At 71.9% G+C, this 57,671-nt stretch carries 36 protein-coding genes and 3 rRNA genes (2 of these 39 cut by a window edge); 31 read left to right on the top strand and 8 right to left on the bottom strand.

Annotated features, from left to right (window positions below; genetic code table 11):
* On the top strand, positions 1-699 hold the 3' portion of the coding sequence (locus HKK73_RS13190) for a glycoside hydrolase family 65 protein (protein ID WP_171468175.1). 1,779 nt of this gene lie to the left of the window's left edge; 699 of the gene's 2,478 nt are visible here — the last part of the coding sequence; the start codon falls outside the window, past its left edge; the stop codon is at positions 697-699.
* A gap of 93 nt (positions 700-792) precedes the next feature.
* Here the strand turns inward: HKK73_RS13190 and HKK73_RS13185 are convergent, their stop codons facing one another.
* Positions 793-3,015 carry a prolyl oligopeptidase family protein gene (locus tag HKK73_RS13185; protein ID WP_043656201.1) on the bottom strand — a complete coding sequence of 741 codons (2,223 nt, stop codon included), beginning with the start codon at positions 3,013-3,015 and terminating at the stop codon, positions 793-795.
* A 206-nt stretch (positions 3,016-3,221) separates the two neighbouring features.
* Between HKK73_RS13185 and adhE the strand changes: the two genes are divergently transcribed.
* The 3 genes from adhE (at position 3,222) to HKK73_RS13170 (ending at position 6,858) form a co-directional block, all read left to right on the top strand.
* On the top strand, positions 3,222-5,966 hold the full coding sequence (gene adhE / locus HKK73_RS13180) for a bifunctional acetaldehyde-CoA/alcohol dehydrogenase (protein ID WP_171468174.1): 2,745 nt from the start codon (positions 3,222-3,224) through the stop codon (positions 5,964-5,966).
* Between the two features lie 216 nt (positions 5,967-6,182).
* Complete coding sequence (locus tag HKK73_RS13175; protein WP_031315411.1) at positions 6,183-6,404, top strand: helix-turn-helix domain-containing protein; 222 nt, start codon at positions 6,183-6,185, stop codon at positions 6,402-6,404.
* 64 nt (positions 6,405-6,468) lie between these two features.
* Positions 6,469-6,858: a hypothetical protein gene (locus tag HKK73_RS13170; protein WP_128082891.1), complete on the top strand. Its 390-nt coding sequence runs from the start codon at positions 6,469-6,471 to the stop codon at positions 6,856-6,858.
* Positions 6,859-6,864: 6 nt separating this feature from the next.
* Here HKK73_RS13170 and HKK73_RS13165 read toward each other — a convergent pair whose 3' ends face one another.
* Both HKK73_RS13165 and HKK73_RS13160 read right to left on the bottom strand, forming a co-directional pair.
* Positions 6,865-7,590 carry a response regulator transcription factor gene (locus HKK73_RS13165; protein WP_256380353.1) on the bottom strand — a complete coding sequence of 242 codons (726 nt, stop codon included), beginning with the start codon at positions 7,588-7,590 and terminating at the stop codon, positions 6,865-6,867.
* The gene (locus tag HKK73_RS13160) at positions 7,587-8,810 is read right to left on the bottom strand and encodes a sensor histidine kinase (protein WP_168946063.1); all 1,224 of its coding nucleotides are present in this window, start codon (positions 8,808-8,810) and stop codon (positions 7,587-7,589) included. Before HKK73_RS13160 ends, HKK73_RS13165 begins: the two co-directional genes overlap by 4 nt.
* A gap of 195 nt (positions 8,811-9,005) precedes the next feature.
* Between HKK73_RS13160 and HKK73_RS13155 the strand changes: the two genes are divergently transcribed.
* The 3 genes from HKK73_RS13155 to HKK73_RS13145 all read left to right on the top strand — a co-directional run bounded on the left by HKK73_RS13155 (position 9,006) and on the right by HKK73_RS13145 (position 13,237).
* The gene (locus tag HKK73_RS13155; RefSeq protein ID WP_082774698.1) at positions 9,006-9,587 is read left to right on the top strand and encodes a M15 family metallopeptidase; all 582 of its coding nucleotides are present in this window, start codon (positions 9,006-9,008) and stop codon (positions 9,585-9,587) included.
* Positions 9,588-9,648: 61 nt separating this feature from the next.
* Complete coding sequence (ligA, locus tag HKK73_RS13150) at positions 9,649-12,096, top strand: NAD-dependent DNA ligase LigA (RefSeq protein WP_371810553.1); 2,448 nt, start codon at positions 9,649-9,651, stop codon at positions 12,094-12,096.
* 34 nt (positions 12,097-12,130) lie between these two features.
* Complete coding sequence (locus tag HKK73_RS13145) at positions 12,131-13,237, top strand: hypothetical protein (RefSeq protein WP_171468173.1); 1,107 nt, start codon at positions 12,131-12,133, stop codon at positions 13,235-13,237.
* A gap of 4 nt (positions 13,238-13,241) precedes the next feature.
* Here the strand turns inward: HKK73_RS13145 and HKK73_RS13140 are convergent, their stop codons facing one another.
* The 3 genes from HKK73_RS13140 to HKK73_RS13130 all read right to left on the bottom strand — a co-directional run bounded on the left by HKK73_RS13140 (position 13,242) and on the right by HKK73_RS13130 (position 16,068).
* A complete protein-coding gene (locus HKK73_RS13140; RefSeq protein ID WP_171468172.1) occupies positions 13,242-14,141 on the bottom strand; it encodes a dihydrodipicolinate synthase family protein in 900 nt (299 codons plus the stop codon).
* Between the two features lie 10 nt (positions 14,142-14,151).
* Positions 14,152-14,817, bottom strand: a complete 666-nt coding sequence (locus tag HKK73_RS13135) for a ThuA domain-containing protein (protein WP_021483712.1) — start codon at positions 14,815-14,817, stop codon at positions 14,152-14,154.
* A 69-nt stretch (positions 14,818-14,886) separates the two neighbouring features.
* Positions 14,887-16,068 (bottom strand): ROK family protein, encoded by a 1,182-nt coding sequence (locus HKK73_RS13130; protein WP_034655387.1) that lies wholly within the window; start codon positions 16,066-16,068, stop codon positions 14,887-14,889.
* A 408-nt stretch (positions 16,069-16,476) separates the two neighbouring features.
* Between HKK73_RS13130 and HKK73_RS13125 the strand changes: the two genes are divergently transcribed.
* The 15 genes from HKK73_RS13125 to HKK73_RS13055 all read left to right on the top strand — a co-directional run bounded on the left by HKK73_RS13125 (position 16,477) and on the right by HKK73_RS13055 (position 43,288).
* A complete protein-coding gene (locus HKK73_RS13125) occupies positions 16,477-17,997 on the top strand; it encodes a sugar ABC transporter ATP-binding protein (protein ID WP_171468171.1) in 1,521 nt (506 codons plus the stop codon).
* Positions 17,994-19,034 carry an ABC transporter permease gene (locus tag HKK73_RS13120; RefSeq protein ID WP_021479938.1) on the top strand — a complete coding sequence of 347 codons (1,041 nt, stop codon included), beginning with the start codon at positions 17,994-17,996 and terminating at the stop codon, positions 19,032-19,034. The genes HKK73_RS13125 and HKK73_RS13120 overlap by 4 nt, the downstream gene beginning before the upstream one ends.
* A 117-nt stretch (positions 19,035-19,151) precedes the next feature.
* A complete protein-coding gene (locus HKK73_RS13115) occupies positions 19,152-20,219 on the top strand; it encodes a substrate-binding domain-containing protein (protein ID WP_021479937.1) in 1,068 nt (355 codons plus the stop codon).
* A 119-nt stretch (positions 20,220-20,338) separates the two neighbouring features.
* On the top strand, positions 20,339-21,511 hold the full coding sequence (locus tag HKK73_RS13110) for a Gfo/Idh/MocA family protein (protein ID WP_021479936.1): 1,173 nt from the start codon (positions 20,339-20,341) through the stop codon (positions 21,509-21,511).
* A 251-nt stretch (positions 21,512-21,762) separates the two neighbouring features.
* Positions 21,763-26,748, top strand: coding sequence for a ThuA domain-containing protein (locus HKK73_RS13105; protein WP_171468170.1), 4,986 nt, complete (start codon positions 21,763-21,765; stop codon positions 26,746-26,748).
* 256 nt (positions 26,749-27,004) lie between these two features.
* The gene (locus tag HKK73_RS13100) at positions 27,005-27,802 is read left to right on the top strand and encodes a hypothetical protein (protein WP_171468169.1); all 798 of its coding nucleotides are present in this window, start codon (positions 27,005-27,007) and stop codon (positions 27,800-27,802) included.
* A 40-nt stretch (positions 27,803-27,842) separates the two neighbouring features.
* The gene (locus HKK73_RS13095) at positions 27,843-28,844 is read left to right on the top strand and encodes a sugar phosphate isomerase/epimerase (protein WP_021483379.1); all 1,002 of its coding nucleotides are present in this window, start codon (positions 27,843-27,845) and stop codon (positions 28,842-28,844) included.
* Between the two features lie 235 nt (positions 28,845-29,079).
* Complete coding sequence (locus HKK73_RS13090) at positions 29,080-30,327, top strand: Gfo/Idh/MocA family protein (protein WP_171468168.1); 1,248 nt, start codon at positions 29,080-29,082, stop codon at positions 30,325-30,327.
* The gene (locus tag HKK73_RS13085) at positions 30,324-31,982 is read left to right on the top strand and encodes a sugar ABC transporter ATP-binding protein (protein WP_171468167.1); all 1,659 of its coding nucleotides are present in this window, start codon (positions 30,324-30,326) and stop codon (positions 31,980-31,982) included. The genes HKK73_RS13090 and HKK73_RS13085 overlap by 4 nt, the downstream gene beginning before the upstream one ends.
* Positions 31,979-33,025, top strand: a complete 1,047-nt coding sequence (locus tag HKK73_RS13080) for an ABC transporter permease (RefSeq protein ID WP_021483021.1) — start codon at positions 31,979-31,981, stop codon at positions 33,023-33,025. Before HKK73_RS13085 ends, HKK73_RS13080 begins: the two co-directional genes overlap by 4 nt.
* The gene (locus tag HKK73_RS13075; RefSeq protein ID WP_171468166.1) at positions 33,022-34,104 is read left to right on the top strand and encodes an ABC transporter permease; all 1,083 of its coding nucleotides are present in this window, start codon (positions 33,022-33,024) and stop codon (positions 34,102-34,104) included. Before HKK73_RS13080 ends, HKK73_RS13075 begins: the two co-directional genes overlap by 4 nt.
* Positions 34,105-34,252: 148 nt before the next feature.
* On the top strand, positions 34,253-35,476 hold the full coding sequence (locus HKK73_RS13070; RefSeq protein ID WP_086150715.1) for a substrate-binding domain-containing protein: 1,224 nt from the start codon (positions 34,253-34,255) through the stop codon (positions 35,474-35,476).
* Between the two features lie 185 nt (positions 35,477-35,661).
* Positions 35,662-36,606 carry a sugar phosphate isomerase/epimerase gene (locus tag HKK73_RS13065; RefSeq protein ID WP_253705642.1) on the top strand — a complete coding sequence of 315 codons (945 nt, stop codon included), beginning with the start codon at positions 35,662-35,664 and terminating at the stop codon, positions 36,604-36,606.
* A 189-nt stretch (positions 36,607-36,795) separates the two neighbouring features.
* Positions 36,796-42,294 (top strand): ThuA domain-containing protein, encoded by a 5,499-nt coding sequence (locus HKK73_RS13060; protein WP_171468165.1) that lies wholly within the window; start codon positions 36,796-36,798, stop codon positions 42,292-42,294.
* 286 nt (positions 42,295-42,580) lie between these two features.
* On the top strand, positions 42,581-43,288 hold the full coding sequence (locus HKK73_RS13055; protein WP_170963681.1) for a hypothetical protein: 708 nt from the start codon (positions 42,581-42,583) through the stop codon (positions 43,286-43,288).
* A 112-nt stretch (positions 43,289-43,400) separates the two neighbouring features.
* On the opposite strand, the gene HKK73_RS13050 is transcribed toward HKK73_RS13055, so the two are convergent.
* The gene (locus tag HKK73_RS13050; RefSeq protein ID WP_171468164.1) at positions 43,401-44,039 is read right to left on the bottom strand and encodes an N-acetyltransferase; all 639 of its coding nucleotides are present in this window, start codon (positions 44,037-44,039) and stop codon (positions 43,401-43,403) included.
* 125 nt (positions 44,040-44,164) lie between these two features.
* Between HKK73_RS13050 and HKK73_RS13045 the strand changes: the two genes are divergently transcribed.
* The 9 genes from HKK73_RS13045 (at position 44,165) to HKK73_RS13005 (ending at position 57,320) form a co-directional block, all read left to right on the top strand.
* Positions 44,165-44,965 carry a LamB/YcsF family protein gene (locus HKK73_RS13045; protein ID WP_171468163.1) on the top strand — a complete coding sequence of 267 codons (801 nt, stop codon included), beginning with the start codon at positions 44,165-44,167 and terminating at the stop codon, positions 44,963-44,965.
* Entirely contained in the window at positions 44,962-46,653 is a 1,692-nt protein-coding gene (locus HKK73_RS13040) for an urea amidolyase family protein (protein ID WP_253705641.1), read from the top strand. The genes HKK73_RS13045 and HKK73_RS13040 overlap by 4 nt, the downstream gene beginning before the upstream one ends.
* Before the next feature lie 611 nt (positions 46,654-47,264).
* Positions 47,265-48,786, top strand: a 16S ribosomal RNA gene (locus HKK73_RS13035).
* Between the two features lie 471 nt (positions 48,787-49,257).
* Positions 49,258-52,365, top strand: a 23S ribosomal RNA gene (locus HKK73_RS13030).
* 94 nt (positions 52,366-52,459) lie between these two features.
* Positions 52,460-52,576: ribosomal RNA gene (gene rrf / locus HKK73_RS13025) — 5S ribosomal RNA — on the top strand.
* The 16S, 23S and 5S rRNA genes sit together here, the layout of an rRNA operon.
* A gap of 794 nt (positions 52,577-53,370) precedes the next feature.
* The gene (gene gatC / locus HKK73_RS13020; RefSeq protein WP_021480419.1) at positions 53,371-53,667 is read left to right on the top strand and encodes an Asp-tRNA(Asn)/Glu-tRNA(Gln) amidotransferase subunit GatC; all 297 of its coding nucleotides are present in this window, start codon (positions 53,371-53,373) and stop codon (positions 53,665-53,667) included.
* Between the two features lies 1 nt (position 53,668).
* The gene (gatA, locus tag HKK73_RS13015; RefSeq protein WP_171468162.1) at positions 53,669-55,207 is read left to right on the top strand and encodes an Asp-tRNA(Asn)/Glu-tRNA(Gln) amidotransferase subunit GatA; all 1,539 of its coding nucleotides are present in this window, start codon (positions 53,669-53,671) and stop codon (positions 55,205-55,207) included.
* On the top strand, positions 55,204-56,709 hold the full coding sequence (gene gatB / locus HKK73_RS13010) for an Asp-tRNA(Asn)/Glu-tRNA(Gln) amidotransferase subunit GatB (RefSeq protein ID WP_171468161.1): 1,506 nt from the start codon (positions 55,204-55,206) through the stop codon (positions 56,707-56,709). The genes gatA and gatB overlap by 4 nt, the downstream gene beginning before the upstream one ends.
* Positions 56,710-56,714: 5 nt before the next feature.
* Positions 56,715-57,320 carry a GNAT family N-acetyltransferase gene (locus HKK73_RS13005; RefSeq protein ID WP_034652222.1) on the top strand — a complete coding sequence of 202 codons (606 nt, stop codon included), beginning with the start codon at positions 56,715-56,717 and terminating at the stop codon, positions 57,318-57,320.
* 101 nt (positions 57,321-57,421) lie between these two features.
* On the opposite strand, the gene HKK73_RS13000 is transcribed toward HKK73_RS13005, so the two are convergent.
* A protein-coding gene (locus HKK73_RS13000) for a serine hydrolase (RefSeq protein WP_171468160.1) crosses the window boundary here: on the bottom strand, positions 57,422-57,671 show its end. The gene runs 629 nt beyond the window's last position; the window shows 250 of its 879 coding nt (coding positions 630-879); the start codon falls outside the window, past its right edge; it ends in the stop codon at positions 57,422-57,424.

Here is a 57,671-nt window from a genome sequence, read left to right as displayed (position 1 = left end):
ATCTGGGACCTCGCGCACACGCCCGAGGACAAGCGGCCCCTCCTGCTGCACTACCACCCGCTCGTCATCTACCGCTACCAGGTGCTCAAGCAGGCCGACGTCGTGCTCGCGCTGTTCCTCCAGGGGCAGCACTTCAGCGCCGAGGAGAAGCTCGCCGACTTCGAGTACTACGACCCGTTGACCACGGGCGACTCGACGCTCTCGGGCGTCGTGCAGTCCATCGTCGCGGCCGAGGTGGGGTACCACGAGCTCGCGCTCGAGTACTTCGTGTCGTCGATCTTCGTCGACCTCGCGAACCTGCACGCCAACGCGTCCGACGGCGTGCACGTCGCGTCCGCGGGCGGCACGTGGTCCGCGCTCGCGTACGGGTTCGGCGGCATGCGCGACTCGGAGGGCGACCTCACGTTCGACCCGCGCCTGCCCCAGGAGTGGGAGTCGCTCACGTTCCGCGTGCAGTGGCGCGGCTCGCGGCTGCGCGTCACCGTGCTGCCCGACGCGATCGAGCTCGACGCCGAGACCGGCGACGGCGCGCAGGTCGTCGTGCGGGGCGAGCAGGTGAAGGTCGTCCCGGGCGAGGTCGCGCGCGTCGCGCTCGACGGCCAGGGCCCGGTCAGGCCGGGCCGCCCGAGCCTGCGCGCCCTCTCCGGCAACCGCCGCGAGGACGGCACCCTCATCACCGCGACGGTGCCGCACTCCTGAGGCCCGCCCGCACCTCGCCGACCAGGTGGTCCTGGCGCGTCCGGTCTCGCGGACGCGCCAGGACCACCTGCTCGGCCCGGCGGGAGCGCCCGGTCAGCCGAGGCGCTCGGCGAGGAAGCGGTAGTGCACCGCGGCCATGTGCGCGGCCTGGGCGTTGTTCGCGGCGCCGCCGTGGCCGCCCTCGATGTTCTCGTAGTACGTGACGTCCTTGCCCTCGCCGAGCATCTTCGCGGCGAGCTTGCGCGCGTGGCCCGGGTGGACGCGGTCGTCCTTCGTCGACGTCGTGAACAGCACGGGCGGGTACTCGCGCTCGGCGTCGAACAGGTGGTACGGCGAGAACGTGCGGATGAACTCCCACTGCTCGGGGTCGTCCGGGTCGCCGTACTCCGCGGCCCACGACGCCCCCGCGAGGAGCTTCGTGTAGCGGCGCATGTCGAGCAGCGGCACGCCGACGATGACGGCGCCGAACAGCTCGGGGTACTGCGTGAGCATGTTGCCGGCGAGCAGGCCGCCGTTGGAGCGGCCCTCCATCCCCAGGTGCTCGGGCGTGGTGATCCCGCGGGCGACGAGGTCGCGCGCGACGGCGGCGAAGTCCTCGTAGGCGCGGTGGCGGTTCGCCTTGAGCGCGGCCTGGTGCCACGCGGGCCCGTACTCGCCGCCGCCGCGGATGTTCGCGACGACGTAGACGCCGCCCTGCGACAGCCACGCGCGGCCGAGCGCGCCGGAGTAGGCGGGCGTGAGCGAGATCTCGAAGCCGCCGTACCCGTACAGGAGCGTGGGCGCGGTACCGGTTCCGCTGCCGCCCTCGCCCGCCCCCGCGACGAGGTCCGCGCGGCCCACGACGAAGTACGGCACGCGGGTGCCGTCGTCGGACGTGGCGAAGTGCTGCGCGACCGTCATGCCGTCGGCGTCGAAGAACGCGGGGTTGGACTTGACGACCTCGGGCGCGCCCGCGTCGCCCGGGTGCTCGCCGAGCGACAGGAGCGAGAGCGTCGTCGGCGTGAGGTAGTCGGTCGTGACGAGCCAGAGGTCGTCGGTGTCGACGGGGTCGACCGCCCCGACGGCGACCGTGCCCAGCGCGGGCAGGCCCGGGATCTCCGAGCGCACCCACGGCGCGTCCGCGGCCTCCTGCCCGACGGCGCCCCCGGGCGCGGCGGCGTCCGGCGGCGTCAGCACGTGGAGCCGGTTCTTCACGTCGTCGAGCACGTTGACGACGAGGTGGTGGCGCGTCCACGTGGCGCCGGCGAGCGACGTCGTCGCCGTCGGCTCGAAGAGCACGGTGAAGCCGCGGTCGCCCGCGAGGAAGTCGTCGAACCGGGCCGCGAGGAGCGACCCGGCGCGGTACGTCGCGCCGCCGACCGTCCAGTCGTCGCGCAGCTCGACGAGCAGCCACTCGCGCCGCACGCCGACCTCGGCGGAGTCGGGCACGTCGATCTTCGTCAGGCGCTGCTCGGGCGTGCCGGTGCGCTCGGCGAGGTAGAGCTCGTCGGAGTAGAACGCCTTGGAGCGGTGCACGAAGTCGCGCTCGAACCCGGGCGTGTGCGAGCGCCAGGCGGAGATGTACATGTCCTCGTCGGTGCCCTCGTAGACGGTCACCGCGGCGTCGAGCGGGGTGCCGCGCGTCCAGCGCTTGACCACGCGCGGGTACCCGGACGGCGTGAGCGTGCCCTCGCCGAAGTCGGTGAAGACGTACACGGTGTCGGCGTCGATCCAGCCGAGCGAGCCCTTGGCCTCGGCGCGGTGGAAGCCGCCGTCCTGCGGCGCGACGAACAGCTTCTCCACGAGGTCGAACTCGCGCGTGACGTCGGCGTCGGAGCCGCCGGGGGAGAGCTCGACGAGCGCGTGCCGCCAGGGCTCGCCCGCGGCGAGCTGCTCCGGCGTCGGGCGCAGGACGCTCGCGCCGTGCCAGACCCACGACTCGCCCTCGGCCGCGGCGAGCGCGTCGAGGTCGAGGACGGTCTCCCACTCCGGGTCGTCGGTGCGGTAGGACTCGAGCGTCGTGCGCCGCCAGACGCCGCGCTCGTGCTGCGCGTCGCGCCAGAAGTTGTAGTACCGGTCGCCGATCTTCGAGACCTCGGGGATCTTCGCGTCGGAGTCGAGCACCTCGCGGATCGCACGCTCGGTCGCGGCGAACTCGTCGGCGGTCTCGAGCGTGTCGGCGACCTCGGCGTTGCGGGCGCGGACCCAGGCCAGCGCCTCGTCGCCCTCGACGTCCTCGAGCCAGAGGTACGGGTCGTGGGGGGTGCCGTCCGGTCGGTCGGTCGCGGCGCGGCTCTCGGTCGCGGGCGAGGGGCTCGTCGTCTGCTCGGCGGTCATGGTCACCCACCCTACGGCGCGCGGGCCGTGGTGCGGAGGTCACGAGGAGGCGGGGACCTTCGGCCCGCATCGGGGCCGGACCCTTGTGGGGACGCGCGGCTTGTGAAAACCTTCACAAGTAGAGAGACCGCCGAAGGAGCCGGGGCATCCCGGCCCCGGCACACCCGCGGCCGACGCCCGGCGAGGTCGGGCACCGGAGGGGACGCATGAGCGCGAAGAGCGCCAGCACGAAGGTCGAGAACCGCACCGAGGACACCCGCACGACGCACGAGATCGACGTCCTCGTCGAGCGGGCCCGCAAGGCGCTCGACCAGTACATGAGCCTCACGCAGGAGGACGTCGACCGGATCGTCCTCAAGGCGTCCGTCGCCGGCCTGCACCAGCACGGCCACCTCGCGCAGATGGCCGTCGCCGAGACCGGGCGCGGCGTCTTCGAGGACAAGGCGACGAAGAACATCTTCGCGTGCGAGCACGTGCCCAACTCGATGGCGAACCTCAAGACGGTCGGGGTCATCGGCCGCGACGAGCTCACGGGCGTCGTCGAGATCGCCGAGCCCGTCGGCGTCGTGTGCGCCGTGACGCCGGTGACGAACCCGACGTCGACCACGATCTTCAAGTCGCTCATCGCGCTCAAGACGCGCAACCCCGTGGTGTTCGCGTTCCACCCGAGCGCGCAGCGCTCGTCGGTCGAGGCGGCCCGCATCGTGCGCGACGCCGCGGTCGCGGCCGGCGCGCCCGACGACTGCATCCAGTGGGTCGAGCACCCGTCGATCGAGGCGACCAGCACGCTCATGCACCACCCGGGTGTCGCGCTCATCCTCGCGACGGGCGGCAACGGCATGGTCCGCGCGGCCTACTCGGCCGGCAAGCCCGCCCTCGGCGTCGGCGCGGGGAACGTCCCGGCCTACGTCGAGAAGAGCGCCGACCTCGGCCGCGCGATCAACGACGTGGTCATGTCGAAGGCGTTCGACAACGGCATGGTGTGCGCCTCGGAGCAGGCGCTCATCCTCGACGACGCGATCTACGACGACGCGATGCGCGAGCTCGCCCGCCTGCACGCCTACCGGGTGACGCCCGCCGAGAAGGCGATGCTCGAGCGCCTCATCTTCGGGGTCGAGGCGAACGGCACGAACTGCGCCGGGGCGAAGCTCAACCCGAAGGTCGTGGGCAAGTCGCCGGTGTGGATCGCGCGCGAGGCCGGGTTCGAGGTCCCCGACGACACGTCGATCATCCTCGCGGAGATCGACGACGTCGGCCCCGGCGAGCCGCTGAGCCGCGAGAAGCTCACGCCCGTCCTGGCCGTCCTGCGGGCGCGCGACACCGAGCACGGCGTCCGCCTCGCGGAGCGCATGGTCGAGCTCGACGGCCTGGGCCACTCGGCCGCGATCCACACGTCCGACGAGGCGCTCGTCGAGCGGTACGGGTCGCGCGTGAAGGCCGTGCGCGTGCTGTGGAACAGCCCGACGTCGCTCGGCGGCATCGGCGACATCTACAACGCGCTGCTCCCGTCGCTCACGCTGGGCTGCGGCAGCTACGGCGCGAACTCGGTGTCGAACAACGTGTCGGCGGTCAACCTCATCAACGTCAAGCGGATCGGGCGGCGCAACAACAACATGCAGTGGTTCAAGGTGCCCGCCAAGACGTACTTCGAGCCGAACTCGATCCAGTACCTCGCGCAGATGCGCGACGTGCACCGCGTCACGATCGTCACCGACAAGGTCATGAGCCGCATCGGCGTCGTCGACCGCGTGCTCGACGTCCTCGCCCGCCGCGAGGAGAAGGTCGCGATCCAGATCATCGACGCGGTCGAGCCGGAGCCGAGCGTCGGCACCGTGAACCGCGGCGCCGAGTCGATGCGCGACTTCGAGCCCGACACGATCATCGCGATCGGCGGCGGGTCGCCGATGGACGCCGCCAAGGTCATGTGGCTGCGGTACGAGCATCCGGAGATCGAGTTCTCCGACATGCGGGAGAAGTTCTTCGACGTGCGCAAGCGCGCGTACAAGTTCCCGGAGCTCGGGGGCCGGGCGAAGCTCGTGTGCATCCCGACGTCGTCGGGCACCGGCGCGGAGGTGACGCCGTTCGCGGTCATCACCGACCCGGAGACGGGCTTCAAGTACCCGCTCGCGGACTACGCGCTCACCCCGACCGTCGCCATCGTCGACCCCGTGCTCACGGACACCATGCCGGCGAAGCTCGCCGCCGACTCGGGCTTCGACGCCCTCACGCACGCGACCGAGGCGTTCGTCTCCGTCTACGCGAACGACTTCACCGACGGGCTGTGCCTGCAGGCGATCAAGATGGTCTTCGAGCACATCGAGGACTCGGTCACGCAGGGCGCGGCGGCCCCGAAGGCCCGCGAGAAGATGCACAACGCGGCGACCATCGCGGGCATGGCGTTCGGCTCGGCGATGCTCGGCATCGTGCACGCCATGGCGCACACCGTGGGCTCGACCTTCCACCTCGTGCACGGGCGCACCAACGCGGTGCTCCTGCCGCACGTGATCCGCTACAACGGCCAGGTGCCCACGAAGCTCACGAGCTGGCCCAAGTACGAGCGCTACGTGGCCCCGGAGCGGTTCCAGGAGATCGCGAAGCACCTCGGGCTGCCGGCCTCCACCCCGGAGGAGGGCGTCGAGTCGTACGCGAGGGCGGTCGAGGAGCTGCGCGCCAAGGTGGGCATCGAGGCCACGTTCGCCGCGCAGGGCGTCGACGAGCGGGCGTTCATGAGCCGCCTGGACGACCTCGCGCTCCGGTCGTTCGAGGACCAGTGCGCCCCGGCGAACCCGCGGATGCCGGTCCTGGAGGACATGCGCGACATCCTCGTCGCGGCCTACCGCGGCAGCAGCCGCGAGGTCGTGCGGGCAGAGCGTCTCGCGGCCCACGAGGGCGCGAGCACCGAGGACGGGCAGGCGGCGACCCCGCCTGCCGGGAGCGTGGCGGCCGGCTGACCCTTCCCGGCCCCACGAAACCCGGAGCCCGACGGCGCGAGTCCCCTTCCGCCGTCGGGCTCCGTCGTGTGACGGGAGGGCCCGCGATGTGCTATCTATGAGTAGCACGCGTGGCGCGGGCGCCCCTCGCGGAGCGGGGGGAGGGGGTCGTTCGAGAACGGGGTGATACCGATAAGTCTGTAGACCGAGGAGTAGCGCTGGGTGACGGTTGCACGCGTGCAAGGAGATCTGCAGCGCGCGCTGGGTGAGAACCTGCGGACCCTCCGGGTCGGCCGCGGGATGAGCCAGGAGGACTTCGCCGAGTTCCTCGGCGTCCACCGGACCTACATGGGCGGGGTCGAGCGCGGGGAGCGCAACCTGACCCTCCGCTCGGTCGAGAAGCTCGCCGAGCGGCTCGACGTCGACCCCGTCTCGCTCCTCCGTCCACCGCCTTCGTAACGGCGCGGTCCGGCGTGTCGGACGCCCCCGGCATCATGGTCCCGTCGCCGGGGAGGTGATCGGCATGACCGACGTGCTCGACAGCACGACAGGGGGATCAGCAGTGTGGGCTTCGCCGCTCGGGAGGCCGTCCTGGCAGGTGGACGACTGCCCGCCGTGGTGCGTGGCCGTCCACGAGGAGGGCGACCACCCGCACGACCGCAAGCACCTCGGCCCGGAGCTCACGGTGCCCGCCACGACCCTCGCGGCGCACGCGTCGCCGGACGGCGTGCACCGGGACGAGCGGTCGGCGTCGGAGCTCGTGGTGTCGCTCCACCGCAGGGACGGGTCGCACGACACGTGGGTCTACGTGGGCGACGGGTTCGAGCAGCGTCTCGAGGTGCTGCTCGGCGACATGTGGCGCATCGTCGAGGCGTTCGGGCACGCGGTCGAGGGCCTGCCCCCGGAGGCGTGAGCCGGCTCAGGCCGTGCCGCCCGGCCGCACGAACCCGGCCTCGTACGCGAGGATCACCAGCTGCACCCGGTTCGTCAGCCCGACCTTGGTGAGCAGCGACCGCACGTGGCTCTTCACGGTCGCCTCGGTGAGGTGCAGCTCCGCCCCGATCTCGCGGTTCGACAGGCCGCGCGCGACCGCGAGGAGCACCTCGCGCTCGCGCGGGGTCGCCGCGTCGAGCCCGGTGACCGCGGACCCGGTCTCGACGGCGTCGGATGCCGCGAGCGGCGCCTGCCGGGCGAGCTCGACGTAGGTCGAGATGATGCGGCCCGTGACCGCCGGGTCGAGCAGGGAGTCGCCTGCGTGGACGCGGTGCACGGCGTCGACGAGCGACTGCGGGTCCGCGTCCTTGAGGAGGAACCCGGCGGCGCCCGCGCGCAGCGCGCCGTAGACGTACTCGTCGTCGTCGAACGTCGTGAGGACGAGCGTACGCACCGCCGCGAGCTCGGGGTCGGCCACGATGCGCGCGGTCGCCTCGATGCCGTTCAGCCGGGGCATGCGCACGTCCATGAGCAGGACGTCGGGGCGCAGGGCGCGCGCCATGGCGACCGCCGTCTCCCCGTCCCCGGCCTCGCCGACGACCGTCACGTCCGGCTCGTTGTCGAGGATCATGCGCAGGCCCAGCCGGATGGTCGCCTGGTCGTCCACGACGACGACGCGGACCGGCGTCGTGCCCGTGCCGGGGGCGCTCACGCCGCGGCCCGCGGGACTCGCGCCTCGACCGTCCAACCCCCGCGCCCGTCCGGCCCGGCGGACAGCGCGCCCCCGGCCGCGAGCGCCCGCTCGCGCATGGAGGTCAGGCCGTGGCCCTGCCGCCCGTCGGTGCTCGGCAGCGGCGGTCCGGCGTCGTGGACGCGCAGGCGCAGGTCGCCCGCACGGTCGGTCAGCGTCACGGTCACGTCGTGGGCGAGGGAGTGCAGCAGCACGTTGGTCAGGGCCTCCTGGGCGATGCGGACGACGGCGAGGCCGGACTCGGCGCTCGTCGCGGGCCACGGGTCGGGGAGCGTGAGGTCGACGGCGCGCCCGGCGTCGCGCAGGCGGCGGGCGGCCGCGCGCAGCTCGTCCGCAGCCCGGTCGCCGTCGGGCGTCGGGGCGAGGGCCGCGGTGCCGCCGTCGGCCTCGGTGCCGCGGCGCAGCACCTGCACGACGGACCGCATCGCGGTGAGCGCCTGCTTGCCCTCGTCGGCGATCCACCGCACGGCCTCGGCCGGCGCGTCCGGGCGGTTCGCCGCGACGCGGTCCGCCGCCTGGGCGCGCACGACGATCGCCGACATGTGGTGCGCGACGACGTCGTGCAGCTCGCGCGCGATCCGCGTGCGCTCGGCGAGCACGGCGCGCTCCGCGAGCTCGGCCTGGAGCGCCTGGAGCTCCGCGTTGCGCTCGCGCAGGCTCTCGGACGTGAGGGCGAGGCGGCGAAAGAAGTACCCGGCGGCGACCGCGACCAGCACGAGGGCGAGCGCGAGGACGACGTCGGAGGGGGAGTTCGCGACCCAGAGCTCCTCGACGAAGAAGGGCCGGGGCGGCAGGACGAGGCCCGGGCGCCCCGCGAGCTGCAGCGCGAACGCCGCGAGGCCGGCGCCGACGGTCGCCAGGACCGGCGGCACCGCCCCGGACCGGGTCGCCGCGAAGGCCGCGATCATGAGCGGCACGAGCTCGAACGGGGTCTGCATGATCCAGGGGATCGCGAGCGGGTAGAGCGTGACGGTGCCCCAGAACAGCGGGCCGGGCGCGACGCGCCGCAGCGCGAGCGCGAGCACGATCCCCAGCCCGGCGACCCGGTACGAGTCGGGGAAGCGCGGGTACCAGTAGTCGCCGCGCTCCATGACCATGACCACGGTGAACCACACGGCGCCCGCGACGAGCGCGGTCGCGAGGTCCTGCGCCCACACGGGCAGGCGGGTCGTCGGGGGCACGCGTCCACGGTAGCCGGGGCGGGTCGTGCGCGGCACCGCCCCGGGTGGGAACCCGGCCCGTGCGGCCTCCGCCCCAGGGCGGAACGACGTCGGGCCGGGGGCGGACGCTCCCCGCCCGGGTGCACCGCACGGCGGGGTCGAGGAGTCGCCGTCGGGTCGATGTGGCGCGAGGTCCCCGCGGGCGAGCCTCGTCCCATGACCACGACACCCCTGCGCCCCACCCCGCCCGCCCGCCACGTCCCGGGCCCTCGCGGCCCGCGGCGCGTCGCCCGGACCGTGCTCGGCGTCCTCGCCGTCGGCGCGCTCGGCGTGGCAGGCGCGCTCACGTACCTCACCGTGACGACGCACGACGGCGACGCCGTCGCCGACCCGTCGCCCACGTTGCGCCCCCAGACCGCGACCGGGCTGGACCCCGAGCTCGAGCGGCGCTTCGACGAGGCGCGGGCCGCCGCAGACGCCGAGGGGGTCGAGCTGACGCTCACCTCGGGGTGGCGCACCGCGGCGGAGCAGGAGCAGCTCGTCGAGGCGGCGCTCGAGCGCTACGGGTCGCCCGAGGAGGCCCACCGGTGGGTGCTCCCGCCCGAGACCTCCGAGCACGTCGCGGGCCTCGCGATCGACGTCGGGCCGACGGACGGCGCGCTGTGGCTCGGCGAGCACGGCCCCCGGTTCGGCCTGTGCCGCACGTACGCGAACGAGATGTGGCACTTCGAGGCCGCGACGGAGCCGGGCGGGACGTGCCCGCCGATGCACGAGGACGCCTCGCACGGCTGGGGGTGAGGGCCCGCCGGGGTGCGGTCCGGGGGCGGCGGATGTGGGCGGTCCGCGCGATGATGTGCGGGTGAGCGAGAGCACCCCCGCGACGTCAGCGCCGACCCCCCCGACCCCGACGGACGAGGACGTGCCCGCGGCGTCGTCCGCCGCCGAGCTCGACGAAGCCGCGGCGCAGCGGCGCTGGGCCGAGCTCGTCGCCCAGGTCGAGGCCGACCAGCGGGCCTACTACGAGGAGGACCAGCCGGTCTCGTCCGACGCGGAGTACGACGCGCGGATGCACGAGCTGCAGGCGCTCGAGGCCGCGCACCCCGCCCTCCAGACGCCCGAGTCACCGACGCAGCGCGTGGGCGGCCGGGCCGCGGCCGGCTTCGCGACCGTCCAGCACCTCGAGCCCATGCTCTCGCTCGACAACGCCTTCAGCGCCGAGGACCTCGCCGCGTGGGCTGCACGCGTGCACCGCGACCTGGGCGTGGCCGCGGACGCCGAGGTGGACTACCTGTGCGAGGTCAAGATCGACGGCCTCGCGATCGCGCTGCTCTACGAGAAGGGCCGTCTGGTGCGGGCCGCCACGCGCGGCGACGGGCGCACGGGCGAGGACGTGTCCGCCAACGTGCGGACGATCCCGAGCATCCCGCAGCGCCTCGCCGGCGACCCCGCGACGCACCCCGACGTCATCGAGATCCGCGGCGAGGTGTTCATGGGTGTCGCGGACTTCGCCGCGCTCAACGAGAAGCTCGTCGCCGCGGGCCAGGCGCCGTACGCGAACCCGCGCAACACCGCGGCCGGGTCGCTGCGCCAGAAGGACCCGGCCGTCACCGCGAGCCGCAACCTGCGCATGTACGCGCACGGCGTCGGCGCGCTCCAGTGGGAGGCCGGCGAGCACGCCGAGCTCGCGCGGCAGTCCGACGCCTACGCCCTGTTCGAGCAGTGGGGCGTGCCGGTGTCGCCGCACAACCGGGTCGTGCACGGCCTCGACGAGGTCATGGAGCGCATCGCCTACTTCGGCGAGCACCGGCACGACATCGAGCACGAGCTCGACGGGATCGTCGTCAAGGTCGACGAGCTCGCGCTCCAGAGGCGGCTCGGCGCCACGAGCCGCGCGCCCCGGTGGGCCATCGCCTACAAGTACCCGCCCGAGGAGGTCAACACGCGCCTCCTCGCGATCCAGGTCGGTGTCGGCCGCACGGGCCGCGCGACCCCGTACGCCGTCATGGAGCCGGTCAAGGTCGCGGGCAGCACGGTGCGCCAGGCGACCCTGCACAACCAGGACGTCGTCCGCGCGAAGGGCGTGCGCATCGGCGACATGGTCGTGCTGCGCAAGGCGGGCGACGTCATCCCCGAGATCCTGGGCCCGGTCGCGGCGCTCGCGGACGACGGCTACCCGCGCGAGGACTTCGTCATGCCCGCGGACTGCCCGGAGTGCGGCACCCCGCTGCGGCCCATGAAGGAGGGCGACGTCGACCTGCGCTGCCCCAACGCCGAGTCGTGCCCCGCCCAGGTGCGCGGCCGCGTCGAGCACATCGGTTCGCGCGGGGGGCTCGACGTCGAGGTGCTCGGCGAGGTGACGGCGGCCGCGCTCACGCAGCCGCTCGAGCCGGCCGAGCCGCCGCTGCGCACGGAGGCCGGGCTGTTCGAGCTGAGCGTCGAGCAGCTCGTCCCGATCCGGGTCGTCGTGCGCGACTCCGAGACCGGGCTGCCGCGCGAGTACGACGGCACGGGCGAGCCGGCCGAGATCACCATGCCCGACGGCTCGACCGCGACCGTCAAGTCCGTGTGGCCGTTCCGGAAGAAGCGCAAGCTGTCGAAGGCCGCGGAGCGTGAGGCGATCGAGGCGGGGGAGCCGCTCTTCGAGGCGTCGACCAACGCGACGAAGCTCGTGGAGGAGCTCGAGCTCGCGAAGACGAAGGACCTCTGGCGCATCCTCGTCAGCCTGAACATCCGGCACGTGGGCCCGGTCGCGGCGCGTGCCCTCGCGGACTGGTTCGGCTCGCTCGACGCGATCCGGGCCGCGACGCGCGACGAGCTCGCCGCGGTCGAGGGCGTCGGGCCCGTGATCGCCGACCAGGTCGTCGAGTGGTTCACCGTCGGCTGGCACGTCGAGATCGTCGACCGCTGGCGGGCGGCCGGGGTGCGCTTCGAGATCCCCGACCACCCCGGCCCCGGCGCGCGCCAGGAGCCGACCGGTCCGCTCGCCGGGCTGACGGTCGTCGTGACGGGGTCGCTCGAGGGGTTCAGCCGCGACGGCGCCAAGGAGGCCGTCATCGCGGCGGGCGGCAAGGCGTCCGGGTCGGTCTCGAAGAAGACGGACTACGTCGTCGTCGGGGCGAGCGCCGGCTCCAAGGAGACCAAGGCGCGCGACCTCGGGCTGCCGATCCTCGACGAGGAGGGCTTCGTCGCGCTCCTCGCCGGAGGGCCCGACGCCGTGGCCGACCGCCTCGGTGCGGGCCCGGCGTCGGACGACGCGGGCGATGCCCCGGCCACGGACGGCGGGGCAGAGCCCGGCGCGGACGGCTGAGCCGCGCGTCGGGCCGGGCGCCTACGATGCTCCGGTGCTCGACGCCACCACCGCCCCGTCCCGTACCCTCCCGACCCTGCGCGGCGCCCACCTCGTGGGCTCCGTGAACCTGCCGACCGCGCGCGAGACCTTCCGTGCGGTGGGGGAGCACCTCGGCGACCACGTGCGCCGCGTCCCCGACGGGGAGGTCGGCGAGCGGTTCCACTGGATCCTCTTCCAGGGTGAGCGGTTCTCCGCCGTCGACGGCCTCGCGCGCGTCCCGGTGGACCCGGTCGTCGTCGCGGGGTTCGACGTGCGCCCGCACGTCCTCGACGGCTCCGTCGACGCGGCGGACCTGCGGTTCGGCCCGCTCGGCTACGCCGACGCGGCCCTCGCCTCGTACGCCGACTTCGTCGCGCTGCGCGAGGAGGGCGCCCTCCCGGCCGGGGCCCGCTTCCAGGTGTGCCTGCCCTCGCCGCTCGCGCCGGTGACGGCGTTCGTCGCGCCCCAGGACCGCGCAGCGGTGCACCCGGCGTACGAGGCCGCGCTCGTCCGCGAGCTCGAGGCGATCACCGCCGCGATCCCCGCGGAGGACCTCGCGGTCCAGGTCGACCTCGCGACCGAGTTCGCGTTCGTCGAGGGCGCGAACCTCGGCGGCGGGGCCGCGCGCGCGTGGTTCGACGCCGAGGCTGGGGGAGACGAGGACGTCGTCGCGGGGTGCGCGCGCCGGGCCGCGGCGTTCGCGCGGCACGTGCCCGCCGGGGCCGAGCTGGGGTTCCACCTCTGCTACGGCGACGTCGCGGAGAAGCACTTCGTCGAGCCGACGGACACCGCGAACCTCGTCCACGTCGCGAACGCCCTCGTGGAGCACCTCGACCGGCCGGTCCAGTGGGTCCACCTGCCCGTCCCGATAGCGCGCGACGACGTCGCGTACGTCGCGCCGCTGGCGGACCTGCGCCTGGACCCGGCGACCGAGCTCTACCTCGGGCTCCTGCACCACGAGGACGGTGTCGAGGGCGCACGCCGCCGCCTCGCCGCGGCGGCGTCGGTGCTCGGCGACCGCCCGGTCGGCGTCGGGACGGAGTGCGGCTTCGGCCGCGGCCCGAGCGAGCGCACCACCGGCCTGCTCGACCTGCACGCCGCGGTGCTCGCGGCGGTCTGACGGCTCAGCCCCGGGGCCGCCGGGCGACGACCTCGCGCAGCCGCGCGACGCCGTCGGGCGGGACGGGGAGCGACGGCCCGCGCGGGGGAGCGGTCGGCACGCCGAGCAGGGTGGCGAGGGCGTGGAACCCGCTCAACGGGCGCAGGTCGGCGAGCACGGCGGTCAGGTCGTGCAGCCAGCGGGCGACCCGCGCGTCGGGCACCGTGCCCGCGGTGCGGGCGCGACGGAGCGCGACGTACTCCGCGGGGACGAGCGCGGCGAGCCCGGTGTGCCAGGCGTCGGCCGGCTCGGCGCCGCGCACGAGGGGGACGTCGCCGCTCAGCCCGACGCTCACCCCGAGGCCGTCGGTCGCGGCCCGCAGCTCCGCGACCCGCCCTCCGGGTCGCGCAGGCGTGGACGCCGCGTCCTTGACCGCGACGACGTTCGTCGTGCGGGCGAGGTGCGCCAGGGCGCCCGGCGTGAGGTCGTACGCGGTCTGGACGCTGCGGTTGTAGAAGCACACCGGCAGGTCGACGGCCGCCGCGACCGCCTCGAACAGCGCCACGACCTCCGCCTCGTCGAGCGGGAGGTAGGAGAACGGCGCGAGGACGAGCCCGTCGGCGCTCGCGTCGCGCGCGGCACGGGCCCGTGCGAGGACGTCGCGCGTCGACGCGCCGCTGACGGCGACGTGGACGGGCACGGCCGTGGCGCCCGTCGACCCCGCCGCCACGGCCGCCCGCACGACGGCGTCGCGCTCGTCCGGGTCGAACGTGACCCCGGCGCCCGACGACGCGAGCACCACGACGCCGTCGACCCCGGCCCCGACGGCGTCCCGGACCAGCCGGCCGAGAGCCTCGAGGTCGGGGGCGTCGTCGTCGGTGAGCGGGGTGATCGGGTAGGCGAGCAGGCCGCGGAAGGCGGTCATGCGCGCGGGCTCAGCGGCTCGCCCAGAGGATGCCGCGCTCGACGATCGTGCGGATCGGAGGCACCTCGAGGTCGGCGAGCTGGTGCCCCGCCGCACACACGAAGATGCGTCCGGCGCCCCAGCGTCGCGTCCACACGGCGGGGGAGACGACGGGCTCGTGCCACGGGTCGCCGTCGCGCGGGAGGATCGTCGTGGTCGCGAGGACGTCGTTGTACGAGTCGGCGAGCACCCAGTACTGCTCCGAGTGCAGCGCGATCGAGTCGATCCCCGCGACGATCGGGTGGTCCCCGCGCTCGGGCACGATCTCGATCGTGTGGTCCACGAGGTCGTGCGCGTGGGCGGCGAACTGCCCGCCCACCATCTGCAGGTAGTCGGTGGCGAGCCGGAACGAGTCGACGATGCCGCCGTGCCAGCCCGCGAACCCGGTGCCGTTCGCGATGGCCGTGCGCAGGCCGCGCATCTCGTCCGGGAGGATCTCGCCCATCGTCCAGCACTGCACGACGAGGTCGAGGCTCGTCATGAACTCCTCGTCGGCGTACGCCTCGAGCGATCCCTCGAGCGTCACGTCGTAGCCGGACGCCTCGAGGAACGGGATGAACAGCTCGGCGGCCTCCTCGGGTGCGTGCCCGGGCCACCCGCCCCGGACCACGAGCGCTCGACGGTTCCGCTCGGTCATGACTCCTCCTCGTGCTTCGTCACACTCGTCGCGCCCGCGCGCGCGGGCAGCGGCCCCCGTCGACCGCGCTCAGGCGATGAGCGCGTCGATCGCTGCGGGCGAGAGTACGTGATCGACGGCCATGGCGCTCGCACCGAGCACGCCGGCCTGACCTCGTGCCTGCGAGGTGACGATGCGCAGGTGCTGCGTCGCGAGGGGCAGCGAGCGCTGGTAGACGATCTCGCGGATGCCCGCGATGAGGTGCTCGCCCGCCTCGGCGACGATGCCGCCGATGACGATGAGCGAGGGGTTGAGCAGGCTGACGCACGCCGCGAGCACGGAGCCGATGTCGCGCCCGGCCTGGCGCACGGCCTGGCTCGCGGCGAGGTCGCCGCCGCGCACGAGCGCGACGACGTCGGAGCTGGTGGTCGCGTCGAGGCCCGCGGCGGCGAGGGCCGCGGCGACGGCCTGGCCGCTCGCGACGGCCTCGAGGCAGCCCACGTTCCCGCAGCGGCACGGGACGTCGGCGGCGCTCGGGACGGCGACGTGCCCGATGTCGCCCGCGGCGCCCTGCGCGCCGCGCCGGAGCTCGCCGTCGGCGATGATGCCCGAGCCGATGCCCGTCGCGACCTTGACGAAGAGCATGTCGGTGACCGCGGGCCACGCGGTGCGGTGCTCGCCCAGCGCCATGATGTTCACGTCGTTGTCGACGAGCACGGAGGCGTCGAACCGCTTCTGCAGGATCCCGGGGACGTCGACGTCGTCCCACGCGGGCATGATCGGCGGGTTGATGGGCCGCCCGGAGGAGTGCTCGACGGGGCCGGGGAGGCCGACGCCGACGCTGACCAGGTCGTCGATGCTGCGCCCCGTGGTCGCGACGAGCTTCTCGCCCGTGTCCGCGACCCACGACAGGACGACGTCGGGACCGTCCGCGATCGCGAGGGCCGCGTCGGTCTCGGCGAGCACGTTGGACGCGAGGTCCGTGACGGCGAGCCGGGCGTGGGTCGCGCCGAGGTCCACAGCGAGCACGATGCGCGCCTCAGGGCTGAAGGCGAAGGTCACGGGCGGGCGCCCGCCGGTCGAGCTGGCCTCGCCCGCGGGGGCGATGAGGCCGGCCGTCATGAGGAGGTCGATCCGGGCGGCGATGGTCGACCGCGCCTGCCCCGTGATCGCTGCGAGGTCCGCACGGGTGCGCGGCTGACCGTCCCGGAGCAGCTGGAACATGTCGCCGGCACCGGTCGGGCGCGGCGCGAACTTCAGCAGTTCCTCCATGGGCACAGTGAATCACGGAGCCTCTCGTCGGTCGTCCGTACCAGGCGGACGAGTCATCGGCTTTTGCTTGACGATCGCCAAAAGGTACCCTACTGTCCCCTCCCAAGGCGACATGGACGTCGTCGAAAGGTGTGGAGGTCCGACGGCGGGCCTCCGGTCCGGGCGACGACCGCCCCACGAGCTCCCCCTGGTCCCCGATCGCACGTCGCATCGTCGGCATCCCTGCTCGTACAGGGCTTGCCGGACACTATCGCCTCCGCAGTACCCCGGGGCACCCCGGGAGCGGCGGGAGCGTTCCCATCCGGCGATCAGGGCGCGCACACTTTTGTCGGTCACGGAGTGGTAACAGTGGCAAAAGACGACAACCTTATGATTGACGCTCGTCAAAAGGTTCGCTAGGTTCACCGCATGGTCACCGCAGACCCTCCCCAGCCGCTCCTGCAGATGCAGGGCATCGTCAAGGTCTTCCCCGGGGCTCGTGCGCTCGACGGCGTCGATCTCGAGATCCTCCCGGGCGAGGTCCACTGTCTCCTCGGCCAGAACGGGGCCGGCAAGTCCACGCTCATCAAGGTGCTCGCCGGTGCCCACCAGCCCACCGAGGGCAGGATCCTCCTCGACGGCGAGCCCATCACCATCTCCGACCCCGTGGCAGCGCTGAAGCACGGCGTCGCGACGATGTACCAGGAGCTCGACGTCGTCGACGGCCTGACCGTCGCGGAGAACGTCTACCTCGGGCACGAGCTCGCCACCATGGGGTTCTCCCAGCGCCGCGAGGCGGTGCGCAAGACGCGCGAGCTGCTCCAGCGGCTCGGGCACTCGGAGGTCTCGCCGACCACGGAGGTCGGACGGCTGTCGGCCGCCGGCAAGCAGATCGTCTCCATGGCCCGGGCGCTGTCCCACGACGCGCGCGTCATCATCATGGACGAGCCCTCGGCGGTGCTCGACTCCGAGGAGGTGGGCAACCTCTTCCGTGTCGTCAAGGAGCTGACCAAGGCGGGGGTCGCCGTCGTCTACATCTCCCACCGTCTCGAGGAGATCCGCGAGATCGGCGACCGCATCACCGTCCTCAAGGACGGCCGGACCGTCGCGCAGAACCTCCCGGTGTCCGAGACCCCGACGGCGAAGCTCATCACGCTCATGACCGGGCGCTCGGTCGAGTACGTCTTCCCGGACTCCGACGGCCCGGTGGACGCCGCTCCCGTGGTGCTCGACGTCGCGGGGCTGAGCCTGCGCGGCGTGTTCGCGGACGTGTCGTTCCAGGTGCGCGCCGGGGAGATCGTCGGTCTCGCCGGGCTCGTGGGCGCGGGCCGCTCGGAGATCATCGAGACGGTCTACGGGGCGCGCAAGGCGACCGCGGGCACCGTGACCGTCGACTCCACGCGGCTGCGGTTCGGGTCCGTGGCCTCCGCCGTCGGTGCCGGGATCGGGCTCGCGCCCGAGGAGCGCAAGAGCCAGGGCCTGCTCCTCGACGAGCCCGTCTACCGCAACGTCACGCTCTCGACGTTCTCGCGCTTCGCGCGCTTCGGTCTCCTCGACGAGAGCGCCGAGCGCAAGGCGGCCAAGGAGCAGGCCGACTCGCTCGAGCTGCGCCCCACCGGCGTCGACCGGGCCATCCGCACGCTGTCGGGCGGCAACCAGCAGAAGGCGATGCTCGCCCGCTGGCTCGTCCACGGCTGCCGCGTGCTGCTCCTCGACGAGCCCACGCGCGGCGTCGACGTCGGCGCGCGCGCCGAGATCTACGCCCTCATCCGCAGGCTCGCCGACGAGGGTGCCGCCGTCGTCGTCGTGTCCAGCGAGATCCCCGAAGTCCTCGGCCTCGCCGACCGCGTCCTCGTCGTCTCCGAGGGTCGCGTCGTCCACGAGGGGCCCTCGAGCTCCATCGACGAGCACCAGGTGCTCGACATGGTCATGGAAGGAAGTGTCGCGTGAGCGAGCAGCAGGTGTCGGCGTCGATGCCGACGAAGAAGCCGGAGGCCGACGAGTCGGCCCGGGTCGAGAAGGCCGCGGGCGAACGCCGCAAGAGCGGGTTCATGTCCGGCGCCGCGGGGCGGAACATCGGCCTCGTCGTCGCTCTGCTCCTCCTGTGCGTCGTGGGCTTCGCGACGGGCGGCGAGCGGTTCCTGAGCGTCAGCAACCTCATGACCATCCTCAGCCTCGGGTCGGTCGTGGGCGTCGTGGCCATCGGGATGACCTTCGTCATCACGACGGGCGGCATCGACCTCTCCGTCGGCTCGGTGCTCGGCCTGGCGTCCGTCTGGGCGACGACGCTCGCGACGCAGTCGTACGGCTGGGTCGTCATGGTGATCTGCGCGCTCGCGGTGGGCATCGGCGCCGGCCTCCTCAACGGCCTGATCGTCGCCTACGGGAAGGTCGTGGCGTTCATCGCGACGCTCGCGATGCTCGTCGCCGCCCGCGGCCTCGCCGAGCTCATCGCGCAGAAGCGCACGCAGATCGTCCAGGTCGACGCGTTCAACGACGTCTTCCGCGGCAACCTCCTCGGGGTGCCGAAGATCGTGTGGATCTTCGCGGTCGTCGCCGTGCTCGGCTGGTTCCTCTTCAACCGCACGACGTTCGGCCGCCGGACGGTCGCCGTCGGCGGCAACGCCGAGGCCGCTCGCCTCGCAGGCATCAAGGTCAAGCGCCACCTCCTGTACGTGTACGCGCTGTCCGGCCTGACCGCGGGCATCGCCGGCGTCATGATCCTCGCCCGCACGAGCGCCGGGTCCTCGACCAACGGCCTGCTCATGGAGCTCGACACCATCGCGGCGGTCGTCGTCGGCGGCACGCTCCTCGCGGGCGGCCGGGGCACGATCGTCGGCACCGTCCTCGGTGTCCTGATCTTCACGACGCTCACGAACGTCTTCATCATCAACAACATCGACAGCTCGGTGCAGCAGATCGCCAAGGGCGCGATCATCGTCGGCGCGGTCCTGCTCCAGCAGCGCCTCTCCCGGCGCACCACCTAGCGACCCCGAGCCCCGCGGCGCCCCCGCACCACGCCGCAGCCGGACGAGCCCCGCACCACCCACACCCCGCCAGTTCCCCTGAGGTTCCACCCGCAGGACAGCATCGAAGGAGATCCCATGTCCGCACGCACCACCCTCCGCCGCCGCATCACGCTCGCGACGGTCTCGGCCGCCTCGATCGCGCTGATCGCGACGGCGTGCACCTCCAACACGCCGCAGGACGAGGGCACGGCCGAGGGCGACGGCGGGGGCAGCGCCAACCAGGCCGTCTCCGACAACGACGCCCCGGGCGACCCGATCGTCATCGGCTTCTCGGCCCCCGCCGCCGACCACGGCTGGATGGGCGCCATCACGACCGCCGCCGAGGCGGAGGCCGCGGAGTACGAGGACGTCGAGCTCCGTGTCGCCGACGGCACGAACGACGTGAACGTCCAGATCAGCCAGATCGAGGGCTTCATCAACGACGGCGTCGACGCGATCGTGCTGCTGCCGTTCGACGGCGCCGCGCTCACCGAGGTCGCGACCAAGGCGATGGACGCCGGGATCCCCGTCATCAACGTCGACCGTGAGTTCTCCAGCCCGTTCGCGGCGCGGACCACCGTTCTCGGCGACAACTACGGCATGGGCGTGAGCGCCGGCCAGTACATCTGCGAGCAGCTGGGCGACAACCCGGACGCCGTGGTCGCCGAGATCGCCGGCATCGACTCGCTGCCGCTCACGCAGGACCGCAGCCAGGGCTTCGAGGACGCGCTGTCCGACTGCGGCCTCGACGTCGACAACCGCGTCGCCGCGGACTTCACGGTCCAGGGTGGCGAGGCCGCGACGGCCAACCTCCTCCAGGCCGCGCCGCAGATCGACGCCATCTGGAACCACGACGACGACCAGGGCGTCGGCGTGCTCTCCGCGATCGAGAACGCCGGCCGCGACGAGTTCTTCATGGTCGGCGGCGCCGGCTCGAAGCAGGTCATGGAGCACATCCAGGCCGGTGACTCCGTCCTCCAGGCGACGGTCGTCTACCCGTCGACGCAGGCCGCGGACGGCATCAAGCTCGCCCGCCTCGTGGCGCACGAGAAGAACCTCAGCGACCTCGCGTCGTCCGACGTGCCGCGCACGGTCCAGCTCTTCGCGCCCGTCGTGACGAAGGACAACGTCGACCAGTACCTGCCCACCGCGTTCCAGTCCTGACGGACCCGCTGACACCCGTCAGCACGCAGCAGGAAGCACGCGGACCACGCCCACGGTCCGCCCGGGTACCGCCCGGCCGGACCGTGGGCGTGCGCCGTGAGAAGCACGGAAGGAACGTCATGGCAGGAAACGACGGCGCGCAGCTCGGCGTCGGCATGGTCGGGTACTCGTTCATGGGGGCAGCGCACTCGCAGGCCTGGCGGACCGCCCCCCGGTTCTTCGACCTCCCCCTCGACCCGCGGATGCGGGTCCTCGGCGGCCGCAACCCGGAGGCGGTCGCCGCCGCCGCGCAGCGGCTCGGCTGGGAGTCCACGGAGACGAGCTGGCAGGCGCTCGTCGGCCGGGACGACGTCGACCTCGTCGACGTGTGCACGCCCGGCGACACCCACGCCGAGATCGCGATCGCCGCGCTCGAGGCCGGCAAGCACGTGCTCTGCGAGAAGCCGCTCGCGAACACGGTCGCCGAGGCCGAGAAGATGGTCGCGGCCGCCGAGGCCGCCGCGCGGCGCGGGCAGGTCGCGATGGTGGGCTTCACCTACCGCCGCGTGCCGGCGATCCAGCTCGCGCGCCAGCTCGTGGCCGACGGCCGCATCGGCACGGTGCGGCACGTGCGCGCGCAGTACCTCCAGGACTGGATCGCGGACGAGGACGCGCCCCTGTCGTGGCGTCTGGACAAGACCAAGGCCGGCAGCGGCGCGCTCGGCGACATCGGCGCGCACGTGATCGACCTCGCCCAGTTCATCACCGGCGAGCGGATCACGAGCGTCTCCGGCCTGCTCGAGACGTTCGTCAAGGAGCGTCCCGTCGCGACGGAGTTCGCCGGTCTCTCGGGACAGGGCGGCACCGAGCGCGGCCCCGTCACCGTGGACGACGCCGCGATCTTCCTCGCCCGGATGTCCGGCGGCGCGATCGGCACGTTCGAGGCGACCCGGTTCGCCTACGGCCGCAAGAACGCGATCCGGCTGGAGATCAACGGGTCGAAGGGCTCGGTCGCGTTCGACTTCGAGGACATGAACGTCCTGCACTACTTCGACGCCGCCGACGACCCGGCCGTCGCGGGCTTCCGCCGCATCGTCGTGACGGAGCCGCAGCACGCGTACGTCGGGCACTGGTGGCCCGCGGGCCACGGCCTCGGCTACGAGCACGCCTTCACGCACCAGGTCGTCGACCTGGTCGAGGGCATCGCCGCGGGGACGCACCCGGCGCCGACCTTCGCGGACGGCCTGGTGGTCCAGCGCGTGCTCGACGCGGTCGAGCGCAGCGCGGCGTCGGGCGGCTGGGTCGAGCCCTAGGTCTCGACCGGCCGCACGGACGGCAGACCGGTCGTCGGCCGCGCGCAGGTGCGCGGCCGACGACCGGACGACGAGAGGAGGTACCACCGCCGCGCTGGCGGCGAGGAAGGTGCCCGGCGGAGCACCGAGACAGTCCGCCGACGAGCCCGGGACGGACGGCAGGCCGATGGCGCCGACCCGGCGGAGCGCAGCACAGTTCCCCATCTCGACGAGGAGACCTTGTGAGAAACGTGCTTGGAGGATCGCTCGCCATGAGGCGCACGGTCGCGGCAGCAGCCGCGGCGGCGATCGCTCTCCCCCTGACCATCGCGACGGCGGTGTCGGCCACGGCGGCCCCCGCCGCCGGGAGCGTCGCTCCGGCGGCTCCGGTTGCTGCCGCCGCCGACACCGCACCGTTCGACGTGCTCGTCTTCAGCAAGACCGCCGGGTTCCGGCACGGGTCGATCCCCGCGGGCATCGCGGCGATCCAGCAGCTCGGCGAGGAGAACGACTTCGAGGTGACCTCGACCGAGGACGCGGGAGCGTTCACGGACGAGAACCTCGCGCAGTACGACGCCGTCGTGTGGCTGTCCACGACGGGCGACGTCCTCAACGACGACCAGCAGGCTGCGTTCGAGCGCTACATCCAGAACGGCGGCGGGTACGCGGGCATCCACGCGGCGTCCGACACCGAGTACGACTGGCCGTGGTACGGCGAGCTGGTCGGCGCGTACTTCAGCAGCCACCCGCAGAACCAGGACGCGACCGTCAAGGTCGAGGACCACGCCCACGAGTCGACGGCGCACCTGCCGTCGCGCTGGGACCGCTACGACGAGTGGTACAACTACCGCACCAACCCGCGTGACACCGTGCACGTGCTCGCGAGCCTGGACGAGACGTCCTACACCGCGGGGTCGGGCGCGATGGGCGCCGACCACCCGATCGCCTGGTGCCAGGCGTACGACGGCGGCCGCTCGTGGTACACCGGCGGCGGGCACACGAACGAGTCCTACGCGGAGCCGGAGTTCCTGCAGCACCTGCTCGGCGGCATCCAGACCGCCGCGGGCGTCGTGCCGTCGGACTGCGCCGCGTCGCAGTCGGACAGCTACGAGGTCGTCTCGCTCGACGAGGAGACCTCCAACCCGATGATGCTCGACGTCGCCCCGGACGGGACGGTCTTCTACGTCGAGCGCGACGGGCGCGTCCGCCTCATCGACCCGGAGAGCAACCAGACCACGACGGCGATGACCCTCGCGGTCACGCAGGCCAACGAGGACGGGCTCACGGGCGTCGTCCTGGACCCGGACTTCGGGGAGAACGGCTGGGTCTACCTCTTCTGGTCGCCGCAGGACGTCGGGACGGACGGGCCGCACAACCGCGTCTCGCGCTTCACGTACGACGAGGCGACCCGGACGATCTCGGCCGCGAGCGAGGAGAAGGTCCTCGTCATCCCGACGCAGCGCGAGACGTGCTGCCACGCGGGCGGTGACATGGTCTTCGACGGCGACGACAACCTCGTGATCGTGACGGGCGACAACACCAACCCGTTCGAGTCGGCCGGCTACGCGCCGCTCGACGAGCGCGCGGGCCGCACGTCGTACGACGCGCAGCGCACGTCGGCGAACACGAACGACCTCCGCGGCAAGGTGCTGCGCATCCACCCGGAGGACGACGGCACGTACACGATCCCCGAGGGGAACATGTTCGCCCCGGGCACGGACAAGACGAAGCCCGAGATCTTCGCGATGGGCTTCCGCAACCCGTTCCGCATCGGCGTGGACCAGAAGACGGGCAACGTGCTCGTCGGCGACTACGGCCCCGACGCGCAGAACGCCAACCCGAGCCGCGGCCCGGGGAACACGGTCGAGTGGAACATCGTCGCGGAGCCGGGCTTCTACGGGTGGCCGTACTGCACCGGTGACAACGCGGCGTACATCGACTACAACTTCGCGACCGGCCAGTCGGGCCAGGCGTTCGACTGCGCCAACGGCCCCGTGAACGACTCGCCGAACAACACCGGCCTGACCCAGCTCCCGCCGGCCGTCGCGGCCGACGTCTGGTACAACTACGCCGGCAACCCGCTCTTCCCGGAGATCGGCGGCGGTGGCGCGCCCATGGGCGGCCCCGTCTACGACTACGACCCGGAGCTCGACTCGGACGTCAAGTGGCCCGAGTACTGGGACGGCAAGGCGATCTTCGGCGAGTGGAACCAGGGCAAGATGTACTCGTTCCAGCTCGACGGGGAGAACCGCGACGAGCTCGTCGACATCAACCGGATCCTGCCGAAGCACTTCGACCCCGCGGCGGGCTTCTACCGCGCGATGGACTTCGACTTCGGTCCGGACGGCTCGCTCTACGTCATCGACTGGGGCCAGGGCTTCGGCGGCAACAACACGACGTCGGGCATCTACAAGGTCAACTACGTGCAGGGTGACCCGACGCCGATCGCCCGCGCCAGCGCGGACGTGACCAGCGGCGCCGCGCCCCTCACGGTGCAGTTCTCCTCGGAGGGCACCCGCCACCCGGCGGGCGACCCGATCTCGCTGCAGTGGACGTTCGGCGACGGGTCCGACCCGTCGACCGAGGCGAACCCGGTGCACACCTACACCGAGAACGGCAGCTACACCGCGCAGCTCGTGGCGACCGACGCGAACGGCCAGACGGGCTTCGCGAACGTCAGCATCGTCGTCGGGAACCAGGCGCCGAGCGTGACGATCACGTTCCCGGACAACGGTGGCGTGTTCGAGTGGGGCGACCAGGTGCGCTACGTCGTCGAGGTCGAGGACCTCGACGGCGAGGTGGACTGCTCCAACCTCCAGATGATGACCGCGCTCGGGCACGACGCCCACGCGCACCCGATGGAGGAGCTGACCGGCTGCGAGGGTGTCATGCAGACGGCCCGCGACGAGGGCCACGGGCTCGAGGCCAACATCTTCTGGGTGCTCGAGGCGTTCTACACCGACGACGGCGGCGAGGTGGGCGTCCCGCTCACGACGAACTCGCTCCAGATCCTGCAGCCGAAGCTGCTCCAGGCCGAGTACTACACCTCGACGGGCCGGCTCCCCGGCTCGGCGAGCACCGGTGACCCGGGCGTCCAGACGGAGCAGACCGGCGACAGCGCGGGCGGCGGCCAGAACCTCGGCTACATCGAGGTCGACGACTGGTGGGCCTACGAGCCCATGTCGCTCTACAACGTCGAGGGTCTCGGCATGCGCGTCGCGTCGCCCTCGGGCGGCACGGTGTCCGTGCGCTGGGACGCGCCCGACGGTCCGGAGATCGGCCGGGTGACCGTGCCGAACACCGGTGACTGGCAGGCGTACACGATGGCGACGACGGCGATCACCGACGTGCCCGAGGGCACGGGGACGCTCTACTTCGTCAACGTGGCGGGCCAGATGAACGTCAACTGGCTCGAGTTCGACGGCCGCGGCGTCACGGACAACGTGCGCCCGACCATCGACACGTTCGAGGTCACCCCGACGGAGGGCACCGCGCCGCTCGAGGTCACGGCGTCGGTCACGGCGACCGACCCCGAGGACGAGGCCGTCACGTTCGCGTGGGACGCGGGCCTCGGCGACGGGTTCGTCGACGGCACCGACTCGTTCGCGGTCACGTACGACCAGCCGGGCACCTACCGGCTCCAGGTGCGGGCCACCGACGAGCGCGGCGCGTACTCGGTCGAGTACACGACGGTGACCGTCAAGGCGCCCGAGACCGGTCCGGGGCTCTGCTTCTCCGGCCGCTCGGACGACTTCCTCGGCACCGACCTGGACGAGGACCGCTGGACCGTGACGAACCGCGACCAGAACCTCGTCGTGCGCGACGGGCGCCTGGTGGTCCCCACGGCGACGCGGGACTTCTACGGCACGGACAACACGGCCGTGCCGAACCTGGTGCTCCAGGACCTCCCGGACGGACCGTTCACGGCCACCGCGAAGGTGACCCTGCCGGCCCGCCAGCAGTACCAGCAGGCCGGTCTGCTGATCTGGGAGGACCAGGACAACTACGCGAAGATGGTGCTCCAGGGCCGGTCGGCCGCTGCGGACCCGGCGACGCGGATCTTCCAGTTCATCCGTGAGGAGAACGCCCAGCCGAACGAGGTCAACGAGTCCAACTCGGCCGCGCTCGGTGCCGACTACCCCGACACGGTCTACGTGCGGTTCGTCAGCGACGGCGCGAGCCTGCAGGCGGCGTACTCGGCCGACGGCATCGACTTCACGACGATGCCGCAGACCAAGTCGATCGCCGACCTGGAGAACGCGAAGATCGGGCTCGTGGCCCTCAAGGGCAACAACACGACCACCCCGGTCGTCGACGCCGAGTTCGACTGGTTCCACATCACGCCCGACGACACGGCGGCGGCCCCCGGGCCGGACGACGAGTTCGACGGCGACGCCCTCGACACGTGCCGCTGGTCGATCGTCCGCGAGGACCCGACCGGCTACCGCGTGGCGGACGGCTCCCTGCAGATCGACACGACGCCCACGGACATCTACGGGACGGACAACCGCCCGGTGCCGAACATCGTGCTGCAGGACCAGCCGGGTGACGAGTGGACGATCGAGACCGTCGTCGACGGCTCCGCGTTCGACCGTCAGTACCAGCAGGGCGGTCTGATCGTCTACGGCGGCGACGACGACTACGTGAAGCTCGACTACGTGGTCGACAACCAGGCCGGCCAGGCGCGCAACGCCCGGATCGAGCTGCGCAGCGAGGTCGGCGGCGTGGTGCAGAACCCGCAGCCGCAGACGGGGAGCCTCGCCGAGTCGGTGTGGCACCTGCGCCTCACGCGCTCCGGTGACACGTTCACCGGCGCGTACAGCGCGGACGGCGAGACGTGGACCACGTTCGACGAGAGCGTGACCAACGCGCCCGCCGCGGACGCCAAGGTCGGTCTCTTCGCCCTCGGGGCGTCGGCCGACACCGGTGCTCCGGCGTCCTTCGGCCACTTCCGGGTGGTCGAGGACGAGGCCGAGCCGATCGCCGTCACCATCACCGCGGAGACGCGCTGCATGGCCGGCAAGGTGTTCGTCGCGGTCCGCGCGGCGAACGACGACACGGTCCCGCTCGCGATCACGCTCGAGACCCCGTACGGGTCGAAGCAGGTCGCGGACGTCGCGCCCGGTGCGAACGCGTACCAGTCGTTCGCGTCGCGCGCCGTCGCGGTCGACGCGGGCACCGTGACCGTGACCGCCACGGACGCCGAGGGGAGGACGTTCTCCGGGACGGCGGACTACGCGGCCCGGTCCTGCTCCTGACGAGCTCCGGCGGGTCGGTGCGCTGAGCACCGGCCCGCCGGGCACCGCGCTCGGCGCGCGGGCGCTCGGGCGTCCGGGCGGCCCATCGGCCGGGCCGACCGTACGCTGCCCGCACGACGAGCACGACGGGGACCTCCGGGTCTCCGGCCCCGGCGCCCGGGAACGGGCGCTCCGGCCCGGCGCCGGGGCACCCCGGGGGACCGGCGACGACCGCCGCCCCCCACCGCACACGGACCCACGACGAGGTGATGACCCGATGTCCCGTACGCCCCGCCAGCGCACCAGCCCCCGACCTCCGGGCGTGACGCGGCGCGCGCCGCTCCGCCGGACGGCCGCCCCCACGCGGCTCCGTGCCCGCGCGCTCCTCACCGCGGCGCTGGGCCTCCTGCTCGGCGGCGTGCTCGCGCTCGTCGGCGCGGCCCCGGCCGGCGCCCACGGCGGCGACGTCGTCATCTCGCTCGGCACGGACGGCCAGGGCGGCGTGTCCGCGAACCTCACCTGGAAGGTCGACGGCCACCCCGTGGAGGAGGCGGCCGACGTCTCGGTGACGGGGGAGTCCGCGGCCGGCGAGACCGTCGGCCCCCTCACGCTGCGGTCGGCGTCCGAGGGCGTCGGCTGGTACACGTCCGACCCCGGCGTCCTCGCCGACGGCAACTGGACGCTCACCGCCACGATCACCCACCCCGCCGAGGCCACCGCGACGGCGCAGGTCGACGTCGTGCCGTTGCCGGAGCCCGCCCCGCGCGAGGGCGACGACGCGGCGGCGCAGGAGGGCGGCGAGGCCGCCGGCGCGGAGGGTGACGCGGCGGGCGCCGACGCGGCCGGCGACGACGCCGCCGCAGGCGACGACGCCGCCGGAGAGGGCGCCGCGGGCGACGGCACCGCCACGGACGACGGGTCGACGAGCGCGCTCGTGTGGGTCGCCGTCGCCGTGGTCGCCGCGCTGCTGCTCGCCGCGGGCTACGTCGTCGTGCGGCGCCGCGCGCGCGCGTCGGGCACCGACGAGGCCGCGGGGGACACGCCCCGCCCCCTGACCAAGACGTCCGCCCGGTGACCCCGGGCACGAACCGAGAACGACCGAAGGAGACACGACCATGGCACGACCGATCACCCTCTTCACCGGGCAGTGGGCCGACCTGCCGTTCGAGGAGGTGGCACGCCTCGCGTCCGGCTGGGGCTACGACGGCCTGGAGATCGCGTGCTGGGGCGACCACCTCGACCCCTGGCGCTGGGACGACGACGAGTACGTCCAGGGCAAGCTCGACCTGCTGGCCAAGTACGACCTCAAGGTCTACGCGATCTCGAACCACCTCAAGGGCCAGGCGGTGTGCGACGACCCGATCGACCAGCGCCACCGCGACATCCTGCCGGACGTCGTGTGGGGCGACGGCGACCCCGAGGGCGTGCGCCAGCGCGCCGCGGAGGAGATGAAGCACACCGCGCGCCTCGCGGCGAAGCTGGGTGTGAAGACCGTCGTGGGCTTCACGGGCTCGGCGATCTGGAAGTACGTCGCGATGTTTCCGCCGGTCTCCCAGGAGGCGATCGACGCCGGGTACCAGGACTTCGCGGACCGCTGGAACCCGATCCTCGACGTGTTCGACGAGGTCGGGGTCCGGTTCGCGCACGAGGTGCACCCGAGCGAGATCGCGTACGACTACTGGACGACGGTCCGCACGCTCGAGGCGATCGGGCACCGCGAGGCGTTCGGGCTCAACTGGGACCCGAGCCACATGGTGTGGCAGGACCTCGACCCGGTGAGCTTCCTGTGGGACTTCAAGGACCGCATCTACCACGTGGACTGCAAGGACACGAAGAAGCGGATGCACAACGGCCGCAACGGCCGGATGGGCTCGCACCTGGCCTGGGCGGACCCGCGCCGCGGCTGGGACTTCATCTCCACGGGCCACGGCGACGTGCCGTGGGAGGACGCGTTCCGCATGCTCAACACGATCGGCTACGAGGGCCCGATCTCGGTCGAGTGGGAGGACGCGGGCATGGACCGTCTCGTCGGCGCGCCCGAGGCCCTGGAGTTCGTCAAGAAGTACGCGTTCGACGCGCCCGACGCGGCCTTCGACGCCGCGTTCTCGACCAAGTAGCACCACGCAGCACCGCAGTCTCCCCGCCGGCCGGCGTCGCCGGCCGGCGGGTGGGGGCAGTCCGACACGCCACCGCCCCCGGTCGTCCCGACGGCCGGGGGCGGTGGCGTGCGCGCGTCCGGGGGATGGTCGTGTGAGCCTTCACATTTGTTTTGCGGCCAGGGTTATCTAACCGTGACGGTCAATGTTCGGCTTTTGCTTGACCCTCGACATAAGTGCCCCTACGTTGTCATCCATGCGAGCCGACGACGTCGCGCAGGACGTGCGTACCCCGGTGCTGGAGCCGGGGACGCCCCTCCCGGGAGCGACCACGCCAGGGGCCTCGACCGCCCGAAGCACCTTCCCCGCCAGCAGCCCCGACGAGCTCGGGCTGCCCGCCGCCGGGTACCGCGCCGGGATCCTCGGCACCGGGTTCATGGGCGGGGTCCACGCCCGGGCCGTGCGCACGGGCGGAGGCCGCGTCGTGAGCGTCGCCGCCGCCGACCTCGACATCGCGCGCGCCGCCGCGCCGGGCCTCGGCGCCGAACGCGCCGTCGCGACGGTCGAGGAGCTGCTCATCGACCCCGAGGTCGACGTGGTGCACGTGTGCACGCCCAACCACCTGCACGTCCCCCTGGCGCGCGCGGCGCTCGCCGCCGGCAAGCACGTGGTGTGCGAGAAGCCGCTCGCGACCGACGTCGCGGGCGCGGTCGAGCTCGCCGGCCTCGCGGCCGCGGCGCGCGAGCGGGACGGTCGCGTCGCCGTCGTGCCGTTCACCTACCGCTTCCACGCCATGGTCCGCGAGGCGCGCGAGCGCGTGCGCCGCGGCGAGGTGGGCACCGTCTCGCTCGTGCACGGCTCGTACCTGCAGGACTGGCTGCTGCGCGACTCCGACGACAACTGGCGCGTCGACCCCGCGCTGGGCGGCGCGAGCCGCGCGTTCGGCGACATCGGCTCCCACTTCTGCGACCTGCTGGAGTTCACGACGGGCCAGCGCATCGCGCGCCTCGTCGCGCAGTCGGCCACGGTGAACCCGCACCGCCGCGGCGCCGACGGCGTCGTGCACGAGGTCGCGACCGAGGACGCCGTGACGCTCCAGTACGCGACGGACGGCGGCGCGCTCGGCTCGGCCGTGATCTCGCAGGTGTCGGCCGGCCGCAAGAACCGGCTCTACCTGGAGATCTCCGGCTCGGAGTCCACCCTCGCGTTCGACCAGGAGCAGCCCGAGACGCTCTGGGAGGGCCGGCGCACGACGTCGCGCCTCCTCGTGCGCGACCCCGAGACGCTCTCCCCGGCGGCGGCCCGGTACTCGCGCCTCCCCGCCGGGCACGCGCAGGGCTACCAGGACTGCTTCGACGCGCTCGTCGCCGACACCGCCGCGGCCATCGGGGGCGCCGTCCCGGACGGCCTGCCCACGTTCGACGACGGCCTGCGCGCCGCGCGGCTCGCCGACGCCGTGGCCACGTCCGTGCGCACGGGCGGCTGGGTCGAGGTCGCGTCGTGACCGCGACGACGACGCGCGAGCCGCGTCCCGCCGCGGGGGAGGGCGACGACCGGCCGCTCCTGCGCCTGCGCGGCATCGGCAAGGAGTTCTTCGGGAACTCCGTGCTGCGCGGGATCGACCTCGACGTGCGGCCCGGCGAGGTCCACGCGCTCGTCGGCGAGAACGGCGCCGGCAAGTCCACGCTCATGAAGATCATCGCCGGCGTGCACCGCCCCGACGCGGGCACGCTCGAGCTCGACGGCGTGACGACGACGTTCGCCTCGCCGCTCGCCGCGCAGCACGCGGGCGTGTCGACGGTGTTCCAGGAGTTCAACCTCCTGCCCGAGCGGTCCGTCGCCGAGAACGTCTACCTCGGCCGCGAGCCGCGCCGCGCGGGCCTCGTCGACCGGCGGCGCATGCACGCGGACACGACCGCCCTGCTCACCGAGCTCGGCCTGACGGGGCTCGCGTCGTGGACGCGCGTCGGCTCGCTGTCCGTGGCGCAGCAGCAGATCGTCGAGATCGTCAAGGCCGTCTCCTACGACGCGCGGATCATCTCCATGGACGAGCCGACGGCGGCGCTCGCCGACCAGGAGGTCGAGCTCCTCTACGAGCTCGTGCACCGGCTCAAGGAGCGCGGCGTCGCGATCCTCTACGTCTCGCACCGCCTCAAGGAGATCTTCGACCTCTGCGACACCATCACGGTGCTCAAGGACGGCAACCACGTGCTGACGACGCCGACGGCGGACATCGACGCGGACCGGCTCGTGCGCACGATGGTCGGCCGCGACTTCGCGGGGTACTTCCCGGACAAGGACCCCGCGATCGTCCCGGGCGAGGTGCGGCTCGCGCTCGAGGGCGTCGGCAACACGCAGGTCGACGACGTGTCGCTGGAGGTCCGTGCGGGCGAGATCGTCGCGCTCGCCGGGCTGCAGGGCTCGGGGCGCACGGAGATCGCGCACGGCGTCTTCGGCATCGCGGGCTTCACGCGCGGCCGCGTCCTCGTCGGCGGGAAGCCGGTCGACGTGCGCTCGCCGCGCCAGGCGGTCCGCGCCGGCCTCGCGCTCGTCACCGAGGACCGCAAGGCCGAGGGGCTCGCGCTGGGCCAGTCGATCCTCGCCAACGCGCGCCTCGTGCTCGACGCCGTCGTGCCCGGCCAGGCCGACCGGCGCGCCAAGCGCATCCCGGGCATCCTGTCCTCGCTCGAGCTCGTCGCGAGCTCGCAGGAGGCCGAGGTCCAGTACCTGTCGGGCGGCAACCAGCAGAAGGTCGTCCTCGCGAAGTGGCTCGTCACGGACCCGCAGGTCATCGTGCTCGACGAGCCGACGCGCGGCATCGACGTGGGCGCCAAGCGCGCGGTCTACGACCTCATGCGCGAGCTCACGGCGAACGGCGTCGCCGTGCTGTTCATCTCGTCCGAGCTCCCCGAGGTGGTCGCCATGGCCGACCGCGTGCTCGTCATGCGCGACGGCCGCCTCGCGGGCGAGCTCCCCGCGGGCAGCGACGAGGAGACCGTCATGGCGCTCGCCACGGGCGCGGGCGCGGACACCTCCGGCGAGCACGTCCAGGTGGACCTCGGCGCCCTCGCCGACGCCGACGACCTCCCGGGCGCCGACCCCGGCACCACGCCCCGCAGCGCCCCGCACGCCCCCGACGGCCCGAAGGAGCACCGATGAGCACCGCGGTCGCGACCGCCGCCCCCACCGCGAGCCGCGCACCCGCGCGCCGTCGCCGGCTGGGTTCGACGGAGATCGTCTACCTCGCCCTCGTCGGGATCCTCGTGATCGCCGGCGTCCTCGTGGCCGTGGGCGGCGGCAACCTGTTCAGCACGGCGAACACGGCGTACATGCTCACGCAGACGAGCCTGCTCGGCTTCGTCGCGATCGGGCAGACGTTCGCCGTCCTGTGCAAGTCGCTCGACCTGTCCGTCGGCTACGTCGTCGCGCTCAGCTCGATCGTCGGCGCGACGACGATGGCGGGCGACCCGTCGCGCGTCTGGCTCGGCGTCCTCGCGGCGGTGGGCGTCGCGGCGGTCGTCGGCCTCGTCAACGGGCTCGTCATCGCGAAGCTGCGCGTCAACGCGTTCATCGCGACGCTCGGCGTCGGGCTCATCATCAAGGGCTACCTCGACACGCAGTTCAAGGGCCCGGCGGGGGAGGTGCCCGCCTCGTTCCAGATGTTCGGGTACACGCGCGTCGGCCCGGTGCCGGTCTCGACGGTCGTCATGCTGCTCGTCGCGGCCGTGGGCGTCGTGCTCCTGACGCGCACCCGCCCCGGGTACCACATGTTCGCCGTCGGGGGGAACACCGACGTCGCGCGGCTCTCGGGCATCCGGACGGACCGGACGCTGGTCCTCGCGCACGTGCTGTGCTCGGTCTGCGCGGGCGTCGCCGGCCTGCTCATCGCCGCGCGCTTCGGCACCGGCAACGCGCTCGTCTACTCCTACGGTCTCGACCTCGACTCGATCGCCGCCGTCGTGCTCGGCGGGACGCTCCTCATGGGCGGGCGCGGCTCGGTCGTCGGGACGGTGGGGGGCGTGCTCATCCTCGCCGTGCTCGACACGGTGTTCAACGTGCTCGACGTCGACCCGTTCTTCAAGGACGTGCTGCGCGGCGTCATCATCATCGCCGCCGTCGCCCTGTACGCCCGGCGCCAGATCGACCCGGCGAGCAGCCGGGCCCGCTTCCGCCCGACCCGCACCGGAGGTGCGTCCGCATGACCACCGACACCACGCGCCGGACCATCCCGGCGCGCGCGCCGCGGGCCGGCTGGCTCGAGCGCCTCACCGCGGGCGGCAGCTGGACCGTGTTCGCGCTGCTCGTGCTCGTCTTCGCGGTCATCCTCGTGATGAACCCGTCGTTCGGCGAGCCCATGTCGCTCATGGCGTTCGTCAAGAAGGCCGCGCCGCTGGTCATCCTCGCGATCGGGCAGTACTTCGTCATCGTCTCGGGCGAGTTCGACCTGTCGGTCGGCTCGCTCGTGGGCGCCCAGGTCGTCATCGCCGCGAAGCTCATGGACGGCGAGGACTCCATGACCTGGCCCGTCATGGCCCTCATGATCGTCTTCGGCCTCGCGGTCGGGCTGGTCAACGGCCTCGTGACGACGCTGCTCAAGGTGCCGTCGTTCATCACGACGCTCGGCATGATGCTCGTGCTCTACGGCGCGATCCGGCTCTGGACGGGCGGCGCCCCCACGGGCGCCCTCACCGACGGGTTCCGGCAGTGGGGACGCGGGGGCATCCCCGACACCCCGGGCCAGTTCCAGGTGCCGTACGCGCTGCTCGTCGTCGTCGTGCTCGGCGTGGCCGCGGCCCTGCTCATGCGCCGCCCCTTCGGCCGCACGCTCGTCGCCACGGGCGACAACGACGTCGCGGCGGGCTACGCGGGCGGCTCGGTGTGGTGGGTGCGCACGCGCGCCTTCCTCCTCTCGGGCTTCCTGGCGACCGTTGCGGCGATCCTCATCGGCGGGTACGCCGGCGTCACCGCCCAGGTCGGGCAGGGCCTGGAGTTCATGGCGATCACCGCCGTCGTGCTCGGGGGCGTCGTCCTCGGCGGCGGGCGGGGGACCGTGATCGCCGCGATGGCGGGCGCGCTCACGCTCGAGGCGCTGTTCACCCTCTTCAACCAGCTGAGCCTGCCGTCGACGATCCGCCCCGCCGTGCAGGGCGTGATCATCATCACGGCCGTCGCCTACGCCGCGCTGCCGCGCCGGTCGCGGCGCCGCGCGTCCACCCCCGACGCCCCGCCGGCGGCGGGCCCGACCCCCGCACCGAAGGAGCCCGCCCCCGCGAACGCCTGAGCCCCGCGCGCCCGGCGACGACGCCCGCGCCCCTCCCCGCGCACGACCCCTGCCGGACCCCCGCGCACGGCCGTGCGGCAGCACCCGAGCTGTACCCCCTTCCCCGCACGTTGCGGGACGACGACGTCTCACCAAGGAGAAGAAGGACATGCGACGTACACGAGCACTCCTGGCCGGCACGGCGGTGGCCACGCTGTTCCTCGCGGCCGCCTGCACGACCGACACCCCCACCGACACGGGCGGGGAGACCTCGGCCGAGGAGAGCCCCGCGGGCGAGGAGTCCGGCGGCGCCGACTCCGAGTGGTTCGTCCAGGCGGACTACGACCGCCAGCTCGCCCAGCGCGAGGTCGTGCCCGAGGGCCCGGCCGACCAGCCGTGGCTCCAGGCCATCGAGCCCGAGTACGTGGACACGGCCGAGTTCGCGAGCGCCGAGGGCGGCAACACGCTGTGCTTCTCGAACGCGTCGGTGTCCAACCCGTGGCGCGTCACCGGGTTCATCACCATGCAGCAGCAGGTCGACGTCCTCACCGAGGCGGGCGTGATCGGCGAGTTCCGCGTCTCCGACGCCGCCGACGACGACAACAAGCAGATCTCCGACATCCAGGCGTTCGTCGCGGCCGGCGACTGCGACGCGATCGTCATCTCGCCGTCGACCACCGCGACCCTCACGCCCGCCGTCGAGGCGGCGTGCGAGTCGGGCAAGCCCGTCATCGTGTTCGACCGCGGCGTCAACACCGACTGCATGGTGACGTTCATCCACCCGATCGGCGGCTACGCGTACGGCGCCGACGGCGCCGAGTTCCTCGTCGAGAACCTCGAGCCCGGCTCGAAGGTCCTCGCGCTGCGCATCCTGCCCGGCGTCGACGTGCTCGAGAACCGCTGGGCCGCGGCCGACAAGATCTTCTCCGAGTCGGAGCTCGAGGTCGTGGGCGCCGAGTTCACCGGCGGTGACGGCGCGAAGATCAAGGACATCGTCACGCAGTACCTCCAGCGCGGGGACGTGGACGGCATCTGGATGGACGCCGGCGACGGCGCCGTCGCGGCCGTCGAGGCGTTCGAGGACGCGGGCAAGCCGTACCCGGTCTTCATGGGCGAGGACGAGATGAGCTTCCTGCGCAAGTGGAAGGACACGGACATGACCGCCATCGGCGCCGTGTACTCCAACTTCCAGTGGCGCACGCCGATCCTCGCGGCGCAGATGATCTGGGCCGGCGAGCAGGTGCCGTCCGAGTGGGTCCTGCCGCAGTCGCCGGTCGTCGCCGAGGACCTCGACGCCTACCTCGAGGCGAACAAGGACATGCCGTCCCTGCACTACGCGAAGTTCGGCGGCGAGGACCTGCCCGGGTTCCCGGAGGCGTGGACCGACCGCTGACGCCAGCACCACCCGGGTCCGGCCGCGCGGCCGGACCACCTGGGGCCGCCCGGCCGCCGTCCGACCGGCCGGGCGCCCCGCCCGCCCGCCCGACGGCGCGGCGCACCTCCCGCACGGGGGCGCGCCGCGGCGTCGGGCACGCGGGCGGGACGGCCGAGTGCTCGGACCCGACGAGAGAGAGCGACGTGGCTCTTCCCGGCCCGACCCCCGCGCACCGCGCGACCGACCTGCTCGCGCCCGACGGCGCGCCCGCCCCGGTGCGCCGGCGCGCGCTCGGCGTCAACACGTGGGTGTGGACGTCGCCCCTGACCGACGACGCGCTGCGCGGCATCGCCCCGCGCGTCGCGGGGTGGGGCTTCGACGTGCTCGAGCTGCCCGTCGAGAACCCGGGGGACTGGGACCCGGCGACGGCGGCCGCCGTGCTCGCCGACCACGGCCTCGCCGCGAGCGTCTCGCTCGTCATGGGCGAGGGCCGCGAGCTCGTCGCCACGGACGCCGCGACGGTGCGCGCCACCCAGGACTACCTGCGTCACGTCGTCGACGTCGCGCGGACCGTCGGCGCCCCGGTGATCGGCGGCCCGGCGTACGCGTCGGTCGGGCGCACGTGGCGGCTCGGCCCGGCCGAGCGCGAGGCCGCCTACGAGGAGCTCGCCGAGCACCTCGCCCCGGTCGTCGAGCACGCCGTGGCGGCGGGCGTCGTCGTCGGGCTCGAGCCGCTCAACCGCTACGAGACGAGCCTCGTCAACACCGTCGACCAGGGGCTGGAGGTCGTGCGGCGCCTGCCCGCGGCCGGCATCGGCCTCATGCTCGACGTCTACCACATGAACATCGAGGAGACGGACCTGCCCGCCGCGGTGGCGCGCGCGGGCGAGCGCATCGCGCACGTCCAGGTGTGCGGCAACGACCGCGGCGCACCGGGCACCGACCACCTCGACTGGCGCGGCCTGCTCGCCGCGCTCGACGCGACCGGCTACGACGGACCGCTCGTCATCGAGTCCTTCACCGCCGAGAACGCGACGATCGCCACGGCCGCCTCGATCTGGCGCCCGCTGGCGCCGACCCAGGACGCCATCGCCGTCGATGGCCTCGCCTACCTGAAGGGACTGATGCCCGAGCCGGAGAGCACGTAGCCGTAGTCGCAGACGACCGCCGGCGCCGGCACGCCGCGGGATGACGACCACCCTGCCCGGACGACGACGTCCGGGCCCGCACGTCATGCCCCTGGAGGCACCACGATGACTGCACGACGCCCACGCAGGGCGAGATCGGTCGCCGCACTGACCGTCGGGGCGCTCGCGTTCACGCTTGCGCCCGTCACGATGGCCGCTGCCGCGGACGACCCCGTCCCTGCGGACGAAGAGCACAAGGTGCTCATCTTCACCAAGACGACCCAGTTCCGGCACACCGAGGCGATCACGCAGGGCACGCCCGTGCTCGAGGCCGCGTTCGCCGAGGTCGGCATCGAGTCCGACCACACCGAGGACTCCTCGGTGTTCACCGACGAGAACCTCGCGCAGTACGACGCCCTGGTCATGTTCCAGACGTCGGGCGACCCGTGGAACGCGGACGAGAAGGCCGCGCTCGAGCGCTACCAGCAGGCGGGCGGCGGCATCGTCGCGATCCACAACGCGACCGACATGCGCGGCAGCTACCAGTGGTGGGACGACATGATCGGCGCGCTCATGCCCGGTCACGCCGCCACGGGCAACAGCCCCGGCCTGCCCGGCACGGTCCGCGTCGAGGACCGCACGCACCCGTCGACCGAGCACCTGTCCCAGCGCTGGACGCGCGCGGACGAGTGGTACAACTTCTCGGCCAACGTCCGCGGCAGCGCGCACGTCCTCGCCACGATGGACGAGACGACGTACGACGCCGGCGGCAACAAGATGGGCTACGACCACCCGATCTCCTGGTGCAAGCCGTACGACGGCGGTCGTGCCTGGATGACGGGCATGGGCCACTTCGGGGCGCACTACACGCAGGAGCCCGACTTCGTGCAGCACGTCGTCGGCGGCGTGCAGTGGGCCGCGGGCCTCGTCGAGGGCGACTGCGGCGGCACCGACTGGGGCTCGTTCGAGAAGGTCGCGCTCGACTCCAACACAAGCGCCCCCTTCGGCATGGACGTCGCGCCCGACGGCCGCGTGTTCTACACCGAGCTCGTGCGCGGCCAGGTCCGCGTCTACGACCCGCGGACGCAGAACACGACGACGGCGCTCACGCTCCCCGTGTACTCGGGCGGCGAGGACGGCCTGCTCGGGATCGCGCTCGACAAGGACTTCGCGGAGAACGGGTACCTGTACCAGTACTACTCGCCCGCGAGCGCGAACGACTCCGACCCGGCGAACTTCTTCAACCGCGTCTCGCGGTTCACGGTGTCGTCGGACGGCCCGGGCGCGACCGTAATCGACCCGGCGTCGGAGAAGGTCCTCCTGGAGATCCCGGCCGGGCGCCTGCCCGACGAGCCGGGCCACACGGGCGGCGGCCTGCTCGTCGACCACGAGACCGGTGACCTGTACATCGGCGTGGGCGACGACGTGAACCCGCACTCCGAGCCGTCGGGCGGCTATGCGCCGATCTCCGAGCGCGACGGCACGTTCCACGACGCGCGCGCGACGTCGGCGAACACGAACGACCTGCGCGGCAAGGTGCTGCGGGTCCACCCCGAGGACGACGGCACGTACTCGATCCCCGAGGGCAACCTCTTCGCGCCGGGCACCGAGAAGACGCTGCCCGAGATCTACGCGATGGGCTTCCGCAACCCGTTCCGGTTCACCATCGACCCGAAGACGGGCAACCTCGGCGTCGCCGACTACTCACCCGACAACGGGTCGGACAACCCGGCGAACCGCGGCCCGGCCGGCATCGCCGAGTGGAACCTCATCAAGGAGCCCGGCTTCTTCGGCTGGCCCCTGTGCATGGGGAACAACGAGCCGTTCCGCGACGTCGACTACCGCACGAGCCCGGTCACGGTCGGTGACTTCTTCGACTGCGACGCCCCGGTCAACGACTCGGTGAAGAACACCGGCCTCACCGAGCTCCCCGCCGCGCAGCCGGCGGACCTCTGGTACGGCTACCAGCGCTCGTCGGTGCCCGGCGTCATCAACGCCGGCGGCGGCCTCGCGCCCATGGGCGGCCCGTTCTACGAGTACGACCCGGAGCTCGACTCCGACACGAAGTTCCCGTCGTCCTACGACGGCAAGGCCTTCTTCTACGAGTGGGCCCGGAACAAGATGTACACGATCGACCTCAAGGACCCCGAGGCCGCTCCCGGCGTGACCGACGTCGAGAAGGTCAACCCGTTCCTCCCGCAGGAGCAGTTCCTGGCGCCGATCGACTCGAAGTTCGGGCCCGACGGCGCGATGTACGTGCTCGACTGGGGCGGCGGCTTCGGCCGCGACAACCCCAACTCGGGCCTGCACCGCATCGACTACCTGTCGGGCTCTCGCTCGCCGGTGTCGAAGCCGGTCGCGACGCCCGACTCCGGCATCGCGCCGCTCGAGGTGTCGTTCGACGGGACCGGGAGCACCGACCCCGAGGGCGAGGCGCTCACGTACGCGTGGGACTTCGACGGTGACGGCACGACGGACTCGACGTCCGCCGCCCCGAGCCACACCTACACGGAGAACGGCGTCTACGACGCCCGCCTCACGGTGACCGACCCGGCCGGGAAGGTGGGCACGGCGACCGTGCCGATCACGGTCGGCAACACGCGGCCCGAGGTCGACTTCGGCCTGCCGCCCACCGGCTCGTTCTTCACCTTCGGCGACGACATCACGTGGGACGTGGCCGTGACGGACGCCGAGGACTCGCCGGACGGCGAGACCATCGACGACGAGCAGGTCATCATCCAGCCCGCGCTCGGCCACGACGCGCACGCGCACCCCTCCGAGCCGCTGCACGGCCGGACGGGCACGGTCGCGACGAGCCTCGGCGGCGGCCACGGCGAGGACATGAACGTCTTCTACGTGATCGACGCGCGCTACACCGACCGCGGCGGCGTGGACGACGTCCCGGCCCTCACCGGCTCGGACACCACGCTCATCTTCCCGAAGAAGCGCGAGGCGGAGTTCCACGCCGACTCCGACGGCACCACGACGATCCCGAGCCGGGACGTCGAGGGCGGCGGCTCGGTCATCACCGGGTCGAACGGGGCCTGGGCGTCGTACGACCCGGTGAGCCTGTACGGCGTGCAGGCGCTCACGCTGCGCGTCGCCGCGGCGGCCGAGGGCACGATCGAGCTGCGGCGCGACGCCGCGGACGGCGAGCTCCTCGGTACGGCCCAGATCCCGCAGACGGGTCTCGGCACGTTCACCGACGTGACCGTGGACGTCACCGACCCCCGGGAGCCGTTCACGCTCTACGTCGTGTTCCCCGGCGCGGGCGAGCGTCGCCTGAACTTCGTCGAGGCCGACGGCAAGGGCGTCTCCGCCACGACGCGGCCGAAGGTGCGCATCACCGCGCCCGAGGCGGGCGTGCGCCTGGAGCAGGGCGAGATCACGGTCACGGCCGAGGCCGACGACACGGAGAACACGGTCACCGAGGTCGAGTTCTTCGTCGACGGCGAGTCGATCGGGACCGACACCGAGGCGCCGTACGAGGCCACGTGGGAGGTGACGGCGGACAACAACTACGAGCTGACCGCGGTCGCGACCAACGACAAGGGCCTCTACACGCGGTCCCGCGTCGTCGTGGCGCAGGTCGGCGACCTCTTCGGGGGCATGAAGACCTTCACCAACGCGAACGGGACGTTCGAGCAGCTCGCCGAGGGCAAGTACCTCATCACGTCGGGCGGCGCGAACATGTGGCAGGGCACCGACGAGTACTCGACCATCTACCGCGAGCAGGGCGCCGACGAGAACTGGTCGGCGACGGTGAAGATCAACAGCCAGGGCAACTCGAACGGGTCTGCCAAGGCCGGGATCATCGTCCGCAACGACGTCACGCAGGTCGGGAGCTCGCCGGGCTACGCCGCCCTGGGCATGCGCCCGAGCGGCGGCTTCGAGTGGCTCCGCGGCAACGCGGCCGGCCAGCTCGTCACGTCGTCCGCCGCGAGCTCGACGAGCTACCCCGCGTGGGTGCGGATCGTGCGCGACGGCGACCTGTACACGGCCTCCTGGAGCAAGGACGGCGAGAACTTCACGCAGATCGGGGAGCCCCAGGCCCTCCCGGGTGCGGCGTCCGTGCAGGACGTGGGGCTCTTCGTCACCGCGCACAGCACGTCGGCCACGAGCGCCGTCGAGTTCCAGGACTTCGCGTTCGACGACGACCCGCAGACCGGGGGACCCGGTGAGGAGACCCCGCCGCAGTGCCTCGCGCAGGCGTCGGACGAGTTCGACGGCGACACCCTCGACCCGCGGTGGACGGTCGTCCGCCAGGCCGACGGCAAGCCGATCACCGTCGCCGACGGCCACGCCGTCCTGCCGGTCGTGCAGGGCGACATCAACGAGGCGCAGACCGGGCCGATCAGCTACCTCGGTCAGCCCGCACCCGCCGGCGCCTGGACGCTCGAGACGAAGCTCGACGTCCCGCTCGCCCGGCACTGGCAGCACGCCGGACTCCTGGTCCACGTGACCGACGACGAGTACACGAAGCTCGCGTTCACGAAGAACCAGAACGGCAACCGGTTCCTCGAGTTCCAGACCGAGACCGGCGGCGCCCGCACGTGGCACGGCCAGACGAACGTCGCGGGGGACTTCCCGACGTCGATCCACCTGCGCCTCGTCTCGGACGGCTCCGCCATCACGGCCGCGTACTCGGCGGACGGCCAGACGTGGACGGCGCTCGCGGGCTCGGCGCCCGTGAAGCCGGGCGCGACGTTCGGCGTGATGGCCGGCGGCGACACCGCGGCCCCCGACTCGGTCGCCAGGGTCGACCACGTGCGCGTCACGGGCGACGGGTCGGACGACGGCGAGCGCGAGCCGAGCGACGAGTTCGAGGGCGACGCCCTCGACGGCTGCCGCTGGGACGCGATCGTGCGCTACGACGGGTCGAAGGTCGCCGTCGCCGACGGCGAGCTGCGCATCACGACCCAGCCGGGCGACATCAACGCCGGCAACAACGGCGACCCGCGCAACTTCGTCCTCCAGACGGCACCGGAGGGCGACTGGGTCGTCGAGACGCGGTTCAAGGCGCCGCTCGTGCACCGGTGGCAGCTCGCGGGCCTCATCGCGTACGGCGACGACGACAACTACGTCAAGGCCGACGTGCTCGCGAAGAACGCCCCGGGCGCGGCGCTGAACCTCGGCGCCGAGCTCGTCTCGGAGAAGGGCGGCCAGTTCGGCAACGGCGGCAACCGCCAGCTCGAGCTCGCCGACTCGACCGAGTCGGGCTACTGGTACCTGCGGCTCGAGAAGGTGGGCAGCACGTACCAGGGCTGGGTCAGCGACGGCGGGGTGAATTGGACGCCGCTGGGCGACCCGGTCACGAACGACGCCGCGCTGACCAAGGTCGGCCTCATGGCGATCGGTCCGGAGCAGGAGACGCCGGTCACGGTGGCGTTCGACTGGTTCCGTCTCACGACGGAGTCCGAGCCCAAGCCCACGGTCGACGTCGAGGTCACCGCCTCGGCCCGCTGCCTCGCGGGCAAGGCGTACCTCGCCCTGCGCGCGACGAACGCCGACGAGGCGCCCGTCGCGATCACCCTCACCACGCCGTTCGGCTCCAAGGAGTTCGGCGCGGTCGAGGTGGGTGCCAACGCCTACCAGTCGTTCGCGTCGCGCGCGACGGCGTTCGAGGCGGGCACGGCGACGGTCACGGCGACGCTCGGCGACGTCACGACCGAGATCGAGGTGCCGTACGACGCCGTGAGCTGCGGCTGACGGCGGGCCGGTGACGGGAGACCCGCCCCCGTCACCGGCCGCCTCGCCGGCCCGGCCCACGGGCCGGGCCGGCGGACCCGGCGGGACGACCACAGGACAGGAGCGACAGGTGGCACAGCGCACCTCGGCACGGACGACGACCCGGACCCCGGCGGGAGGAGCCCGGAAGGGCACCGGCCGCACCGGCGGCCCGACGACGCCCGCACGCTCCCGTCCTGCCGACCGGGGCGGTGCCGGCCGCCCCGAACCCCGGCCACCGGTGCGCGTCCGCGCGCGCCGGTGGTTCGTGGGCCTCGACCCGTGGCGCCGCGTCCTGCTCGTCGTCGGCGCGCTCGCGCTCGTGGCGGTCGCCGTCGCGGCCGTCGTGGGGCTCACGCGCGGCGGCGCGGCCGCTGACGACGGCGGCTTCGCCGTCGACCCGGCGCGCGTCGCGGAGCTCGAGGCGGCCGAGCAGGAGCGCGACGCCGAGAACCTGGTCGCGTCGATCGACCACGCCCGGTATCTCCAGACCGAGCTCGTCCCCGTCCTGCACGGCCTCCACGCGGTGCTCCCCGTCGACGGGTCGAGCGCCGTCCCGGCGGACCCGGCGGACGTCGCGGCGTGGCACGCGACCGTCGACGGCCTCGTCGCCGAGACCGAGGCGCTCGCGAGCGGCTCCTCCGAGCACAACATCGTCCGCAACGGGATGCTCACGTCGCTCGAGCTCGTCGGGGACGCGCTCGACGCCGTCGGGCTCGCCGCGAGCGCCGACCCCGCCGCGGCCCCGGACCTGTACGCCCTCGCGGGCGACCTGCGCACGCGCGCCGTCGAGACGTGGGGTCTCGCCGCCGTCCAGCTCGACCTGCGCTCGACGGCCGGCGGCCAGGGCCACGTCCACGTCTTCCTGCCCGTCCACCCCGACGACTCGCTCGACGGGGGCCTCGGCCTCGGCCACACGGGCGGTGATGAGGGCGGCCACGAGGGCGCCGACGGCGAGGACGCGCACGACCATTGAGCCGACCGACCACCGTCCATCGGACGACCGCGGCCCGCACGGGCCGCCCACCGACCTCCCGGTCGGGCGCCCTCCGGGGTGCAGGCCGAGCCCGACCGGGAACTCCCGTCCGTCAGCGGCGGGGCAGGGCCATGACGACGTCCGCATGGGTCTCCCCGCCGACGACGTACGTCCGGCTCCCGACCACGGCGAACCCGTGCTTGCGGTAGAAGGCCTGGGCGCGCGCGTTGTGCCCGTTCGTGCCGAGCCAGAGGGGGAGCCCGGGCCCGAGCAGCGCCGCGGCCCCCGTCGTCGCGGTCATGAGCACGCTCGCGACGCCCGTGCCCTGCGCGGCGGGGTGCACGTAGATCTTCGACAGCTCCACCGCCTCGCCCGGCCCGACCGCGGCCGCCACGTCCGGGTCGTCGGGGAGGCCTCGTGCCAGCAGCGCGTACCCGAGGGGGCCGCTCGCGGCCTCGGGCGACCCGGCGTCGCTCGCAGTGACCGCCGTGGCGGTCGAGGTGCCGGTCGAGGTCCCGGGCGACGACGCCGCCGTCTCGACGAGCAGCAGCGCGTGCGCGGCGCTCGCGGCCCACGCGCGGAACCGGTCGGGCGAGAGCTGCGTCGCGACGTGCTCGGCGATCGCGTCGGGCGACGTGCCGGGCGGGCACGCGAGCGGGAACGTGAGCGCGGCCAGGTCCGCGAGCGCGGCGGCGTCGGCCGTCGTCGCGCGGCGCACGGCCGTCGTGGCGGTGGTGGTGTCGTCCGGCATGCCAGGAAATCTACGCCCGCGGTCTCCGCCCACGGCACGGTGGGCACCGCGGTGGCGCAGCGGTGGCGCACCGGTGGGGTCCGCGGCGGGGCCCGCCGAGCGCGCGTCCCGGGCATGATGGACGCGTGACGCGCATCGACCTCAACGCCGACCTCGGCGAGGGCTTCGGCCGCTGGACCCTCGGCGACGACCAGGCCCTGCTCGGCCTCGTGACCAGCGCGAACGTCGCGTGCGGGTTCCACGCGGGCGACGCGACGACCATGCGGACCGTGACGCGGGACGCCGCCGCGCGCGGGGTGCGGGTGGGCGCGCACGTGAGCTACCGGGACCGGGCGGGCTTCGGGCGGCGGTTCATGGACGTGGACCCCGGCGAGCTCGCCGACGAGGTGCTCTACCAGCTCGCCGCTCTCGACGGGTTCGCCCGGCTCGCGGGGGACCGCGTGCGGTACGTCAAGCCGCACGGCGCGCTCTACAACGCGATCGTCCACCACGAGGCGCAGGCCCGGGCCGTCGTCGACGCGGTGCGCGCCTACGACCCCACGCTGCCCGTCGTCGGGCTGCCCGGCTCGGCCGTGCTGCGGCTCGCGGACGCGGCGGGACAGCCCACCGTCCGCGAGGCCTTCGCGGACCGCGGCTACCTCCCGTCGGGCGAGCTCGTCCCGCGCGGGCGGCCGGGCGCCGTCGTGCACGACGGCGACGAGGTCGCCCGGCGCGTCGTCCGGCTCGTGACGACCGGCACGGTCGAGGCCACGGACGGCACGTCGCTGCGCGTCGAGGCGGACTCGGTGTGCGTGCACTCGGACACCCCCGGGGCGGTCGGGCTGCTCGGGGCGCTGCGGACCGCGCTCCAGGAGGCCGGGGTCGTCGTGCGGCCCTTCGTCGACGCCCCGCACGGCGGGTCGGCGGGCGCGGACGCCGTGCCGTGACAGCCGGAGGTTCCCCCGCTCCCGGGTCGCCGGTCCGCGACGCGGCCGACGTCCCCGACGGCGAGGTGACGGTGCACGCGTTCGGCGAGGCCGCGCTGCTCGTCGACCTTCCCGACCTCGCCGCCGTGCGCGCGCTGCACCGCGCCCTGGGCGACGCGCCGCCCGGCGTGGTCGACGTCGTCCCGGCCGCCCGCACGGTGCTCGTGCGCTGCGCGGCGCCTTCGGACGTCCCCGCCGCCCGGGCGTGGCTGCGCGCGGCGGTGCGGCGCGCGTCGACGACCGGCCCCACCACCCACGTCGGGGAGCTCGTCGAGATCCCCGTGCGCTACGACGGCCCCGACCTGGACGACGTCGCCCGCTGGGCGGGCCTGAGCGTCGAGGAGGTCGTCGCGCGGCACCACGGCCGCGAGTACGAGGCCGCGTTCGGCGGGTTCGCGCCGGGCTTCACGTACCTCTCCGGGGTCGATCCCGCGATCGCCGCCCCGCGCCTGGCCACCCCGCGCACCCGCGTCCCCGCCGGCTCCGTGGCGCTCGCGGGCGGGCTCACCGCCGTCTACCCGGGGGAGTCCCCGGGCGGGTGGCGCCTCCTCGGCCGCACGGACGTGCAGATGTTCGACGTCGACCGGGACCCGCCCTCGCTCGTCGCGCCCGGCGCGCGCGTGCGGTTCGTGCCGGTCCGCGCGGCCGTGACCGCGGGCGGCGGCCCGCTCGTGCCGTCGGGGAGGGCGCAGCAGGACGGGAGCGCGGGGGCGCCGCGCGTGCAGCCCGCACAGGACGGGGCCACCACCCCCTCGCTGCCGGCCGCGCGCGCCCTGGAGGTGCTCGCGACGGGTCCCCTCGCGCTCGTCGAGGACGCGGGGCGCCCGGGGCTCGCCGCTGTCGGCGTCGGGCCGTCGGGAGCGGCCGACCGCGCGTCGCACGCGCTCGCGAACCGGCTCGTGGGCAACCCGGACGGTGCGGCGGCGATCGAGGTCACCCTCGGCGGTCTCGCCGTGCGGTTCGCCGGCGGGGCGGTCGTCGCGCTGGCGGGGGCGGCGGTCCCCGCGAGCGTGGACGGGAGCCCGGTCGGCATGCACGCGGCCCTCCGGGTGCCCGACGGCGGTACCCTCCGCCTCGGCCTGGCGGCGCGCGGTCTGCGCACCTACCTCGCGGTGCGTGGCGGGCTCCGGCCGCCCGCGGTCCTCGGGTCGCGCGCGCGGGACGTGCTGGCCCGGCTCGGTCCGGAACCCCTGCAGCCGGGCGACGTCGTCGCGGTGGGGGCCGCGCCGTCGGGCAGGTGGCCGTGGCCCGACGTCGCACCGGTGCGGTTCCCGCCCGGCGAGCCGCGTCCGGGCGAGCGGGCGGGCGCGGTGCTCGAGGTGCTGCCCGGGCCGCGGTCCGACTGGTTCCTCCCCGGTGCGGGGCACGCGCTGCGCGCGCTGCGGACCGTGTCGCCGGACAGCGACCGCGTCGCCCTGCGGCTCGACGGCCAGGCCGTGCCCCGCAGGCCGGGGGAGCTGGCGTCCGAGGGGCTCGTCCGCGGCGCGGTCCAGGTCCCGCCCGACGGGCGTCCCGTCGTCTTCCTCGCGGACCGCCCGGTCACCGGGGGATACCCCGTCATCGGGGTGCTCCGCGAGCGGGACGTCGACCGTGCGGCCCAGCTCCGACCGGGGGACCGCGTGATCCTGCGGCTCGCGACGACGGTCTGAGCGCGGCGCCGGGGGAGCGTGGGAGGGCGGGGCGGACGGCCGCACGTCGTGCCGTGCGGCGAGCGGCAGCGTCCCTGTGGGCCGGGTCACCGGGGAGCGGCTTGACCATGTCGCGCGAGGCCGCGTAATGTTCTGGATGTCGGCCCGACAGGGAGGAACAGACACCGCCTCGAACGATCGAGGGTGGCTGGTCCCGGGGTCGAAACCCTTCCACCGCATGGCGTAGAGTGTTCTCTGCCCGCGACGAGGAAGACCACGGCGACTGGACCACGGCGAACAGCCGGGGTTGAGGAGCCGGGGAAGACCTGGTAAGGTTGAGGGGTTGCCCCAAGCGAGGTTCTGCCCGGTCGGGTGGTGCTGAGTTGGTGTGTGTCGGTTGTTTGAGAACTCAACAGTGTGCTTGTTAGTCAATGCCAAATTTTTTGTCCCTGTGGCATGGCTGGCCTGGTTGCCCGTCGGGTGGTTGGGTTGGTTGTGTCTGGGATTCCTTTGGTTGATTTCGGAAGATGATGTCATCTTTCGTGTTGATGCCAGTTTTGTGAACCCTGTTGGGGTTCGCTTCGTATGGATTGTTCACTGCCGGGTTTTGTCCTGGTGGTGGGCGTTGTTCATTTACGGAGAGTTTGATCCTGGCTCAGGACGAACGCTGGCGGCGTGCTTAACACATGCAAGTCGAACGATGATGCCCAGCTTGCTGGGCGGATTAGTGGCGAACGGGTGAGTAACACGTGAGTAACCTGCCCTTGACTTCGGGATAACCCCGGGAAACCGGGGCTAATACCGGATATGAGCCGTCCTCGCATGGGGGTGGTTGGAAAGTTTTTCGGTCAGGGATGGGCTCGCGGCCTATCAGCTTGTTGGTGGGGTGATGGCCTACCAAGGCGACGACGGGTAGCCGGCCTGAGAGGGCGACCGGCCACACTGGGACTGAGACACGGCCCAGACTCCTACGGGAGGCAGCAGTGGGGAATATTGCACAATGGGCGAAAGCCTGATGCAGCGACGCCGCGTGAGGGATGAAGGCCTTCGGGTTGTAAACCTCTTTCAGCAGGGAAGAAGCGCAAGTGACGGTACCTGCAGAAGAAGCGCCGGCTAACTACGTGCCAGCAGCCGCGGTAATACGTAGGGCGCAAGCGTTGTCCGGAATTATTGGGCGTAAAGAGCTCGTAGGCGGTTTGTCGCGTCTGGTGTGAAAACTCGAGGCTCAACCTCGAGCTTGCATCGGGTACGGGCAGACTAGAGTGCGGTAGGGGAGACTGGAATTCCTGGTGTAGCGGTGGAATGCGCAGATATCAGGAGGAACACCGATGGCGAAGGCAGGTCTCTGGGCCGCAACTGACGCTGAGGAGCGAAAGCATGGGGAGCGAACAGGATTAGATACCCTGGTAGTCCATGCCGTAAACGTTGGGCACTAGGTGTGGGGCTCATTCCACGAGTTCCGTGCCGCAGCAAACGCATTAAGTGCCCCGCCTGGGGAGTACGGCCGCAAGGCTAAAACTCAAAGGAATTGACGGGGGCCCGCACAAGCGGCGGAGCATGCGGATTAATTCGATGCAACGCGAAGAACCTTACCAAGGCTTGACATGCACGAGAAGCCACCAGAGATGGTGGTCTCTTTGGACACTCGTGCACAGGTGGTGCATGGTTGTCGTCAGCTCGTGTCGTGAGATGTTGGGTTAAGTCCCGCAACGAGCGCAACCCTCGTCCCATGTTGCCAGCGGGTTATGCCGGGGACTCATGGGAGACTGCCGGGGTCAACTCGGAGGAAGGTGGGGATGACGTCAAATCATCATGCCCCTTATGTCTTGGGCTTCACGCATGCTACAATGGCCGGTACAAAGGGCTGCGATACCGTAAGGTGGAGCGAATCCCAAAAAGCCGGTCTCAGTTCGGATTGGGGTCTGCAACTCGACCCCATGAAGTCGGAGTCGCTAGTAATCGCAGATCAGCAACGCTGCGGTGAATACGTTCCCGGGCCTTGTACACACCGCCCGTCAAGTCACGAAAGTCGGTAACACCCGAAGCCCATGGCCCAACCGTTCGCGGGGGGAGTGGTCGAAGGTGGGACTGGCGATTGGGACTAAGTCGTAACAAGGTAGCCGTACCGGAAGGTGCGGCTGGATCACCTCCTTTCTAAGGAGCTACCAACCCTCGCCTTGCCGGTGTTTGCTGGTGGGTGGGTGGTTCAGGTGCCACGCCATCGCCGTCCGTGTGGTGGGTGGTTGCTCATGGGTGGAACATTGACGAAAGAGCTTTCTTGGTCTTGCTGGTGTCAGTACCTGCCGGCTCGCACGTGTCTCTTCGGGGTTCGTGTGGGTGGTGGTGGAACATCACGGGTGAGACTGGGGGGCTTGTCGAGCACACTGTTGGGTCCTCAGGTCACCGGCCACCGGTTGGTGGGGTGCCTGGTACGGGCCGGTCCTTGGACCACGAACCGCTTCGTCTGCGCTCTTGTATGAGGGTGTGGGTGGGGTAGGCGGGTCTGGTGGGGTCGGGGTCGTTGGTTGTTTGAGAACTGCACAGTGGACGCGAGCATCTTTGTAAAGATCAAGACGCACCCTTTCGGGGGTGTGGTTCTTGGTTCTCTGCAGTTTTGTTGTTTTTGTTGAAGTTTTTAAGGGCACAGGGTGGATGCCTTGGCACTAGGAGCCGAAGAAGGACGTGGTAGCCTGCGATAAGCCTCGGGGAGCTGGCAAACGAGCTGTGATCCGAGGGTTTCCGAATGGGGGAACCCCGCACGAGTCATGTCGTGTGACCCGCACCTGAATATATAGGGTGTGTGGAGGGAACGTCGGGAAGTGAAACATCTCAGTACCGACAGGAAGAGATATTCCGTGAGTAGTGGCGAGCGAAAGCGGATGAGGCCAAACCGGGCGCGTGTTCAAGCTGTCAGGCGTTGCGTGTTCGGGGTTGTGGGACCCTTCTGGTGGATCTGACAGTCCACCGGGGAGTAAGAAAGCCGTGTCATAGTCGAACCGCATTGAAAGGCGGACCACAGACGGTGCGAGTCCGGTAGACGAAATGGTGCGGCCTCCCGAAGGGGATCCCAAGTAGCACGGGGCCCGAGAAATCTCGTGTGAATCTGGCAAGACCACTTGCTAAGCCTAAATACTACCTAGTGACCGATAGCGGACCAGTACCGTGAGGGAAAGGTGAAAAGTACCCCGGGAGGGGAGTGAAATAGTACCTGAAACCGTGTGCCTACAATCCGTTGGAGCCTCCTTGGCTGGGGTGACAGCGTGCCTTTTGAAGAATGAGCCTGCGAGTTAGTGCTCAGTGGCGAGGTTAACCCGTGTGGGGAAGCCGTAGCGAAAGCGAGTCCGAACAGGGCGCCCATAGTCGCTGGGTCTAGACCCGAAGCGAAGTGATCTAGCCATGGGCAGGTTGAAGCGCGGGTAAGACCGCGTGGAGGACCGAACCCACCAGGGTTGAAAACCTGGGGGATGACCTGTGGTTAGGGGTGAAAGGCCAATCAAACTTCGTGATAGCTGGTTCTCCCCGAAATGCATTTAGGTGCAGCGTCACGTGTTTCTTGCCGGAGGTAGAGCTACTGGATGGCCGATGGGCCCTACAAGGTTACTGACGTCAGCCAAACTCCGAATGCCGGTAAGTGAAAGCGTGGCAGTGAGACTGCGGGGGATAAGCTCCGTAGTCGAGAGGGAAACAGCCCAGACCACCGGCTAAGGCCCCTAAGCGTGTGCTAAGTGGGAAAGGATGTGGAGTTGCACAGACAACCAGGAGGTTGGCTTAGAAGCAGCCACCCTTGAAAGAGTGCGTAATAGCTCACTGGTCAAGTGATTCCGCGCCGACAATGTAGCGGGGCTCAAGTACACCGCCGAAGCCGTGGCATCTGCGCTCAACTCAGGCCTTCGTGGTCCAGAGGCGCAGGTGGGTAGGGGAGCGTCGTGTGGGCGGTGAAGCCGCGGGGGAACCCAGCGGTGGAGCCCACACGAGTGAGAATGCAGGCATGAGTAGCGAAAGACGGGTGAGAAACCCGTCCGCCGAATGACCAAGGGTTCCAGGGCCAGGTTAATCCGCCCTGGGTAAGTCGGGACCTAAGGCGAGGCCGACAGGCGTAGTCGATGGACAAGGAGTTGATATTCTCCTACCGGCGAAGAACCGCCCATACCGAGCCCGGTGATGCTGACCGCCCAAACCTGCCCATCGACCCTTCGGGGTCACCGGGCAGGGGCGCGCGGGACCCAATCCGGTAGTAGGTAAGCGTATTAACAGGGGTGACGCAGGAAGGTAGCCCGGCGTGGCGATGGTAGACCACGTCCAAGGCTGTAGGCCGTCGGGTAGGCAAATCCGCCCGACATGAAGGTTGAGAGCTGACGGTGAGCGCACAAGCGCGAACTGGGTGATCCTATGCTGCCAAGAAAAGCCTCGGCGCGAGGTTCTAGCCGCCCGTACCCCAAACCGACTCAGGTGGTCAGGTAGAGAATACTAAGGCGATCGAGAGAATCGTGGTTAAGGAACTCGGCAAAATGCCCCCGTAACTTCGGGAGAAGGGGGGCCCGAAGCGTGAACACCCTCGCGGTGGGAGCGTGGACGGCCGCAGAGACCAGGGAGAAGCGACTGTTTACTAAAAACACAGGTCCGTGCGAAGTCGCAAGACGATGTATACGGACTGACGCCTGCCCGGTGCTGGAAGGTTAAGAGGACGGGTCAACCCTTCGGGGTGAAGCTCAGAATTTAAGCCCCAGTAAACGGCGGTGGTAACTATAACCATCCTAAGGTAGCGAAATTCCTTGTCGGGTAAGTTCCGACCTGCACGAATGGCGTAACGACTTCTCCGCTGTCTCAACCGCGAACTCGGCGAAATTGCACTACGAGTAAAGATGCTCGTTACGCGCAGCAGGACGGAAAGACCCCGGGACCTTTACTATAGCTTGGTATTGGTGTTCGGTGCGGCTTGTGTAGGATAGGTGGGAGACTGTGAAGCCCGTACGCCAGTGCGGGTGGAGTCAACGTTGAAATACCACTCTGGCCGCTTCGGATGTCTAACCTCGGTCCGTGATCCGGACCAGGGACAGTGCCTGGTGGGTAGTTTAACTGGGGCGGTTGCCTCCTAAAATGTAACGGAGGCGCTCAAAGGTTCCCTCAGCCTGGTTGGCAATCAGGTGTCGAGTGCAAGTGCACAAGGGAGCTTGACTGTGAGACTGACAGGTCGAGCAGGGACGAAAGTCGGAACTAGTGATCCGGCGGTGGCTTGTGGAAGCGCCGTCGCTCAACGGATAAAAGGTACCCCGGGGATAACAGGCTGATCTTGCCCAAGAGTCCATATCGACGGCATGGTTTGGCACCTCGATGTCGGCTCGTCGCATCCTGGGGCTGGAGTAGGTCCCAAGGGTTGGGCTGTTCGCCCATTAAAGCGGTACGCGAGCTGGGTTTAGAACGTCGTGAGACAGTTCGGTCCCTATCCGCTGCGCGCGCAGGAAACTTGAGAAGGGCTGTCCCTAGTACGAGAGGACCGGGACGGACGAACCTCTGGTGTGCCAGTTGTTCCGCCAGGAGCACCGCTGGTTGGCTACGTTCGGAAGGGATAACCGCTGAAAGCATCTAAGCGGGAAGCCTGCTTCAAGATGAGGTTTCCATACCCTACGGGGTGAGAGGCACCCAGCAGAACACTGGGTCGATAGGCCGGACGTGGAAGCGGGGACGAAAGACCCGTGCAGCTGACCGGTACTAATCAGCCGACAACTTCAACACCAAACACTTTGCTACGCGTCCACTGTGCGGTTCCCGAACCACCAACACCACACCCCACACGGGGTGCCCCGGTGTCGAGGAGGTTCAACAGAGTTACGGCGGTCACAGCGAAGGGGAAACGCCCGGTCCCATACCGAACCCGGAAGCTAAGCCCTTCAGCGCCGATGGTACTGCCCTGGAGACGGGGTGGGAGAGTAGGACGCCGCCGGACAACCCTTCACCGAAGGCCCACCCCACACGGGGTGGGCCTTCGGCATATCCGCACCCCTATTGCTGAGCTCTCGGCCGGCCGAGACAGACCTGCGGTTCGCCAGACAGGACCGCGGTCGCGAGAAGTAGAACCGTGGTCGAGAGGTGGAACGGCTGCCGGGCGAGGTAGGGCCGTGGTTCTCGTGCTCGACGGCGTGCGGCCGGCCTGGACCGTCGAGGTGGTTGGTGGTGCCGCGTCTACCATCCGCCGCTCGTTCCTCGCGGATCCCACCAGGCCCGCCACGAGGCGGTACCAGCACCCACCCCGCCCGGCTTGTCTCACCTTGTCGTGGCTCGCCCGGCGTCCGCGCGCGGTGTCGTCTGTTGCGGGCGCGGTCCCGTCTTGCTCCGGACCGCGCGGCTGGCTACGCGTCGCCTGACCACCGCTCACCCGGGTGCCTCGTGGTGTCGGCTTCGCGAGCGAAGCCCGGCTGCCACGTCCGGTCGCCGCGCGATGTTGCCCACCACCTTCCGCACTGCTGCGACACAGGTTGGGGGCTCGCCGTCCTGGTCGCCTTCGTGACCGCCCTCGCGGTCGTGACGTCATGCCGAGCAGGCGGTTTCGGCTCATCTGGGGAGCCAGACGAGCCATGGTTGCCTGTTCGTCCTGTCAGCAGCGCCTGGTCGGCCCGTCCTCAGGGCGTCCAGCTCGCGCGGCCAGGCTCGCTCTTCGGCCGGACGGTCTCGGCCACATCCGTGTGACGAGAGGTCGGCGACGCGGTGGGCACGACGTCGGTCCCCACTAGAATGGCTGTCATGTCCACCATCTCCCGTGACGAGGTCGCGCGCGTCGCCGCGCTGGCCCGCATCGATCTGCGACCCGAGGAGCTGGACCGGCTCTCCGGCGAGCTCGACGTGATCGTCGACGCCATCGCCAAGGTCAGCGAGGTCGCGACGCCCGACGTCCCCGCGACGAGCCACCCGATCCCGATGTCGAACGTCTTCCGTGACGACATCCCCGAGCCGCCGCTGCCCGTCGAGGACGTCCTCGCGGGCGCGCCCGCGGCGGAGGACGGCCGGTTCTCCGTACCGCAGATCCTCGGGGAGGAGTGAGATGACGGACCTGACACGGCTCTCCGCGGCCGAGCTCGCCGAAGGGCTCGAGGCGCGCGACTTCTCGAGCGTCGAGGCCACCCAGGCGCACCTCGACCGGATCGGCGCGGTCGAGGGCGCGATCAACGCGTTCCTCCACGTCAACACCGAAGAGGCGCTGGCGACGGCGCGCTCCGTCGACGACCGCCGCGTCGCGGGCGAGCCGGTGCACCGGCTCGCCGGTGTGCCGATCGCGGTCAAGGACGTCGTCGTGACCAAGGGCATGCCGACGACGGCCGGCTCCAAGATCCTCGAGGGCTGGGTGCCGCCGTACGACGCGACGCTCGTCGAGAAGATCCGCGCCGCCGGGCTGCCGATCCTCGGCAAGACGAACATGGACGAGTTCGCCATGGGCTCGTCGACCGAGCACTCCGCGTTCGGCAACACCCGCAACCCGTGGGACCTCGACCGAATCCCCGGCGGGTCGGGCGGCGGCTCCGCCGCGGCGGTCGCGGCGTTCGAGGCCCCCCTCGCGATCGGCACGGACACGGGCGGCTCGATCCGTCAGCCCGGGGCCGTCACCGGCACCGTCGGCGTCAAGCCGACGTACGGCGGCGTCTCCCGGTACGGGCTCATCGCGATGGCGTCCTCGCTCGACCAGGCGGGCCCCGTCACGCGCACGGTGCTCGACGCCGCGCTGCTGCACGAGCTCATCGGTGGCTACGACCCGCGCGACTCCACGTCGATCCCGGGCCGCGGGCCGGCGCTCGTCGACGCCGCGGTCCAGGGCGCCACGGGCGACCTCTCGGGCCTGCGCGTCGGCGTGGTCAAGGAGCTCACGGGCGAGGGCTACCAGGAGGGCGTGAGCGCGCGCTTCGCGCAGTCGCTCGACCTCCTGCGCGGGCTCGGCGCCGAGATCGTCGAGGTCTCCTGCCCGCACTTCGAGTACGCGCTCGGCGCGTACTACCTGATCATGCCGTCGGAGGCGTCGAGCAACCTCGCGAAGTTCGACGGCATGCGCTTCGGCCTGCGCGTGGAGCCCGAGGAGGGCCCCGTGACCGCGGAGCGCGTCATGGCCGCCACGCGCGGCGCGGGCTTCGGCGACGAGGTGAAGCGCCGCATCATCCTCGGCACCTACGCGCTCTCGGCCGGCTACTACGACGCCTACTACGGCAGCGCGCAGAAGGTCCGCACGCTCATCCAGCGGGACTTCGCCGCCGCCTTCGAGCAGGCGGACGTCCTCGTCTCGCCGACGGCGCCGACCACGGCGTTCCGGTTCGGCGAGAAGCTCGACGACCCGCTCGCCATGTACCTCAACGACGTCGCGACGATCCCCGCGAACCTCGCGGGGGTCCCCGGGATGTCGGTGCCGTCGGGCCTGTCGGACGACGGCCTGCCCGTCGGCTTCCAGATCCTCGCGCCGGCCAAGGCCGACGACCGCATGTACCGGGTGGGCGCCGCGCTCGAGGCCGCCCTGGTCGGCTCGTGGGGCGGACCGCTGCTCGACCGCGCGCCCGCGCTGCCCACGGCCACGAACGCACAGGAGGGCCAGGTCGGATGACCGCCACGACCGTCGACCTCGTCGACTACGCCGACGCCACGCGCCGCTACGACCCCGTCATCGGGATCGAGGTGCACGTCGAGCTCGGCACGCTGACCAAGATGTTCTGCCCGGCCGAGGTGAGCTTCGGCGCCGAGCCGAACACCCAGGTGACCCCGGTCTCGCTCGGGCTCCCGGGCGCCCTGCCGGTCGTCAACGGCAAGGCCGTCGAGTACGCGATCCGCATCGGGCTCGCGCTCAACTGCCAGATCGCCGAGACGTGCCGGTTCGCGCGCAAGAACTACTTCTACCCGGACGTCCCGAAGAACTTCCAGACGTCCCAGTACGACGAGCCCATCGCCTACGACGGGTGGATCGACGTCGAGCTCGAGGACGGGACCGTGTTCCGCGTCGAGATCGAGCGCGCGCACATGGAGGAGGACGCCGGCAAGAACACCCACGTGGGTGGGGCGACCGGTCGCATCCACGGTGCCGAGTACTCGCTCGTCGACTACAACCGCGCCGGCATCCCGCTCGTCGAGATCGTCACGCGGCCGATCACGGGCGCGGGCGACCGCGCCCCCGAGGTCGCGCGCGCGTACGTGCAGACGCTGCGCGACATCTTCCGGGCGCTCGACGTGTCCGAGGCGCGCATGGAGCGCGGCAACGTCCGCGCCGACGTGAACCTCTCGCTGCGCCCGACAGCCGAGTCGCCGCTCGGCACGCGCACCGAGACGAAGAACGTCAACTCGTTCCGCTCCGTCGAGCGGGCCGTGCGCTACGAGGTCTCGCGCCAGGCCGCCGTGCTCGACGCGGGCGGCACTGTGGTCCAGGAGACCCGGCACTGGCACGAGGACACGGGCATCACGACGTCGGGCCGCGTGAAGTCGGACGCCGAGGACTACCGGTACTTCCCGGAGCCCGACCTCGTCCCGATCGCGCCGCCGCGCGAGTGGATCGAGGAGATCCGTGCCGGGCTCCCCGAGCTCCCGGTCGCGCGCCGCCGTCGGCTCCAGGGCGAGTGGGGCTACGCCGACGCCGAGATGCGCGACGTCGTCAACGCGGGCGCGCTCGACCTCATCGAGGCCACCGTCGCGGCGGGCACCAGCCCGGCCGGTGCGCGCAAGTGGTGGATGGGCGAGCTCGCGCGCCGCGCCAAGCAGGACGAGGTGGCGCTCGAGGCGCTGCCCGTCACGCCCGCGCAGATCGCCGCCCTGCAGGGTCTCGTCGACGCGGGCCGGATCAACGACAAGCTCGCGCGCCAGGTGCTCGACGGCGTGCTCGCCGGCGAGGGGGACCCGGAGGCGGTCGTCACCGCCCGGGGCCTCGAGGTCGTCTCCGACGACGGTGCGCTGCTCGCCGCGATCGACGAGGCGCTCGCCGCGCAGCCGGACATCGTGGAGAAGGTCCGGGGCGGGAACCTCGGGCCCGTCGGGGCGATCATCGGTGCCGTGATGAAGGCGACCCGCGGCCAGGCGGACGCGGGCCGCGTGCGCGAGCTCGTCCTCGAGCGGATCGGCTGACCGCCGTGACGCGCGGACCGGTCGTCCTGGGAGAGATGGTGCGTCTGCGCCCGATCGAGGCGCGGGACGCGGACCGCATGTGGGAGTCGTTGCAGGACCCGGAGGCCAACCGGCTCACGGGGACGACGGCGACCTTCACGCGCGAGCAGATCGACGAGTGGGTGGCGACCGTCAGCGACCGGGACGGCCGGTACGACTGGGCCATCACGCCGGGCGCGGTGCGTGACGGGCAGCCGGTGAGCGACGAGCTGATCGGCGAGATCGTGCTCAACGACCTCGACGAGCACGCGCGCTCGGCGAACCTGCGGCTCGCGCTGCTCCCGAACTACCGCGGGCGCGGCTACGGTCGCGAGGCCATCTTCGAGGTGCTGCGGTTCGCGTTCGACGGGTCGACGGACGTGGACGGCGTCCGGCACGAGGGACCGCGCCTGCACCGCGTGAGCCTCGACGTGCTGAGCATCAACCCCCGCGCCCGGATGCTCTACGAGTCGTTGGGCTTCCGCGAGGAGGGGCGACTGCGCGACGTCTACCGCGACGGCGACGGGTGGGCGGACGCGACGGTCATGAGCATCCTCGAGGACGAGTTCCGGGCGGGCCTCGGCGCGTCCTGAGCCGTCCGCGGGCACGACCGCACGAAGGGCCCGGCAGCATCCGCTGCCGGGCCCTTCGTCGTCCCGTCCTGCACCAGCTCCTCGCCGCGCGGACGTGCCCGTCAGGCGCGGTACGCCTGGCGCAGCAGCTCCACGCCGTCCAGCGTGCCCTCGAAGGACGTGCCACCGGTCATGACGACCACGAGCTTCTGGTCGGGGAAGAGCGCCAGGAGCTGGCCGCCCAGGCCGAGGGCGAAGACCATGCCGAGGTCCGGGTCGGCCCACCAGTGCCAGCCGTACGCGCCGATCCAGGGGTAGGTCCGGGTGCGGGGGCGCCAGCACTCGCGCAGCCAGTCGAGCGGCGCGACCTCC

The organism is Cellulosimicrobium sp. 72-3 (genome assembly GCF_013127315.1).
GTDB lineage: Bacteria > Actinomycetota > Actinomycetes > Actinomycetales > Cellulomonadaceae > Cellulosimicrobium > Cellulosimicrobium funkei.
This window is presented reverse-complemented; position numbering and strand designations above follow the sequence as displayed.

Excerpts from the sequence above, each read along its gene's own strand:
- HKK73_RS13130 (WP_034655387.1), bottom strand. The coding sequence starts at position 16,068 with ATGGAGGAACTGCTGAAGTTCGCGCCGCGCCCGACCGGTGCCGGCGAC.
- HKK73_RS13115 (WP_021479937.1), top strand. The coding sequence starts at position 19,152 with ATGTCCGCACGCACCACCCTCCGCCGCCGCATCACGCTCGCGACGGTC.
- HKK73_RS13105 (WP_171468170.1), top strand. The coding sequence starts at position 21,763 with ATGAGGCGCACGGTCGCGGCAGCAGCCGCGGCGGCGATCGCTCTCCCC.
- HKK73_RS13100 (WP_171468169.1), top strand. The coding sequence starts at position 27,005 with ATGTCCCGTACGCCCCGCCAGCGCACCAGCCCCCGACCTCCGGGCGTG.
- HKK73_RS13060 (WP_171468165.1), top strand. The coding sequence starts at position 36,796 with ATGGCCGCTGCCGCGGACGACCCCGTCCCTGCGGACGAAGAGCACAAG.
- HKK73_RS13185 (WP_043656201.1), bottom strand. The coding sequence starts at position 3,015 with ATGACCGCCGAGCAGACGACGAGCCCCTCGCCCGCGACCGAGAGCCGC.
- HKK73_RS13125 (WP_171468171.1), top strand. The coding sequence starts at position 16,477 with ATGGTCACCGCAGACCCTCCCCAGCCGCTCCTGCAGATGCAGGGCATC.
- HKK73_RS13135 (WP_021483712.1), bottom strand. The coding sequence starts at position 14,817 with ATGACCGAGCGGAACCGTCGAGCGCTCGTGGTCCGGGGCGGGTGGCCC.
- HKK73_RS13110 (WP_021479936.1), top strand. The coding sequence starts at position 20,339 with ATGGCAGGAAACGACGGCGCGCAGCTCGGCGTCGGCATGGTCGGGTAC.
- gatC (WP_021480419.1), top strand. The coding sequence starts at position 53,371 with ATGTCCACCATCTCCCGTGACGAGGTCGCGCGCGTCGCCGCGCTGGCC.
- HKK73_RS13155 (WP_082774698.1), top strand. The coding sequence starts at position 9,006 with ATGACCACGACACCCCTGCGCCCCACCCCGCCCGCCCGCCACGTCCCG.
- HKK73_RS13140 (WP_171468172.1), bottom strand. The coding sequence starts at position 14,141 with ATGACCGCCTTCCGCGGCCTGCTCGCCTACCCGATCACCCCGCTCACC.
- adhE (WP_171468174.1), top strand. The coding sequence starts at position 3,222 with ATGAGCGCGAAGAGCGCCAGCACGAAGGTCGAGAACCGCACCGAGGAC.
- gatA (WP_171468162.1), top strand. The coding sequence starts at position 53,669 with ATGACGGACCTGACACGGCTCTCCGCGGCCGAGCTCGCCGAAGGGCTC.
- gatB (WP_171468161.1), top strand. The coding sequence starts at position 55,204 with ATGACCGCCACGACCGTCGACCTCGTCGACTACGCCGACGCCACGCGC.
- HKK73_RS13050 (WP_171468164.1), bottom strand. The coding sequence starts at position 44,039 with ATGCCGGACGACACCACCACCGCCACGACGGCCGTGCGCCGCGCGACG.
- HKK73_RS13075 (WP_171468166.1), top strand. The coding sequence starts at position 33,022 with ATGACCACCGACACCACGCGCCGGACCATCCCGGCGCGCGCGCCGCGG.
- HKK73_RS13090 (WP_171468168.1), top strand. The coding sequence starts at position 29,080 with ATGCGAGCCGACGACGTCGCGCAGGACGTGCGTACCCCGGTGCTGGAG.
- HKK73_RS13070 (WP_086150715.1), top strand. The coding sequence starts at position 34,253 with ATGCGACGTACACGAGCACTCCTGGCCGGCACGGCGGTGGCCACGCTG.
- HKK73_RS13095 (WP_021483379.1), top strand. The coding sequence starts at position 27,843 with ATGGCACGACCGATCACCCTCTTCACCGGGCAGTGGGCCGACCTGCCG.
- HKK73_RS13170 (WP_128082891.1), top strand. The coding sequence starts at position 6,469 with ATGACCGACGTGCTCGACAGCACGACAGGGGGATCAGCAGTGTGGGCT.
- HKK73_RS13080 (WP_021483021.1), top strand. The coding sequence starts at position 31,979 with ATGAGCACCGCGGTCGCGACCGCCGCCCCCACCGCGAGCCGCGCACCC.